56 protein-coding genes, 2 pseudogenes and 1 riboswitch (2 of these 59 only partly in view) are annotated in these 57671 nt (G+C 32.8%); of the genes and pseudogenes, 34 read left to right on the top strand and 24 right to left on the bottom strand.

Annotated features, from left to right (window positions below; translation table 11 throughout):
- The 19 genes and pseudogenes from fakB2 to brnQ form a co-directional block, all read left to right on the top strand.
- Window positions 1-175 carry the final stretch of a fatty acid kinase binding subunit FakB2 gene (fakB2, locus tag HMPREF3239_RS10675; protein ID WP_070855621.1) on the top strand. It extends 671 nt beyond the left edge of the window, so the window shows 175 of its 846 coding nt (coding positions 672-846); its start codon lies off the left edge, out of view; it ends in the stop codon at window positions 173-175.
- A 122-nt stretch (window positions 176-297) separates the two neighbouring features.
- Window positions 298-825, top strand: a complete 528-nt coding sequence (gene msrA / locus HMPREF3239_RS10670; RefSeq protein WP_070855620.1) for a peptide-methionine (S)-S-oxide reductase MsrA — start codon at window positions 298-300, stop codon at window positions 823-825.
- Window positions 818-1246, top strand: coding sequence for a peptide-methionine (R)-S-oxide reductase MsrB (gene msrB / locus HMPREF3239_RS10665; protein WP_053030843.1), 429 nt, complete (start codon window positions 818-820; stop codon window positions 1244-1246). The genes msrA and msrB overlap by 8 nt, the downstream gene beginning before the upstream one ends.
- A gap of 12 nt (window positions 1247-1258) precedes the next feature.
- Entirely contained in the window at window positions 1259-1759 is a 501-nt protein-coding gene (locus tag HMPREF3239_RS10660; protein ID WP_070855619.1) for a PTS sugar transporter subunit IIA, read from the top strand.
- Window positions 1759-1980, top strand: coding sequence for a YozE family protein (locus HMPREF3239_RS10655; RefSeq protein ID WP_053030848.1), 222 nt, complete (start codon window positions 1759-1761; stop codon window positions 1978-1980). The genes HMPREF3239_RS10660 and HMPREF3239_RS10655 overlap by 1 nt, the downstream gene beginning before the upstream one ends.
- 292 nt (window positions 1981-2272) lie before the next feature.
- Window positions 2273-3745 carry a S41 family peptidase gene (locus tag HMPREF3239_RS10650; RefSeq protein ID WP_070855618.1) on the top strand — a complete coding sequence of 491 codons (1473 nt, stop codon included), beginning with the start codon at window positions 2273-2275 and terminating at the stop codon, window positions 3743-3745.
- A gap of 18 nt (window positions 3746-3763) precedes the next feature.
- Window positions 3764-4267 carry a GNAT family N-acetyltransferase gene (locus HMPREF3239_RS10645; protein WP_053030854.1) on the top strand — a complete coding sequence of 168 codons (504 nt, stop codon included), beginning with the start codon at window positions 3764-3766 and terminating at the stop codon, window positions 4265-4267.
- An 18-nt stretch (window positions 4268-4285) separates the two neighbouring features.
- The gene (locus tag HMPREF3239_RS10640) at window positions 4286-5353 is read left to right on the top strand and encodes an undecaprenyldiphospho-muramoylpentapeptide beta-N-acetylglucosaminyltransferase (RefSeq protein ID WP_070855617.1); all 1068 of its coding nucleotides are present in this window, start codon (window positions 4286-4288) and stop codon (window positions 5351-5353) included.
- An 18-nt stretch (window positions 5354-5371) separates the two neighbouring features.
- Window positions 5372-5992 carry a phosphatase PAP2 family protein gene (locus HMPREF3239_RS10635; protein WP_053030859.1) on the top strand — a complete coding sequence of 207 codons (621 nt, stop codon included), beginning with the start codon at window positions 5372-5374 and terminating at the stop codon, window positions 5990-5992.
- Window positions 5993-6400: 408 nt separating this feature from the next.
- Window positions 6401-6507: pseudogene (locus tag HMPREF3239_RS12735) on the top strand (hypothetical protein); the annotation flags it as partial.
- A gap of 359 nt (window positions 6508-6866) precedes the next feature.
- Window positions 6867-7526 carry a response regulator transcription factor gene (locus HMPREF3239_RS10630; RefSeq protein WP_053030862.1) on the top strand — a complete coding sequence of 220 codons (660 nt, stop codon included), beginning with the start codon at window positions 6867-6869 and terminating at the stop codon, window positions 7524-7526.
- On the top strand, window positions 7523-8884 hold the full coding sequence (locus tag HMPREF3239_RS10625) for a HAMP domain-containing sensor histidine kinase (RefSeq protein WP_070855616.1): 1362 nt from the start codon (window positions 7523-7525) through the stop codon (window positions 8882-8884). The genes HMPREF3239_RS10630 and HMPREF3239_RS10625 overlap by 4 nt, the downstream gene beginning before the upstream one ends.
- A gap of 461 nt (window positions 8885-9345) precedes the next feature.
- Window positions 9346-12154: pseudogene (locus tag HMPREF3239_RS10620) on the top strand (2-oxoglutarate dehydrogenase E1 component).
- A gap of 11 nt (window positions 12155-12165) precedes the next feature.
- Window positions 12166-13437: a dihydrolipoyllysine-residue succinyltransferase gene (sucB, locus tag HMPREF3239_RS10615; RefSeq protein ID WP_070855615.1), complete on the top strand. Its 1272-nt coding sequence runs from the start codon at window positions 12166-12168 to the stop codon at window positions 13435-13437.
- 851 nt (window positions 13438-14288) lie between these two features.
- On the top strand, window positions 14289-15095 hold the full coding sequence (locus HMPREF3239_RS10610; protein WP_070855614.1) for a VOC family protein: 807 nt from the start codon (window positions 14289-14291) through the stop codon (window positions 15093-15095).
- 35 nt (window positions 15096-15130) lie between these two features.
- Window positions 15131-15334, top strand: a complete 204-nt coding sequence (locus HMPREF3239_RS10605; RefSeq protein WP_070855678.1) for a DUF6501 family protein — start codon at window positions 15131-15133, stop codon at window positions 15332-15334.
- Between the two features lie 156 nt (window positions 15335-15490).
- The gene (locus HMPREF3239_RS10600) at window positions 15491-16282 is read left to right on the top strand and encodes an ATP-binding protein (protein ID WP_053030879.1); all 792 of its coding nucleotides are present in this window, start codon (window positions 15491-15493) and stop codon (window positions 16280-16282) included.
- Window positions 16283-16294: 12 nt separating this feature from the next.
- Window positions 16295-18184: a vWA domain-containing protein gene (locus tag HMPREF3239_RS10595; RefSeq protein WP_070855613.1), complete on the top strand. Its 1890-nt coding sequence runs from the start codon at window positions 16295-16297 to the stop codon at window positions 18182-18184.
- Window positions 18185-18313: 129 nt separating this feature from the next.
- Window positions 18314-19630, top strand: a complete 1317-nt coding sequence (gene brnQ, locus HMPREF3239_RS10590) for a branched-chain amino acid-like transporter carrier protein BrnQ3 (RefSeq protein ID WP_070855612.1) — start codon at window positions 18314-18316, stop codon at window positions 19628-19630.
- A 133-nt stretch (window positions 19631-19763) separates the two neighbouring features.
- Here brnQ and HMPREF3239_RS10585 read toward each other — a convergent pair whose 3' ends face one another.
- Genes HMPREF3239_RS10585 through HMPREF3239_RS10575 form a run of 3 tightly spaced genes read right to left on the bottom strand, consistent with a single transcriptional unit; the run spans window position 19764 to window position 21857 of the window.
- The gene (locus HMPREF3239_RS10585) at window positions 19764-20912 is read right to left on the bottom strand and encodes a toxic anion resistance protein (protein WP_070855611.1); all 1149 of its coding nucleotides are present in this window, start codon (window positions 20910-20912) and stop codon (window positions 19764-19766) included.
- Window positions 20913-20939: 27 nt separating this feature from the next.
- Window positions 20940-21566 carry a 5-bromo-4-chloroindolyl phosphate hydrolysis family protein gene (locus tag HMPREF3239_RS10580; protein ID WP_053030888.1) on the bottom strand — a complete coding sequence of 209 codons (627 nt, stop codon included), beginning with the start codon at window positions 21564-21566 and terminating at the stop codon, window positions 20940-20942.
- A gap of 21 nt (window positions 21567-21587) precedes the next feature.
- Window positions 21588-21857: an acylphosphatase gene (locus HMPREF3239_RS10575; RefSeq protein WP_070855610.1), complete on the bottom strand. Its 270-nt coding sequence runs from the start codon at window positions 21855-21857 to the stop codon at window positions 21588-21590.
- Window positions 21858-22020: 163 nt separating this feature from the next.
- On the opposite strand from HMPREF3239_RS10575, the gene msaA reads away from it, so the two are divergent.
- From msaA to HMPREF3239_RS10535, 8 genes are all read left to right on the top strand, one after another.
- Window positions 22021-22329, top strand: coding sequence for a regulatory protein MsaA (gene msaA, locus HMPREF3239_RS10570; RefSeq protein ID WP_070855609.1), 309 nt, complete (start codon window positions 22021-22023; stop codon window positions 22327-22329).
- A 204-nt stretch (window positions 22330-22533) separates the two neighbouring features.
- Window positions 22534-22734, top strand: a complete 201-nt coding sequence (gene cspA / locus HMPREF3239_RS10565) for a cold shock protein CspA (protein WP_002433901.1) — start codon at window positions 22534-22536, stop codon at window positions 22732-22734.
- A gap of 193 nt (window positions 22735-22927) precedes the next feature.
- Window positions 22928-23275, top strand: coding sequence for a transposase family protein (locus HMPREF3239_RS10560; RefSeq protein WP_070855608.1), 348 nt, complete (start codon window positions 22928-22930; stop codon window positions 23273-23275).
- Entirely contained in the window at window positions 23272-24222 is a 951-nt protein-coding gene (locus HMPREF3239_RS10555) for an ISL3 family transposase (protein WP_070855607.1), read from the top strand. Before HMPREF3239_RS10560 ends, HMPREF3239_RS10555 begins: the two co-directional genes overlap by 4 nt.
- A 371-nt stretch (window positions 24223-24593) precedes the next feature.
- The gene (locus HMPREF3239_RS10550; protein WP_242450162.1) at window positions 24594-25100 is read left to right on the top strand and encodes a CPBP family glutamic-type intramembrane protease; all 507 of its coding nucleotides are present in this window, start codon (window positions 24594-24596) and stop codon (window positions 25098-25100) included.
- A gap of 4 nt (window positions 25101-25104) precedes the next feature.
- Entirely contained in the window at window positions 25105-25515 is a 411-nt protein-coding gene (locus tag HMPREF3239_RS12350) for an Msa family membrane protein (protein ID WP_070855606.1), read from the top strand.
- Entirely contained in the window at window positions 25502-26359 is an 858-nt protein-coding gene (locus tag HMPREF3239_RS10540) for an ABC transporter ATP-binding protein (RefSeq protein ID WP_070855605.1), read from the top strand. The genes HMPREF3239_RS12350 and HMPREF3239_RS10540 overlap by 14 nt, the downstream gene beginning before the upstream one ends.
- Before the next feature lie 9 nt (window positions 26360-26368).
- Window positions 26369-27064, top strand: a complete 696-nt coding sequence (locus HMPREF3239_RS10535; RefSeq protein WP_070855604.1) for a hypothetical protein — start codon at window positions 26369-26371, stop codon at window positions 27062-27064.
- Window positions 27065-27248: 184 nt separating this feature from the next.
- On the opposite strand, the gene lysA is transcribed toward HMPREF3239_RS10535, so the two are convergent.
- The 9 genes from lysA to HMPREF3239_RS10490 form a co-directional block, all read right to left on the bottom strand.
- Window positions 27249-28514 (bottom strand): diaminopimelate decarboxylase, encoded by a 1266-nt coding sequence (gene lysA, locus HMPREF3239_RS10530; protein ID WP_070855603.1) that lies wholly within the window; start codon window positions 28512-28514, stop codon window positions 27249-27251.
- Between the two features lies 1 nt (window position 28515).
- Window positions 28516-29592 (bottom strand): alanine racemase, encoded by a 1077-nt coding sequence (locus HMPREF3239_RS10525; protein WP_070855602.1) that lies wholly within the window; start codon window positions 29590-29592, stop codon window positions 28516-28518.
- A gap of 6 nt (window positions 29593-29598) precedes the next feature.
- Window positions 29599-30750: an amidohydrolase gene (locus HMPREF3239_RS10520; protein ID WP_070855601.1), complete on the bottom strand. Its 1152-nt coding sequence runs from the start codon at window positions 30748-30750 to the stop codon at window positions 29599-29601.
- A gap of 274 nt (window positions 30751-31024) precedes the next feature.
- A complete protein-coding gene (dapD, locus tag HMPREF3239_RS10515; RefSeq protein ID WP_070855600.1) occupies window positions 31025-31744 on the bottom strand; it encodes a 2,3,4,5-tetrahydropyridine-2,6-dicarboxylate N-acetyltransferase in 720 nt (239 codons plus the stop codon).
- A 38-nt stretch (window positions 31745-31782) separates the two neighbouring features.
- Window positions 31783-32508, bottom strand: a complete 726-nt coding sequence (dapB, locus tag HMPREF3239_RS10510) for a 4-hydroxy-tetrahydrodipicolinate reductase (RefSeq protein WP_070855599.1) — start codon at window positions 32506-32508, stop codon at window positions 31783-31785.
- Window positions 32508-33392 (bottom strand): 4-hydroxy-tetrahydrodipicolinate synthase, encoded by an 885-nt coding sequence (gene dapA / locus HMPREF3239_RS10505; protein ID WP_053030911.1) that lies wholly within the window; start codon window positions 33390-33392, stop codon window positions 32508-32510. The genes dapB and dapA overlap by 1 nt, the downstream gene beginning before the upstream one ends.
- Before the next feature lies 1 nt (window position 33393).
- Window positions 33394-34383 (bottom strand): aspartate-semialdehyde dehydrogenase, encoded by a 990-nt coding sequence (locus HMPREF3239_RS10500; RefSeq protein WP_053030913.1) that lies wholly within the window; start codon window positions 34381-34383, stop codon window positions 33394-33396.
- Between the two features lie 63 nt (window positions 34384-34446).
- Complete coding sequence (locus HMPREF3239_RS10495) at window positions 34447-35649, bottom strand: aspartate kinase (RefSeq protein WP_070855598.1); 1203 nt, start codon at window positions 35647-35649, stop codon at window positions 34447-34449.
- 85 nt (window positions 35650-35734) lie between these two features.
- A riboswitch (Lysine riboswitch) is annotated at window positions 35735-35911 on the bottom strand.
- A 264-nt stretch (window positions 35912-36175) separates the two neighbouring features.
- The gene (locus HMPREF3239_RS10490; protein ID WP_053030917.1) at window positions 36176-37780 is read right to left on the bottom strand and encodes an ABC-F family ATP-binding cassette domain-containing protein; all 1605 of its coding nucleotides are present in this window, start codon (window positions 37778-37780) and stop codon (window positions 36176-36178) included.
- A 153-nt stretch (window positions 37781-37933) separates the two neighbouring features.
- On the opposite strand from HMPREF3239_RS10490, the gene cvfB reads away from it, so the two are divergent.
- The 6 genes from cvfB to phoU all read left to right on the top strand — a co-directional run bounded on the left by cvfB (window position 37934) and on the right by phoU (window position 43758).
- Entirely contained in the window at window positions 37934-38833 is a 900-nt protein-coding gene (gene cvfB / locus HMPREF3239_RS10485) for an RNA-binding virulence regulatory protein CvfB (RefSeq protein ID WP_070855597.1), read from the top strand.
- Between the two features lie 298 nt (window positions 38834-39131).
- A complete protein-coding gene (locus HMPREF3239_RS10480) occupies window positions 39132-40082 on the top strand; it encodes a PstS family phosphate ABC transporter substrate-binding protein (protein ID WP_070855596.1) in 951 nt (316 codons plus the stop codon).
- 186 nt (window positions 40083-40268) lie between these two features.
- Window positions 40269-41195: a phosphate ABC transporter permease subunit PstC gene (gene pstC / locus HMPREF3239_RS10475; protein WP_070855595.1), complete on the top strand. Its 927-nt coding sequence runs from the start codon at window positions 40269-40271 to the stop codon at window positions 41193-41195.
- 1 nt (window position 41196) lies between these two features.
- Window positions 41197-42117, top strand: coding sequence for a phosphate ABC transporter permease PstA (pstA, locus tag HMPREF3239_RS10470; protein WP_053030925.1), 921 nt, complete (start codon window positions 41197-41199; stop codon window positions 42115-42117).
- A gap of 111 nt (window positions 42118-42228) precedes the next feature.
- The gene (pstB, locus tag HMPREF3239_RS10465) at window positions 42229-43104 is read left to right on the top strand and encodes a phosphate ABC transporter ATP-binding protein PstB (RefSeq protein WP_053030927.1); all 876 of its coding nucleotides are present in this window, start codon (window positions 42229-42231) and stop codon (window positions 43102-43104) included.
- A gap of 12 nt (window positions 43105-43116) precedes the next feature.
- Window positions 43117-43758 (top strand): phosphate signaling complex protein PhoU, encoded by a 642-nt coding sequence (phoU, locus tag HMPREF3239_RS10460; RefSeq protein WP_053030929.1) that lies wholly within the window; start codon window positions 43117-43119, stop codon window positions 43756-43758.
- 111 nt (window positions 43759-43869) lie between these two features.
- Here phoU and pepF read toward each other — a convergent pair whose 3' ends face one another.
- Window positions 43870-45681: an oligoendopeptidase F gene (gene pepF / locus HMPREF3239_RS10455; protein WP_070855594.1), complete on the bottom strand. Its 1812-nt coding sequence runs from the start codon at window positions 45679-45681 to the stop codon at window positions 43870-43872.
- Between the two features lie 165 nt (window positions 45682-45846).
- On the opposite strand from pepF, the gene HMPREF3239_RS10450 reads away from it, so the two are divergent.
- Window positions 45847-46188: a hypothetical protein gene (locus tag HMPREF3239_RS10450; RefSeq protein ID WP_053030933.1), complete on the top strand. Its 342-nt coding sequence runs from the start codon at window positions 45847-45849 to the stop codon at window positions 46186-46188.
- 77 nt (window positions 46189-46265) lie between these two features.
- On the opposite strand, the gene HMPREF3239_RS10445 is transcribed toward HMPREF3239_RS10450, so the two are convergent.
- From HMPREF3239_RS10445 to HMPREF3239_RS10395, 11 genes are all read right to left on the bottom strand, one after another.
- Window positions 46266-47279 carry a siderophore ABC transporter substrate-binding protein gene (locus tag HMPREF3239_RS10445; RefSeq protein WP_070855593.1) on the bottom strand — a complete coding sequence of 338 codons (1014 nt, stop codon included), beginning with the start codon at window positions 47277-47279 and terminating at the stop codon, window positions 46266-46268.
- 80 nt (window positions 47280-47359) lie between these two features.
- Complete coding sequence (locus HMPREF3239_RS10440) at window positions 47360-48139, bottom strand: HAD-IIB family hydrolase (RefSeq protein ID WP_070855592.1); 780 nt, start codon at window positions 48137-48139, stop codon at window positions 47360-47362.
- A gap of 830 nt (window positions 48140-48969) precedes the next feature.
- On the bottom strand, window positions 48970-50229 hold the full coding sequence (locus tag HMPREF3239_RS10435) for an aminoacyltransferase (protein ID WP_053030939.1): 1260 nt from the start codon (window positions 50227-50229) through the stop codon (window positions 48970-48972).
- Window positions 50230-50246: 17 nt separating this feature from the next.
- A complete protein-coding gene (locus tag HMPREF3239_RS10430) occupies window positions 50247-51509 on the bottom strand; it encodes an aminoacyltransferase (RefSeq protein WP_070855591.1) in 1263 nt (420 codons plus the stop codon).
- 367 nt (window positions 51510-51876) lie between these two features.
- Complete coding sequence (gene trpA, locus HMPREF3239_RS10425; RefSeq protein WP_070855590.1) at window positions 51877-52608, bottom strand: tryptophan synthase subunit alpha; 732 nt, start codon at window positions 52606-52608, stop codon at window positions 51877-51879.
- Window positions 52601-53812 (bottom strand): tryptophan synthase subunit beta, encoded by a 1212-nt coding sequence (gene trpB / locus HMPREF3239_RS10420; RefSeq protein WP_070855589.1) that lies wholly within the window; start codon window positions 53810-53812, stop codon window positions 52601-52603. Before trpB ends, trpA begins: the two co-directional genes overlap by 8 nt.
- Window positions 53805-54440 carry a phosphoribosylanthranilate isomerase gene (locus HMPREF3239_RS10415; protein WP_070855588.1) on the bottom strand — a complete coding sequence of 212 codons (636 nt, stop codon included), beginning with the start codon at window positions 54438-54440 and terminating at the stop codon, window positions 53805-53807. The genes trpB and HMPREF3239_RS10415 overlap by 8 nt, the downstream gene beginning before the upstream one ends.
- Window positions 54437-55219, bottom strand: a complete 783-nt coding sequence (trpC, locus tag HMPREF3239_RS10410) for an indole-3-glycerol phosphate synthase TrpC (RefSeq protein ID WP_070855587.1) — start codon at window positions 55217-55219, stop codon at window positions 54437-54439. The genes HMPREF3239_RS10415 and trpC overlap by 4 nt, the downstream gene beginning before the upstream one ends.
- Window positions 55203-56219, bottom strand: coding sequence for an anthranilate phosphoribosyltransferase (gene trpD / locus HMPREF3239_RS10405; protein ID WP_070855586.1), 1017 nt, complete (start codon window positions 56217-56219; stop codon window positions 55203-55205). The genes trpC and trpD overlap by 17 nt, the downstream gene beginning before the upstream one ends.
- Window positions 56194-56793 carry an anthranilate synthase component II gene (locus HMPREF3239_RS10400; RefSeq protein WP_053030952.1) on the bottom strand — a complete coding sequence of 200 codons (600 nt, stop codon included), beginning with the start codon at window positions 56791-56793 and terminating at the stop codon, window positions 56194-56196. Before HMPREF3239_RS10400 ends, trpD begins: the two co-directional genes overlap by 26 nt.
- Window positions 56790-57671 carry the 3' portion of an anthranilate synthase component I gene (locus tag HMPREF3239_RS10395; protein ID WP_070855585.1) on the bottom strand. It continues 528 nt past the right edge of the window, so 882 of the gene's 1410 nt are visible here — the last part of the coding sequence; the start codon falls outside the window, past its right edge; the stop codon is at window positions 56790-56792. The genes HMPREF3239_RS10400 and HMPREF3239_RS10395 overlap by 4 nt, the downstream gene beginning before the upstream one ends.

Genomic DNA, 57671 nt, shown 5'->3' with positions numbered 1-57671 from the left:
TAAATCTATTGGTGTTGCTCACGCTAACGTACTTGATTTTGTTGACAAACTTAAATCACAGTTTGATGAAGCATTTGGGCAGCAAATATATGATGTAAATGTAACTACGCCAGTTATATCAACGCACACTGGTCAAGGTGCAATTGGTTTGGTTGTTGTTCGTGAACCAAACTAAACACGCATTTTATTACTTGCTTCCTATTTATATTAAATAAATAAAAGTATCGTTGTGAGTAGATTACTTTAAATTAACAAAGTTATATCGTAAATTTAATTAATGACAGAGGAGGTAATAATATGGCATATGCAACATTAGCTGGAGGATGTTTCTGGTGTATGGTTAAACCCTTTACATCATATCCAGGAATTGAAGATGTCGTATCTGGATATAGTGGAGGACATGTTGAAAATCCTACGTACGAACAAGTTTGCACTAATCAAACTGGTCATAGAGAAGCCGTGCAAATTCAATTTAATTCTGACATTACGTCCTTTGAAAATATCTTAGATGTGTATTTTAAAACATTTGACCCAACAGATGATGGTGGTCAATTTTTCGATAGAGGCGAAAGTTATGAACCAGCTATCTTTTATCACGATGATGAACAAAAGAAAGCAGCAGAACTTAAAATTCAACAACTGAACGAGGAAGGCATTTTTAATAAACCGGTTATAACACCAATTCTTCCTTATAAGAATTTTTATCCTGCAGAAGCATATCATCAAGATTATTATAAGAAGAATCCTGCACACTATGAGCAATACCAACGTGGATCAGGAAGAAAATCATTCATCGAAACACATGGGGGGTCTCAAAATGATTAAAAAAGATAAGCATGAACTCAATGACATGGAATATCTTGTCACACAAGAAAATGGTACTGAACCTCCTTTTCAAAATGAATATTGGAATCATTTTGAAAAGGGGATTTATGTAGATAAAATTTCAGGTAAACCATTATTTACTTCTGAAGAAAAGTTTGAATCTAACTGTGGTTGGCCAAGTTTTTCGAAAGCGCTTGATGATGATGAAATCATTGAACTGGTTGATAAAACATTCGGCATGGTTAGAACTGAAGTTAGGTCAGAAGAAGCTAATAGCCACTTAGGACATGTATTTAATGACGGTCCTAAAGAAAGTGGTGGATTACGCTATTGTATTAATTCAGCAGCAATTCAATTTATCCCATATGATAAATTAGAAGCGCTAGGCTACGGTGATTTAATTCCACATTTTGAAAAATAGGAGTGACTAATAATGTTTAAAAAATTATTCGGTAAAGGTAAAGAAGTTAATAAAGAAATTGAAATTTATGCACCACTAACTGGTGAATATATCAATATTGAAGATATCCCAGATCCAGTTTTCGCACAAAAAATGATGGGTGAAGGATTTGGTATTAACCCAACTGAAGGAGAAGTAGTTTCACCAATCGAAGGTAAAGTTGATAATGTATTCCCTACAAGACATGCAATTGGTCTTAAAGCAGATAACGGTTTAGAAATTTTAGTTCATATTGGATTAGATACAGTTCAATTGGATGGTCAAGGTTTCGAAATCTTAGTAAGTAGCGGTGATACTGTACAAGTTGGTGACCCTTTACTTAAATTTGATTTAGAATATATTAAAAATAATGCGAAAGATGTCATTTCACCAATTATTATTACAAATTCAGATCAAACTGAATCAATTCATGTTAATGATGTTAAAGCAGTGATCAAAGGTGAAACTAAAGTCGTAGATGTGACAATGAGCTAATGAAAGAACATTCTTTTTATCAATTTGCGCTAACAGCTAGAGGCCGTAAAGATAGCAAAGGAGATTTAGCTGAAGAAATATTTAATGATTTATCTTTTCCTAAACATGAAAAAGATTTCAATCAATTATCTGATTATATCGAAATGCAAAGTGATATAACATTACCGATGTCAGTATTTGATGATTTATATGAAGAATATACAGAATGGCTGAAATTCTAAATTTTAAATAGTCAATTCAAGTATATATAATTTTATATTTTGCATTGTACATTCGCATTAGTTGACTGAATGAAACATGTGTTTGAAACAAGGTATTAATTCCAGTTAACCTTGCCGGGGTGGAACTCTGAATTCACAACGAATTCTGTTCCACTCCTTTATCATTTTTATGTGTAAATAGCTATCTGTTTTCTAATAAGTTGCGTTTATGTTTAAATAACGACATACTTATATTATCTTTTTAGATGAAATTAATATAAATACATACGATGTTATACGAGGAAGTGGTTTTATGAGTCATCATTCTGAGGAGAGACACAATCATGTTGACGCCAAACAAGATAATGGCAAATCTTCAAATAAGAAAATTCGATTTAAAACTTGGCAATTCATATTACTTATATTAGGAATTATAATATTAACGGCTGGAATAACAGTTGCCGCTACAATAGGTATTAGTCACAAAATAAGTGGATTAAATAAAGATGAACGCCAAGAAATGAAGAAAATCGAGTATGCCTACAAGACACTTAATAATGATTATTATAAGAAACAAAGTGCTAGCGATTTATCTGAAGCCGCTATAGATGGCATGGTAAAAGAACTCAAAGATCCATACTCTGAGTACATGACTAAAGATGAGACGAAAAGTTTCAATGAGGATGTTTCAGGTGACTTTGTAGGAATTGGCGCTGAAATGCAGAAAAAAGATAAACAAATCATGATTACTAGCCCAATGAAAGATTCACCTGCCGAAAAAGCCGGTATACAACCTAAAGATGTTGTAACTAAAGTGAATGGAAAATCGGTTGTAGGTAAGCCATTAGACCAAGTAGTTAAATTAGTTCGAGGTAAAGAAGGAACAACCGTCAAATTAACGATCAAACGTGCTTCACAAGAAAAAGATATTAATATTAAGCGTGGAAAAATTCATGTAAAAAGCGTGGAGTATAAGAAAAAAGGCCATATCGGTGTCTTCACAATTAATAAATTCCAAGATAATACTGCTGGAGAACTCAAGTCAGCAATCATAAAAGCGCATAAAGACGGTGTGCGCAATATTGTATTAGATTTAAGAAATAATCCTGGTGGTTTACTTGATGAAGCAGTTAAAATGGCGAATATCTTTATTGATAAAAATCAAACGGTTGTCAAACTAGAAAAAGGTGACGATACTGAATCCATTAAAACGTCGAATGATGCTACAAAAGAAGCTAAAGACATGAAAGTCAGTATTTTAGTAAATGAGGGCTCTGCAAGTGCTTCTGAAGTCTTTACAGGTGCTATGAGAGACCACAATAAAGCAAAAGTTTACGGTTCAAAAACATTTGGTAAGGGAATAGTACAAACAACTCGTGAATTCAAAGATGGTTCATTATTGAAATATACTCAAATGAAATGGTTAACACCTGATGGTCATTATATTCACGGTAAAGGTATCCAACCTGATACTAAAATTGCATCACCTAAATATCAATCTATCAGTGTCATTCCTACTGATAAAACATATACTGTAGGTGATAACACCAAATATGTAAAATCAATTAAAATTGGCTTAGATGCGTTAGGCTATGACGTTGACGATGAATCAAATCAATTTGATACACAATTAGAAACAGCTATAAAATCATTCCAATCAGACCACCAATTACAAGTGAATGGTAAATTTGATAAGGAAACCAACGAGAAATTTACACAATTATTAGTTGAAAAAGCTAATAAAGAAGATAAAGTATTAGATGATTTAATAAACAAATTAAAATAAAGAGGTGTTTTTAAAACAATGATTAGGTTAGGTAAATTACAAGATATTTCACAAATAGAGGCATTAGTTGAGGAAGCTAAAGCATTAATGAAAGAATTTAATAATAATCAATGGGATGATAAATACCCAGTGTCAGAACATTTTGAAGAGGATATCAAAGCTGAAACACTATATGTTTTAGAAGAAAATGACACAATTTATGGCTTTATCGTAGTCGACCAACAACAATCAGAATGGTATGATGATTTAGAATGGCCAATCGAACGTCAAGGCGCCTATGTCATTCATAGACTTGCTGGCTCACAACAATACAAAGGTGCAGCTACAGCATTATTTGATTTTGCTGTAAAGTTAGCTGAAGATCATAATATCCATGTTATATTAACAGACACGTTTGCTTTAAATAAGCCAGCACAAGGATTATTTGAAAAATTTGGTTTCATAAAAGTCGGTGAAGCAGAAATTGACTATCATCCATTTGATAGAGGCGCACCATTCTATGCATATTATAAAAATATTTAAGAATAGAGGTTAATTACTATGTCTAAAATAGCATTTACCGGTGGCGGTACTGTTGGACATGTTTCGGTCAATCTAAGTTTAATTCCAACAGCTACTGATAAAGGACACGACTCATTTTATATTGGTTCTAAAACAGGTATTGAACGTGAAATGATTGAATCACAGTTACCTAATATTAAATATTATCCAATATCTAGCGGTAAATTACGTCGATATTTATCAGTCGATAACGCGAAAGACGTATTCAAAGTTTTAAAAGGGATAATTGATGCACGTAAAGTATTAAAAAAAGAAAAGCCAGACTTGCTATTTTCTAAAGGGGGATTTGTATCAGTTCCTGTAGTCATAGCAGCACGCTCATTGAATATACCAACGATTATCCATGAATCAGATTTAACACCTGGTTTAGCTAATAAAATTTCATTAAAATTTGCTAAAAAAATCTATACTACGTTTGAAGATACTTTGAAGTACTTGCCTAAAGAAAAAGCAGACTTCGTAGGCGCTACGATTCGCCAAGACTTAAAAGAGGGTAATCAAGCACGAGGCTATCAATTAACCGGTTTCGATGATTCTAAAAAAGTATTACTTGTTATGGGCGGTAGTTTAGGTAGTAAAAAACTAAATCAAGCTATCCGTGAAAATTTAGAAGCCTTGCTTCAAGATTATCAAATCATTCATTTAACTGGACATGGATTAGTAGATGATCATATCGATGCAAAAGGCTATGTTCAATATGAATTCGTAAAAGAAACATTAACGGATTTACTAGCTATTACAGACACTGTCGTGAGTCGTGCAGGATCTAACGCAATCTATGAGTTCTTAACATTGCGTATTCCTATGTTATTGATACCGTTAGGACTTGATCAATCTCGTGGGGATCAAATCGATAATGCAAAGAATTTCGAATCTAAAGGCTATGGTAGAATGATTCCTGAAGACCAGCTTACACAAGTTAAATTATTGGAACAACTTAAAGATATTGAGCATAATCGAGAATCGATTGTGAAACAAATGGAGACATACAACGAAAGTTATACCAAAGAGGATTTATTTAATAAAATTCTACAAGACGCTTTATAAACTCAGGAGGTGTAGACAATGAATCGTGCGAAACGTATTACCTTATTAATCGTTTTTACATTAATATTTGGTATCATTGCATCCTTCCATGAGTCTAGATTGGGTAAATGGATTGATACAGAAGTGTATGAATTTATTTATTCATCAGAAAGTTTTATCACTACCTCAATCCTTTTGGGGGCCACGAAAATTGGAGAAGTATGGGCCATGGTATGCCTTTCATTGATGCTTGTCGCTTACTTAATGCTAAAACGTTTCAAAATCGAAGCACTATTCTTCGTGATTGTCATGTCGCTATCTAGTATATTAAATCCATTATTAAAAAATATCTTCGACCGTGAGCGTCCAACGTTATTGCGACTAATAGATATATCAGGATTTAGTTTTCCTAGTGGTCATGCTATGGGCTCAACATCATTCTTTGGTAGTGCAATGTTCATAGCAAATCGACAAGCGAATGGCAATAATAAAGGTATTATTATCGGATTATGTGCACTATTTATTCTTCTTATTTCTATTTCAAGAGTATATCTAGGCGTGCATTATCCTACAGATGTCATTGCTGGCATAATTGGTGGTGCTTTCTGTATCGTCCTTTCAACTTTAATACTTAAAAACCACTTATATCCAACCATTTAAACAAGAGACTGGGACAAAAAATAATCTAATGAAGCTATTTTGCAAATTCGCAGTAGCTGACTGAACTGAAAAGGCGCTTAATTCGAGCTTTTCTCAGTTCTAGTCATCCTTGCGGGCGGGGCCCCAACACAAAGAAATCACGAAAGTGATTTTACAAGCTAAGCAAGTTGGGGTTACGACGAATAAAAAGAATTCTGTCCCACTCCCTTCTATTTTAAAGTCATATGAATACAGTATTCATGAATTAATCACGCCTTTGAAATTTAAATATATCATTCTCAACACTACATATAAAAAAAGCAGTGAACCTCGGCATTAGATTCACTGCTTTTTATTAAAACGTTTAAAGTAAGTTTGAAACTTTAACGTTAGTCTTTTACGGGCATATAAAAGGGGAATAACTTGAAAATGACCAATCCTTTAAGAACGAAATATATGTGGGGGGAATTGTCTTATTCGGTATTGATAATCATTTTCAAATACTATTATACATTATTGATAATCATTGTCAATTATAATTGCGAAAAATTCTCAATTAAATTTGATTATCTATTTACAATTTCAATCATTTATCTAATTCCAATCTCTGATGTGATAAAATGTAGGTTATGTTATGATAAAGTGCATTTGACTTAGTTCGAGCCAAAATGATTAATTTTAATGATGATCTCGCAAATTTACAATAGATGATTGAAATGAGAAAGTACTTTAATTAAACTTTTCTAAATGCTAGTCATTCTTGTGACGACATCCCGTCAAAGCGCATTTCCAGATGAGCAATGCAATCTGGAAATCAAGACATTAGCATTTAGAATTCTGTCACGCTCACTTTAAAAACTAAGATTAATGCATCTAAAAAGAGGTGGAAATAAAAATGACCAACATTCTTATTGTTGAAGATGAACAGAACTTAGCTCGCTTCTTAGAACTAGAATTAACACACGATAATTATAGTGTAGATATAGAATATGAAGGGCAATCAGGACTTGATAAAGCGTTAAGTAACAATTATGACTTAATCATATTAGACTTAATGTTACCAAATATAAATGGTTTAGAAATATGTCGTCGTGTGAGACAAGAACAATCAACACCAATCATTATTATTACAGCGAAGAGTGATACATATGATAAAGTGACTGGCTTAGATTATGGTGCTGATGATTATATTGTAAAGCCCTTTGAAATTGAAGAACTCTTTGCACGTATTCGAGCAGTATTACGCCGTCAACCTCAGAAAGATATTATTGATATTAATGGTATTAAAATAGATGTTGATGCGTTCAAAGTAACAATCAATGGTGAACAGTTAGATTTCACTAAGACTGAATACGATTTACTCTATTTGTTAGCAACTAACCGAAATCGTGTGTTACAAAGAGAGCAAATTTTAGACCATGTTTGGGGCTATGATAGTGAAGTCGAAACAAATGTCGTAGATGTCTATATTCGATATTTACGAAACAAACTTAAACCTTTTGATAAAGAAAAAACAATTGAAACCGTACGCGGTGTCGGGTATGTGATTAGATGATTAAAAAAGGTACGTTAAAATATAAATGGATGATAATTACAACACTGATAATGTTTAGTACCATTATTCTTTTTTGTTTAGTTATCATATTCTTTTTAAAAGACACTTTAAGAGATGGAGAAATAGATGAAGCTGAACACAGTTCTAGTGATATCGTTAATTTAGTTGAATCTCGGTCAATGGATGATATCACAACGTTAGATTTGTCTGCTACTTTAGAGAACTTTGAAAAAGCGATTATTTACGACCGTAATGGTAAACAATTGATGCAATCTTCGAATGAAAATATGATTAATTTCAAACCTGAAGTGGACTTTGTTAATCCTGAAACAATTCAAATTACAAAACATCATGGTGTGCCATATTTAATCATAACTGAGCCAATACATAGTGACCGTTTTGAAGGTTACAGTGTTTTAATACATTCACTTGAAGACTACAACAATGTTGTTCGGTCATTGTATTTTGTGGCAATCGCATTTGGCTTATTAGCAACAATCATCATGGCAGGTATTAGTTATATCTTTTCAACGCAATTAACGAAGCCTTTAGTAACAATGTCTAATAAGATGATTCAAATACGTCGTGATGGCTTTCAAAATAAACTTGAGCTTAAGACAAACTATGAGGAAACAGATAATTTAATTGATACCTTTAATGATATGATGTATCAAATTGAAGAATCTTTTAATCAACAACGCCAATTTGTTGAAGATGCTTCTCATGAATTACGTACACCGCTTCAAATCATTCAAGGTCATTTAAATTTAATTCAACGTTGGGGCAAAAAAGATCCGGCCGTCCTTGAAGAATCTTTGAATATCTCACTTGAAGAAATGAACCGAATAACAAAACTAGTAGAAGAATTATTGCTACTAACTAAAGATAAAGTGAACAATCAAGCTTTAGAGTTTGAAGAAGTAAACATCAATGAGGAAATACGTTCACGTATTAAATCTTTAAAACAATTGCATCCAGATTATGAATTTGAAACACATTTGTCCAAGAAGCCATTAACCTTACAAATCAACCGTCATCAATTCGAACAACTATTACTGATTTTTATAGATAATGCGATGAAGTATGATAAAGATAATAAGCAAATAGAAATAGCGACCCAATTAAGAAATAAACAAATCAGTATTGAAATTACAGACCATGGCCTCGGCATTCCTAAAGAGGATCAAGAATTTATTTTTGACCGTTTTTATAGAGTGGATAAATCACGAGCGAGAAGCCAAGGTGGTAATGGACTAGGTCTTTCAATTGCTGAGAAGATTGTTCAGCAGTATGGTGGTTACATTACGGTTGATAGTGAAGTAAACGAATACACAACGTTCAAAATTATATTTAAATAACGACATTAATTCAAGAGCCTGGGACAAGTACGATGTCTCAGGCTACAAATAAATATTGGCAATAGTTGACTGAATTAAACATGCACTTACAACAACCATTTTTTAATTTTAGTCTACCTTGCCGGCAGGGCCCCAGCAAAGAGAATTCATCAAGACATTCTACAATCTAAGCAAGCTAGGAGAGGAACAGAAATAAATTTTCAAACCTTTATTTCAAGTCCTCTCCCTTTTTCTACTTGATCATCTATCTAAATTAAGACTAACCAAACCTCATGTTCCAATTTCAATTCTACTTTTTATGACTTTATCATTAATCTTCACTCATAATTAGATAAATTTAGTGCACTTATTTTAGTTATTTTGTTTTTTCCATAATATTCTGTTAATGGACTTTATCAATGCTAGAAATAGTGCTATTATTGACCTGTAAGCGGTTTAACTATTTTGTGGAGGGTAATATTATGGCAAAGGATAACAAGGATGTTACAGAAGCTCCTGTAAACTTTGGCGCTAATCTAGGTCTAATGTTAGATTTATATGATGATTACTTACAAGACCCAAGTTCGGTTCCAGATGATTTACAAGTGCTTTTCAGCACAATTAAAAACGGCGAAGCTCACGTTGAAGCTAAGTCTACCACTGAAGGGAGTGGTTCATCAGCAGGCGACGGTACAATTAAACGTATTATGCGTTTAATTGATAATATTAGACAATACGGTCACCTTAAAGCTGACATTTACCCTGTTAACGCTCCAGAAAGAACCAATCTTCCTAAGTTAGAAATTGAAGAATTTAACTTAGATAAAGAAACATTGGAGAATGTCTCAGCAGATATCGTATCTGATCATTTCAAAGATATTTATGATAATGCATACGAGGCAATTCAACGAATGGAGAAACGTTATAAAGGGCCAATTGCTTTTGAATATAATCATATTAATAACAATAAAGAACGCACGTGGTTAAAACGTCGTATCGAAACACCTTATAGAGCAAACATCAATAATGACGAAAGAAAGCAATTATTCGATACTTTAGCGCATGTTGAAGGCTTTGAGAAGTATCTGCACAAAAACTTTGTTGGTGCTAAACGATTCTCAATTGAAGGTGTCGATACATTAGTACCAATGTTACAACATACATTAAAGCGTGCAGCTGAAGTTGACATTAATAATATTCAAATTGGTATGGCACACAGAGGTCGTTTAAATGTTTTAACTCACGTACTCGAAAAACCATACGAAATGATGATTTCTGAATTTATGCACACAGACCCAATGAAATTCTTACCTGAAGACGGCAGCCTTGAATTAACTGCTGGTTGGACAGGAGATGTGAAGTATCATTTAGGTGGTGTGAAGACAACTTCATCATACGGTATTGAACAACGTATTTCATTAGCTAATAACCCAAGTCACTTGGAAATCGTTGCGCCAGTTGTAATTGGTAAGACGCGTGCATCACAAGATGATACACACCATGCTGGTAAACCAACAACAGACTTCCATAAAGGTATGCCTATTATTATACATGGGGATGCAGCATACCCAGGACAAGGTATTAACTTTGAAACAATGAATTTAAGTAACCTAGATGGTTATTCAACTGGTGGTGCATTACATATCATCACTAATAATAGAATTGGATTTACAACAGAACCAGTGGATGGTCGTTCAACAACGTATTCTACTGATATTGCAAAAGGATATGATGTACCGATTCTGCATGTAAACGCAGACGATGTAGAAGCAACAATTGAAGCTATTGATATTGCAATGGAATTCCGCAAAGAATTTCATAAAGATTTTGTAATTGATTTAGTTGGTTATCGTCGATACGGGCATAATGAAATGGATGAACCTTCAATTACAAATCCACTTCCATATCAAAATATTCGTAAACATGATTCTGTTGAAATCATCTATGGTAATCAATTAGTGGCAGATGGCGTTATTTCTAAAGAACAAATGGATGACGTTATGGATAAAGTTCAAAAAGAAATGCGTGCTGCCCAAGATAAGATTGATAAATCAGATAAAATGGATAATCCAGATATGGAGAAACCTGAATCATTACAAGAACCATTGCAAAGTGATGATAAAGATTTCTCAATAGATCATCTTAAAGAAATCAATGATGCTATGCTTTCATATCCTGAAGATTTCCACATACTTAAAAAACTTAATAAAGTACTTGAAAAACGTCGAGAACCTTTTGAAAAAGAAAATGGTTTAGTTGATTGGGCTCAAGCAGAGCAACTTGCTTTTGCAACCATCGTTCAAGATGGCATTTCTGTTCGCCTAACAGGACAAGATAGTGAACGTGGTACATTCAGTCATAGACATGCTGTGTTACACGATGAAGAAAATGGTGATACCTATACACCGTTGCATCATGTACCTAATCAAAAAGCGACATTTGAAGTGCACAACAGTCCATTATCTGAAGCTGCCGTGGTTGGTTTCGAGTATGGTTATAATGTTGAGAATAAAAATAGTATGAATATTTGGGAAGCGCAGTATGGAGACTTCTCAAATATGGCTCAAATGATGTTTGATAATTTCATGTCATCAGCTCGTGCGAAGTGGGGAGAACGAAGTGGCTTAACACTATTCTTACCGCACGCATTTGAAGGTCAAGGCCCTGAACACTCTTCAGCACGTTTAGAAAGATTTTTACAATTAGCTGCAGAGAATAACAGTACGGTCGTTAACTTATCAAGTTCAAGCAACTATTTCCATCTATTAAGAGCACAAGCTAAAAGTTTGGGCACTGAAGCGATGAGACCTCTAATTGTAATGTCTCCGAAAAGTTTATTAAGAAATAAAACAGTAGCTAAGCCTATTGATCAATTCACCACAGGTGGATTCAAACCAATTATTGTTGAAGATGGAAATAAAGACAAAGTGACTAAACTCGTACTAGCTTCAGGTAAAATGTTTATTGATTTAAAAGAACATTTAGCTAAAAATCCTGACGATTCAATTTTGCTAGTTGCAGTTGAACGTTTATATCCATTCCCTGAAGGGGAAATTAAAGAAGTATTAAATGAATTACCAAATCTTGAGACTGTATCTTGGGTTCAAGAAGAACCTAAAAACCAAGGGGCTTGGTTGTTTGTTTATCCTTACTTAAAATCACTTGTAGGTAACCAATATAATTTAAGTTATCATGGTAGAATACAACGTGCAGCACCAGCTGAAGGTGATGGAGAAATTCATAAGCTTGTTCAAAATCAAATCATTGAAAGTAGCATTGAAAAATAACTAGGGGGAAATATTATGCCAGAGGTAAAAGTTCCAGAATTAGCAGAATCTATAACAGAGGGTACCATTGCAGAATGGTTAAAAAATGTGGGAGATAGCGTTGAAAAAGGCGAAGCTATTTTAGAATTAGAAACAGATAAAGTTAACGTTGAAGTAGTTTCTGAAGAAGAAGGTGTACTTCAAGAACAGTTAGCTTCAGAAGGCGATACAGTAGAAGTTGGTCAAGTCATCGCTAAGGTTGGTGAAGGTAGTGGAAATTCATCAGCAAGTAAATCAGAGGTGTCAGAAGACGCTCAATCTAATAGTTCAGATGATAGCGGTAAGAAAGACGCACAACCAACTGAACCACAATCTAATAAAGAAGAGGAACCATCATCTTCTAACAATCAACGTATTAATGCGACACCATCAGCACGTCGTCATGCACGTGAAAATGGCGTGGATTTAAGTACTGTTTCTGGAAAAGGAAATGATGTTGTTCGTAAAGATGATGTTGAAAATAGCCAAAAATCAACTCAATCACAACCTTCGCAAGAAGCTAGCAAAAAAGAAGCACCTAAAAAAGCTTCAAGTGCGCCTAATAAACCAGTAATTAGAGAAAAGATGTCACGTAGAAAGAAAACAGCTGCTAAAAAATTATTAGAAGTATCTAATAATACAGCTATGTTAACGACGTTTAATGAAGTTGACATGACAAACGTAATGGAATTACGTAAGCGTAAAAAAGAACAATTTATTAAAGATCATGATGGTACAAAATTAGGATTCATGTCATTCTTCACTAAAGCCGCTGTCGCAGCATTGAAGAAATATCCAGAAGTAAATGCTGAAATTGATGGCGATGATATGATTACTAAACAATATTATGATATTGGTGTCGCTGTTTCTACTGATGATGGTCTATTAGTTCCATTCGTACGAGACTGTGATAAGAAAAACTTTGCAGAACTTGAAAGAGCGATTGCTGACCTAGCAGTTAAAGCGCGCGAGAAAAAACTCGGCCTAGATGATATGGTCAATGGTTCATTTACAATCACTAATGGTGGTGTGTTTGGATCAATGATGAGTACACCTATTATCAACGGTAATCAAGCAGCAATTCTTGGTATGCACTCTATTATTACTCGACCAATTGCAATCGATAAAGATACTATTGAAAATAGACCTATGATGTACATTGCTTTAAGTTATGACCACAGAATTATTGATGGTAAAGAAGCAGTAGGATTCTTAAAAACGATAAAAGAATTGATCGAAAGCCCTGAAGACCTACTATTAGAAAGCTAATCATAACGGAAAATAACCTCAAACTAATATTGATAAGGCTGGGGCATCATTCCTAGCTAAATAGAGGCTGAGACATAAATAATATAATGAAGCTATTTTGCAAATTCGCAATAGCTGACTGAACTGAGAAGACGCTTAAATCAAGCTTTTCTCAGTTCTAATCATCCTTTTGGGGGGTGGGACAACGAATTTAAAAAGAATTCTGTCCTACTCCCTTCTTTATTTACGATACTTCCTATTGGTAGCTCGCTAGTCCAATTTTCTATGTTTGAAAACTGTCTATTCGATATTTTCTATATTGGGCCTCACACTAAACTCCGTTTCATGATCCATTTTAGAACTACTTAAGCCGGGTTAACCATTTTACAAAATTCACAGTAGCTGACTGTACTGAAAAGGCATTTGAACATACAACAACCTTAGAATAACTCACTATTAGTTAGCAGTCTAAACTATGTTAATTTATATTTCTAGGCTATGTAAGTATGGCGTTAAATGATAAATATTACTGCTCACATATTTATCACACTCAAACTTCGAAATGTTGCAAATACAAATAAAAACCATGTAAAACGAACTATCACAAAAATTTAAATGAACAACTACTACAACAACAACTTACTATTAGACACCCCCCTTCCTATTTATCAAAGGATAGGGGAGTAGTTATATCTTTGTTTTATAGGATATTAAATATATTTTATAAACAGACTTTATTATGTTTTATATTTATATAATACGATTTTTGAAATTCTCAGGATTCGCCAATGCTTTATGTAGTTCATGATATAAATCGTATTTAAAATGCGTTATAATGAATAGGAAAAGACAAATATTAGGGGTGTCATTGCATGAGTGGACTTAGAAGTGTCACATTAGGGACAAGTGATCTTTCTAAAACAAACAAATTATTTAAAGATATTTTAGGACTTAATGTAGCAACTAAAAATAAAGCTTTACGTTTTGGTGATGCAGATTTAAGTCCAGGTACACGAATTCACTTTGTTGAAGTGCCAAATCCTGAATACCAAAACCAACATATCGCTAGTGTTGGTTTAAGAACACCATCTGATTCAGGTTTAGAAGAGTATCAAACCATATTGAAAGATAATGATCTTAAATTTGGTGAAGTAACTGAGTTAAATGGTAATAAGCATTTTAATTTTGAGGATAATAACGACCAAATCTTTGATATTTATTCAAATGAACTTAATACTGGTGTTGGTTTAGGTACACCTACTTTTGAAAGTACAGTAAACCCACTTCATCAAATCCAGGGTTTGGGACCTATCATTATTAAAGTGAATGAATTACCGGTTACCGCTTCTATCCTGACAAATGTGTTTAACCTAACGCATTATGCAGAATATGAATCGTCAGCTATTCCTGAAACAATGATTCAAGTGTTTCAAATTGGAGAAGGCGGTTTAGGTGGCGAAATTCATTTATACCAACCTAAAGATCCTATTGAACTAAAAGAAGAAGGTATTGTTGAACAAGTTGAGTTTAGTGCAAACTCTCAAGAGGCATTCGCACATGCGCAAAAGGAATTAGACGATATTGGAATTCCTTACCAAACGTTAGATCAAGGCGATGCTCAGTCATTACGCATTACCGAGAATAGTGGCATCTCATTTATTTACACATTAGAAAAGTAATACAAAGACAATATGGAGGATTTAAATTTATGGCTATGTTACATGAAACGTGGAAAACACGTACACCAATTAAAAAGGTAGAAGTTGTCAATACTGATGCAAAAAAATTCACAGTATCTGATATGTTAACAGTTGGTAAACAATATGATGTGATTAACGAAACCGAAGAATACTATCAAATTATTGATAATTCTGGTTTAGTTGGTGGCTATTACAAATCATATTTTAAAGAAATTTAGTATAAATCGTTATGTATGTTCATGATTAAATTAAGACTTAGGGGTTAACTTTGGATATTAGATGATGTATAGGTTGTGCTAAACAATACATTACCTTCATTCAATTTAATCTCTTAGTCTATTTTTCATTTTAAAGAAGGAGCGTAAGTAATCAAAATGATTAAAAATCAATATATCAATTCAGATGAGTCAGTATTCAATGATGCTAAAGCTTTATTTAGTTTAAATAAGAACATTTTACTAAAAGGACCTACAGGTTCGGGTAAAACAAAATTAGCCGAAACACTTAGTGCTACTGTAGATACACCAATGCATCAAGTCAACTGTTCTGTAGATTTAGATGCTGAAAGTTTACTTGGATTCAAAACAATTAAAACTAATGATCAAGGGCAACAAGAAATTGTGTTTATCGATGGTCCCGTTATTAAAGCCATGCGTGAAGGTCATATCCTTTATATCGATGAAATTAATATGGCTAAACCTGAAACATTGCCAATTCTCAATGGTGTGCTAGATTATCGACGTCAACTTACTAATCCATTTACTGGCGAAGTGATCAAAGCTGCGCCTGGATTCAATGTCATTGCCGCAATTAACGAAGGGTATGTAGGTACACTTCCTATGAATGAAGCTCTAAAAAACCGCTTTGTCGTCATTCAAGTAGATTACATTGATGGTGATATACTTAAAGACGTTATTAAACAGCAAAGCCAACTTCAAGATGATGCAATTATTGAGCAAATCATTAAATTTAACGAAGATTTGCGCACGATGTCTAAACAGGGACAAATTTCTGAAGAAGCAGCAAGTATTAGGGCATTAATTGACTTAAGTGATTTAATTACTGTCATGCCAATTGAACGTGCGATTCAACGTACGATTATTGATAAATTAGAAGATGAGCGTGAACAACAAGCAATCAAAAATGCGATTGAATTAAACTTTTAGAGAGGGATTATTATGAGCGATCGTTTTATCAAATTTAATGATGAGCAATTAGATGCTAAGCAAGTTATGATGTTGCAAGACTTAGCACGCTTACTTCTCAAAAATGAACAAACACAAGTTAAAATTCAAAAATTCCCTTATTATGATCCAATCAACAACACATTGATTACAAGTTGGTTCTGGTCGCACCGTCCCGACCATATAGAGAAAGCTGGACTTAAAACAGATGTCATGCTTGCCGCTTACGGATATCAAATGATGGATGAAACTATTGTTAATAATGTACTTCATGATGATGAATTTGCACATCCGAAGTTCTATCAACAACTTTTTAGATTACTTGAAGATATGCGTGTGTTTAATCATATTCGTATTGCACGTCCTAGCACAGCTAAATTAATAGATTTACGTTTACAAACCCGATTGTCTTATACGGAGTCTCAAATCAAATTTTATAAGACTAAAACAGTATATACTGACTTGTTATTTTTATATTTAGAAAAAGCATTTCTAAGCCAAAACTTCTATGATATTCCAACCATAGATTCACAATTAGATGATATTTTAAATTCAATGTTTCTGTACTTACCTAACTTTTTCCAAAATGAAACATCAGAAGATAATATGTACTTAGCACAACGCATCATGTTTCAAATTGATGATATGTTAAACAAAGATATGTTAAACGAATATTATCATCTCCCTCGCAGGGTATATGAAGCAATCCACGAAATGTCATTTGATGAGTTGAAACGCACGGATGCAAGTAACGTTGACGGTAAAGATAATACATCTGAAGATACAGATGCAGAAACTGCTAAAGCTGAAACAAAAGCTCAAGATAGCAAATCAGAAGGCGGCGCATATCTTGAAATGGAACTTCATGAGGGTGAAAATAGTGAGGTTATGAGTGATAATGATACTGCGCGTGAGGGTGATTCCACAGACGACATGACGGATATGATGACTAAAAAAGGGCGCGGGTCAGAAAATACACTGAACAACGATGAAGGCGGGTTCATTGGCGAGAACGCTTCATTTGCACTTAAAGGAATTAATGAAAATGTTGAAATTAAATGGAATGTACCTGATATTGAACCTGATTTCTTGCCAGCATATCAAGATGTTAAAAATGATGTTCAATTCGAAACAAAAGATTTAATTCAAATTATTAAAAAGACGATTGATCGAGAACATGTAGATGAACGTCACAATTTAACTAAAGGTCGTTTACAACGAGATTTAACTAATTGGTTTATCGATGACCAATATAAATTATTTTATAAGAAACAAGATTTAAGTAAGACGTTCGATGCTACTTTCACATTACTAATTGATGTGTCTGCAAGTATGTTCGATAAGATGGAGGAAACAATCAAGGGTGTTGTGCTTTTCCATGAAACGCTTAAAGCATTAAATGTTAAACATGAAATACTGGCATTCAATGAAGATGCATTTGATTCTGATGATCGTAAACAACCTAACATCATTGATGAAATTGTTCATTACGATTATTCAACTATGGAAAAAAGCGGGCCACGAATTATGTCGTTACACCCGCAAGACGATAACCGTGACGGTGTAGCCATACGTATTGCTAGCGAACGTTTACTAAGAAGAAGTCATAATCAACGTTTCCTAATCGTCTTTTCTGATGGAGAACCTTCAGCTTACAATTATGCGCAAGATGGTATTTTAGACACGTATGAAGGGGTAGAAATGGCACGTAAATATGGTATTGAAGTATTTAATGTGTTCTTGAGTCAAGATGTTATTACAGAAGACATTGAACAAACTATTCATAATATTTATGGACAATATGCCTTATTTGTTGAGGGCGTAGAAAATCTTCCAAGCCATCTATCACCATTACTCAAAAAATTACTACTAAAATCATTTTAAAATTTTGTATAAGTATAGCTTTAAATATATATCAACTTTTCAAATTTTCTGAAATCACATAGACTTGCAATTCCTTTTTATGCTAGAATGTTTAATATTGCAAACATACACATAAAAAGGAGCAATTCTATGAATAAGAATACTTGGATTGTAGGATTTACGTTATTCGCTATGTTTTTCGGCGCAGGTAATCTTATTTTTCCACCAAATTTAGGTCAAGATAGTGGTCATTTCTTTTGGCCCGCTGTGATCGCATTTTGTTTAACAGGCATTGGCTTACCGTTACTAGGCGTTATTGTAGGCGCTCTAGACAAACAAGGTTACGTAGGTTCTTTAAACAAAATATCACCTAAATTTTCAATTATATTTTTAATTATTATATATTTAACAATCGGACCTCTGTTTGCAATTCCGCGTACAGCTTCAACTTCATTCGAGATGACTGTCACACCAATTGCTCATACAAATAGTAATCTTATACTATTCATATTTACGTTGATTTATTTCCTAATCGTTCTTTACCTTTGTATTAATCCAGGTAAAATTGTAGATCGTATCGGATCATTGTTGACGCCACTATTGTTGATAACAATTTTAGCTATGATTATTAAAGGTTTCGTCGATTATAGTGGTAATACGCCATCTCATGGAAATCAAGTTGATTATAGTTCAGCTATCGGAAGTTTTTCGAAAGGCTTTACAGAAGGTTATTTAACGATGGATGCAATTGCAGCAATTGCTTTCTCAATGATTGTAGTGAATGCAATAAAAGCAACTGGGGTAAAACATGCAGATCAAATATTTAAACAAACAGTAATGTCAGGTTTGATTGCAGCTGTAGCACTCATCTTCATATACGTATCATTAGGATTTATAGGTAATCATATGAACGTAGACAATGAAACACTTAAAAATTTAACTGCTAAGGATCAAAATGTAGGTGCCTACTTATTAACAACAATGGCAGCAAGTGGTTTTGGTGTCTTTGGCAAATATTTATTAGGTATTATTGTTGCATTAGCTTGTTTGACAACTGCTTGCGGCTTAATAGTGGCTGTAAGTCAGTATTTCAATAGAATATTCCCTAAAGTTTCGTATAAAGCTTATACAATATTCTTTACTTTAATTAGTTTTATATTGTCCAATTTAGGTTTAAATGCAGTAATATCCATGTCTGTTCCAGTATTGAGTATTATTTATCCTGTTGCAATAACTGTGGTATTACTTATCTTACTTGCAAGATTTATACCAACTAAGCGAATTGCTCAACAAATACCAATTGTTGTCATTAGTATCGTTTCAATTTTGAGCGTTATTAGTTCTAATGGTTGGGTGAAGATGTCATTTATAGATGCTTTACCATTAAAGCAATATTCATTAGAGTGGTTCCCCATAGCAGTGATTGCTACCATTATTGGTTATATAGTCGCTAAGTTTGTAAAATAGGACTATATTATTTATCAAAAAGAATAGTTCTTTAACAAAATTTGCAACAAGTCGAAGATATTAAAAAGCACATCAGACTCAAATTGAGTTGTGATGTGCTTTTGTTTATGTGCTATTCTTTCTTCATAGAAAGTTAGTGTTGTTTTAATTCATCTTCTAAACCAACGAGTTCTTTTTCTGCTTCTTTACGTTTTTGGCGACCATTTTGTTGAATTTGAAGTGTTTGTTCTATCGTTTCGATAATATCGCTTTGTGTCGATTTAAGTGTTTCAATATCAACAATACCGCGCTCATTTTCAGTTGCAGTTTCAATTGCATTTTGTTTTAGCATCGCCGCATTTTGCGTAAGCAAATCATTGGTTGTATCAGTTACAGCACGTTGCGCGGACACTGCATTACGTTGTCTCATCAATGTAAGGGCAATCGCCATTTGATTTTTCCATAGAGGAATACTTGTTAAAATCGAACTTTGAATTTTCTCAGCTAAAGCCTGATTCACATTTTGAATCATACGGATTTGTGGTGCAGTTTGTATTGCAATTTGACGAGATAATTGTAAATCATAAATGCGTTTATCTAAACGATCAACAAATTGTTCCATATCCGCGACAGCTTGGATATCCATTTGATTGCCACTTTGATGCGCATTTGCTTGTAATTTTGGAATATCTTCAGCTTGTATTTCATGTTTTTTTCTTTTAGCAGCAGCAATATATAAATTAACATCATCAAAGTAATCTTTATTTTGTTGGTATAAACCATCTAATAATTTAATGTCTTTAGATAGATTATTTTTGTGTCTATCAAGCTGAATTGTAATTCTATCAATTTGCGAACTAACAGATTGCATTCTTGAAAATACTTCATTAATAGAAGCTTTCGTACGTTTAAATAAACGTTTCAACTTAGATTGTTTCTCTGGATTTAATTCATCAGGGTTGACGGCTTTTAGTTTTGACATTAACTGATTAAGTGAATCCCCAACAGGTCCAATATCTTTTGTCTGCACTTCATCCAACATTTTATGCGAGAATTGAGACATGTTTTCTTGTAAATGAGTTCCATAAGTTAGTAACCCATCATTATCTAAAGGTTTAATTTGTTGACTAATAGTTTCAATCTTTTGTAGTTCTTTATCAGTAAATTGTTGATGAAAATCGTCTAAAACTGTATTATCATGTGCTAGGTTAATGTTGTTTTCATTATTCAAATTATTAAACTGTTGTTGTTCTATATAATCATCTAATGGATGTGCGTTGTTAAATTGTTCATCTCGAGACATTTAAGTAAATCGCTCCATTTCTTTATTCTATTTATCTTTATGACGTGTTTGTTCCAATTTATTAAGTTGCATTTCAACATCTAGACGTTCGTAATCATCTTCATTGATTCTCTTCAAATCAGCAATTAGTGTACGTTTCACTTCATCTAGCGTGATACGTGTTTGTTCTAATTTTTGCTTTTCTTCAACTGATTTTTTTGGCATTTTAGCCAGTCGAGTATACGACTCAATTAAATTTAAAGCATTGTCTATATGTGAATAAAAGAAACTTTCAACTTTAAAGAACATTGCTGGTCGTTGTTTAACAGCAAAGTGAATAGACTTTGATATTCTATAGATATCATTTATTTGTCTAAAATCCTGAATAGATCTTACATTGATAAATGACTTCAATATAGTACGTATCTTGTCTTGGGTTTGCTTTAAATGGTTTCTCACGTAATAATAGTCTCTTCGTGAAAGGCCAATTTCTGTTAAATACTTCTTAGACGTAAGTCGTTGAGTAGGGAAGTAGGACACAAAAAACATCCCAATTCCTATTAAACCATCAATAATGAATGATAAATCAAAGCCAAAAACGCTGATCAACCATGACACTATTGCTACTGGAACCCCCACAATCACGCCAAAAAGTCGAGAAATATTGTATCTCAAATGACATCTTCCTTTTTATATTTAAATCGATTTAAAGTCTGTAAAATCTTCACTCAAATTAGTTTCTTCAAGTTCATAGTGTGTAACATGTGAAGCAGGTGATGCACCATTGATCACAGCATTAATAAACTGATCAATATTATCGTCATTACCTATTGCATATATTTCAACATAATCATCTACATTCTGAACTGTACCTTTAACATGATATTTGTTTGCTAATCTTTGAGTGTAATATCGAAAACCTACACCTTGAACAGTTCCAAACACTTGTAAATGCTTTTGCTTCATAGTATCACCTCTTACACTTATTATACGTAGTTTTATACTAAAAAACTAATATTTACTATTGAGTCAAGAGGCTATCAGTCAAAAGTATGAGCCATTATATTTTTAATTCAGATATAAAATAGTTAAAATAAGTATTATAGGTTAATTGAGAGGGGATTTATATATGTGGACAGTTACCAAGATCAGAGCTGACTACGAGGGATGGTGGTTATTTAGTGACTGGACAGATAAAATTGTTGAACAACATCAATTTTCAACGTATGCTGAAATGATTGATTACTATAAAAATATAATTGCAAAAAGTAAAAATGATTATGATAATTATGTTGTTGGTAAATACAATATTCATGCATTTTATAACAACTGTGATTTAAACTTTTGTGAAGATTGCGAAGAAGACTTACAAATATTTTATAGTTTTATTGTATTAAATAATAAAGAAGTATATTATAATCTACCAAAAATTAATTAAAAGATAATTTTCTATAATTGTATTGCAATTTGGTAAGAACTAACATATAATTACTACTAAGCAATGGTTTTATTCCATATTGCAAAGAATATCTGTAAGAGTTATTTATAGCGTTTCGTTATTCATACATAATTGTCACATGTATTTTTTGTAATATGCGAATAATGCATATTGAAAGAATTTAGTCTTGGAGGTTTCAGAATTATGAAACAAGGTACAGTTAAATGGTTTAACGCTGAAAAAGGTTTTGGTTTTATCGAAGTTGAAGGTGAAAACGACGTATTCGTACACTTCTCAGCAATTAACCAAGATGGTTACAAATCATTAGAAGAAGGTCAATCAGTTGAATTTGAAGTAGTTGAAGGCGACCGCGGTCCTCAAGCTGCAAACGTTGTAAAACTATAATAAATAGATTGTAAAATATTGACTTTAGTAACACCTTACCAAGATGTAAGGTGTTTTTTATTTGGTTCTAAGAGAAATGCGGTTGATGAAACAAATTGATTGTTTCATTAACCGCATTTTTTATACAAAAAGAGCGCAAATATCTCTATAATATTAAGTGACCAAACCAAATAAAAGGAGAGATATCTCGCTTATGAGTAATTGTATCGCAGAAACATTAGAAATTAAAGATGAAAATATTATTTTGGAAAACCGTGTAGAACGTTTTTCCAATGGATATATAACAGCTAAATGTTATTTTGGCACATTAACTTATACGCCTAATCATTGTGAGAACTGTGGCTTCCCAAATGAAAACCATCGTATTGTTAAAAATGGTAAACGCCAAATATTAATTAAAGTACCTAAAGTTTCAGAAGTTCCTACGTATATTTCGCTCAAAAAACAACGTTTTTTATGTCGCCAATGCCATAGTACCTTTGTCGCTCAATCTGAAATAGTAGACAAACATTGTGTGATTTCAAATAATACAAAAAAATAATCTTAAATAAAAGTGTTCAAGACCGTTCGGTCAAATCTATTAGTGAAAGTACCAATACCTCATTCCATACGGTTACGCGTATTATTAATGAAGCAGCTAAAGAGATAGCTCAGACACCATCTAAATCCTTACCAGAACACATTATGATTGATGAACTTAAAACAGTAAACGGTCAAATGAGCATGGTGTACTGTGATGGCTTAACACATCAATTTGGAGATATCATCGAAAGTCGTAAAAAACGATTTGTTCTTGACTACTTTTATCATTTTTCTTTAGAAGAACGTAAAAAAGTAAAAACTGTTTCCATTGATATGTTTAAAGCTTATATTTACATGATTCAGGAATTATTCCCTAATGCGCGCATCATTATTGATCGTTTTCACATTGTTCAATCTATCAATAGAGAAATTAACACTGCGCGTATCCGTTTGATGAATGAAGTTAGATACACAGATCACCGATTTTATAATAAGTTAAAACGGCATTGGAAGATATTTCTTACCGATACAGAAAATCTAGAAAGCTTTGTTTATGGCCCTGTTAAACTCTTCGACAAATGGATGACACCTCAAGGTGTCTTGGATTATATGCTAGAAGGAAATGACATACTTAAATTTACGCATCAAGTAGGCCATCAGCTTAGACGGGCTTTAAAACTCAATCAATCGGAAAAGTTCTTTAGTTGTATTAAAGACGAAACATCTATTTCTAAAGGTTTAAATAGAGTATTAAATACATTCGATAAATTTTCACCACATATTATGAATACGTTCAATTTTCCACATTTATCAAATGGACCTATCGAAGGTTTTAATAATAAAATTAAAGTTCAAAAACGTATAGCTTACGGTTATCGTAACTTCGAGAATTTCAAATGTCGTATAATCATCAAAGAACGATTATTTAAAAAAACAAAAAGGAAACCAAGACTAAAAAAAGTCTGATTTCCACCTTGTCGCTTAATCTTATTATAATTAAATAATTTTTTTATTTATCAACCGATGTTTGCGTAGAACCTTTTATTTTAAGTTAATAATGGCTTTAGAAAAGGATTGTACGAAAAATGAGTTTACCTTTTATTGAATGGTACAAAATAAAATATTGTTTTTATTGTATAAATATATTATTATTACACTGATAAGTAGGAGAAAGGAGAGATGATTATGTTAAAACTTTTAGATATATTCCAATTCTCAATTGGTAGATTTTATATCGGCTATCGTGGCCGTCATATTAAATGGTAATATCAATCTTAAAAAATCGAAGAATAATTTGTATATTTGCAATTATTTGTATAATACTCAGTAGTTCAATGATGCTAAATTTATTAATAGGCTTAACTGCTTATCTAATAAAATCAGAATTTTTAGAGTTTATAGTTTTATTGTTAAGTATTAACATCTGTTTTTTAATAATACCTACTTATCTTTCTTCAATTTTTTCTTATAAATTCGATCCATACTCAATGTATAAATTTTCAAATATATTAATTTACACAATTATTTTTATTTTAGTGTTTTATTTTTTTGATGATTTTAAATTAACATTATTTTATTTAACAATTGCAATGGGAGAAGAATATTTATTTAGAGAAGTTGTTTATAAAATTCTATTAAATAATTTTAGTTTTATCAATTCAATTATTATAGGTTCTTTATTGTTTTCTTTGTTATTACATTTAAATGAGTCAATAATAACAAATTTATTAATTAGATTTCCATCTAGTATTTTATTATATTTATTAAGATATGCTTTTGGTCTTAGGGCATCTATAAGTGTTCATTGGATTTATAATATTTTAGTTTCAAAAGTAATAGGGTGATTGTATGAAATTAGCACTTATTTCGATTTTAGTAAATTGTATTTTTTATATTTATTTAGCTTATTTGGGCTTAGATATAAATTTATTTTTATCAACTGTTTTAACTATTATTATTCCTTGCTTAATTTCTTCAATAGCAATAATCTTTGTTAAACCATCAATATTACATGTGTTAATCACTGTTGCATTTAATGTTTTTTATTATATAATTTACAGTTTATATATTATGAATTTAGATGGTTATTTAGAATATGTTTCTAAATATAATATTGATAATAATGATATAAATATACAAGTGTCACCAAATATGTTAGAAATCTCTCAAGTAATTTTTTTAATATTGGCTTATTTAATACCTCAACTATTCATAATATTTATTAAATTTAAAAAAGGGGAGAAACATGTTAGAATTTAAAGATATTTCAAAAAAGTATCATAAAAAAGCAATTTTAGAAAATATAAATTTCAAAATATGTAAAGGTGAAAAAGTCGGTTTGCTTGGTACTAATGGGGCAGGTAAAACTACTTTAATGAAGCTAATTGCTAAATCTCAGTTGCCTACCCAAGGTCATATTTTTTATAATGGCATTGATATAAATAGTAAATATAACGTTTTAAATGATTTTGCATTTATGATTAATCAAATCTATTTCCCTGAAATTAGCGCCAGAAAAAATTTAGAATATTACTTAGAAATTAATAATAAAACAGAATATTCTAAAGATATAAGTAAAATTTTAAATCTAGTTGCTCTAGAAGATAACTCGAAGAAAGTAAAATACTTTTCATATGGTATGAAACAGCGATTATGTTTGGCGTTATGTTTAATAATCAAACCAAAAGTTGCTATTTTAGATGAACCATTTTTAGGTTTAGATCCTATTGGAGTACAAAAATTAATAACAATAATCGAACAATTTTCTAAAGAGAATGACACAATTTTTTTAATATCTAGTCATCAATTAAAAGAATTAGAAGGATTGTGCACAAGGTTTTTATTATTAAATAAACGAAAGATTACAGAAATAGATGTTAAAGAACAAAACAATATTATAAAATTGAAATTTAAAAAAACAATTAACAATATTGACAATTTACTTTCTAAGTTCTCATTTATTGAAAAAATCGACTTAAATATTGTCACTATAAAAAATGAGAACGATAACTTGTCTAAATTACTTGTAGAGTTAAGTGATAATTCTTTATTAGAAGTTATACATAACTCACATGATTTAGAATCATATTTTTATCAAGAGTAGGTATTACTAATGTTTAAATTTATATTCATGTATGTTTTTAAGATACGCGCCACATGGTTACTTTTAATTCTAGGTCTCTATCCTTTATTAATATTTTTAGCACAATTTTTAAATAGTAATTTCTTATCACTCTCAGCTAGTCAAGCTGGTAGTGTAAGCTTTTTGGAAACCTTTATTGCGATATATGATACCCAGCAAAAGTCAATGCTATCATTAATAATAGTTGCTTATTTAGCATCAATATTATTCTATAATGAAATTAGTACTAGTCGTCTTCTTTTTTTCAAAGATCAGAATAGAAATAAAATTTTTAATAATAAATTTTTATCAATCATTATAGTTTATATTACTTTTCTAATTATATTATGTGTATCCTCAATAATTGTTTATTTATATTTTGTGAATAATCATGATTATTCATCACATTCTTTATTATTAAAAGATACTAAATATAATCATTATCTAATGACAAATTTGATAGGCTTATTTTTTACCGATGCTATTTTAATATTTTTATCACTTATTGCATCTATACGTTTTAATACTGGAGTAACTATTATTACTTTAATTACAGGATTTATTCTCATAAAAGTTACAGACAGTATTGATAAAATTAAGCTTTTCCCTTCTAATTTTATCAAATTAGATAGTAATATTAGCTTTTCGCAAAATTTATTAATAATGAGTGTAATTACTTTAGTATAAATAATAGTTATATATCTTGTATCAAAACTTATTTTTAAAAAATTACAATATTAGTATATATATAATAGAATTAATTATTAAGATATTAAAAACCTACGTAGCAAAATTTATAAAGTCTACGTAGGTTTTAAGTTTAAATTTTCTTTTAACATTCTTTAGAATTATTTTTTTAAATTGGTAATTGTTATTTAGTATCGTTAATAATCAATTGACGTAATGATTGGCGTTTAATAACTTCACGTGCTTTACCATCTTTTAAGAAAAACACAGGTGGTTTCTGCATTTGATTGTAATTAGAAGCCATTGAGTAATGATATGCTCCTGTAGAAAGAATCGCTAGGTAATCACCACGTTGAACAGAAGAAGGGAGTTTCGCATTGCGAATAATAATATCGCCTGATTCACATAATTTACCAGCAATCGTTACCGTATCATCAGCTTCTTCATGACGATTCACTAATAACGCTTGATATTTCGCATCGTATAAAGCTGTTCTAATATGATCACTCATACCGCCATCAATCGATACATATTTATTCACATTAGGAATTTCTTTAATTGTGCCAACTTCATATAATGTTATACCAGCTTCACCAACGATTGAACGACCAGGTTCAATACCTATTTCTGGCACTTCATAATTCAATTTATCAGTTTCCGCTTTAATTGCGTTAGTTATTTCTGAGATGCCTTCCTCAATAGGGAAGCTAACATCACCTTCAATATATTTAATACCAAAACCTCCACCGATATTAAGCAGCTCAATTTTAATATCATTGTCAGATAACCAATTTAGTACTATTTTAGCAGTTTCAATCATTGCTTCAGTACCCTCGATTTGAGAACCGATATGGAAGTGAACGCCTTTTAAATGTAAACGTTTTGAATCACGCACTTTATTAACCGCTTCGATAGCCAAACCATGACGAATAGATAAACCGAATTTACTATCTTCTTGTCCAGTTTGAATAAACTCATGTGTATGCGCTTCAACACCTGGATTAACACGTATAACTACATTCACCGAATCACTTGCGTATTTATCGATTAATTCAATTTCTTCAAGTGAATCGATGACGAAGTAACCAACGCCATTTTCTAGAGCATATTGAATCTCATGTTTTGTTTTATTGTTACCATGGAAGTGAATTTTACTAGGATCAAATTTCGCCTCTAATGCAGTATATAATTCACCCTCAGATACTACATCTAATTGTAAATCCTCTTCTTGTACTAATTTAACCATTTGTATACAAGTGAAAGCTTTAGATGCATAAGAAATATTATATTTCAAACCACTTTCTTGAAAAGCTTTATGGTATCTACGCATTTGATTGCGGATTTCATCTTCATCATAAACAATAGTAGGGGTACCAAAGCTTTGAGCAAGCGTCTTTAAACTTGTGCCTGCCATTGTTAATTCACCATAATCATTATATTTTACTGCCATTTTATCTATACTCCTTTATGAGAGAATCATGATTCATCGCACTAAGTTGTTCTGAGTTAGCGCCAACACCTTTGAATGTATATTCATCAATGCGTATATCGTCATTATATAATATCACTTCATCTTGTGCATCGACTTCATCATCGACTTCCACAAACATATGACTCATCATTAATGCACGAATAGGGTAACGCTTACCATTAATTAATGCGTCATGTTTAGCTCTCGATTTAAGGATACCATCACCATAACCGATGTCTACAACTGCTAATCGTGTGTGATCACGAGTCGCTTCGAATGCGAAACTATACCCACAATAATCTCCAGCATTAACTTCACGCACTTGAATCACATTACCTTTAACAGTCAGTGATTGCTTAATAATCTGTGTGCCTAATCGGCTATAAGGACGAGAACCATATAACGCGATGCCTACACGTGCATGGGTATGTTGCGGTAATAGTATTTGACCTTCACGATAATAGCTTGCACTATTTTGCGCATGAATGAAATCAAACTGATAACCATCTTTTAACAATGCATTCACCACATTTATCCAAGCCTCTCGCTCTACACCATACTCTGGAACATCAAATTCATCCGCATAACCAAAGTGGGTCCATACGCCACTAATAATCATTTTATCTTCGTTTGTATTCGCTAGATGGTCTTCAATAACTTCTTTAATTTCTTCTAATGTTTTGAATCCAGAACGGTGAAGTAAATTCTCATATTCGAGATGCACTTTGATACCACTTAAATCATTCTTATATTTATAATAGTACGCTAATGACGGTAAGGTCATTTGAATTTGATATTTTCTTACTTTTTCAAAATCATAAACTGCGTTCATCAAGAATATCGTGGCATTAGGTGCTAATTCGCGTACTTTAATGGCTTCTTTCAAAGAAGTAGTGCTAAATGTATGGATTCCTGCTTTTAAAAAAGAGGTAACAGCAAACGCCAAACCATAATGATAAGCGTTGTTCTTCACTACAGCCATTATTGAATTATCATTTTTAACTTGAATAGCATTTTGTAAAAACGCTTCTTTATCGACGGACCATATTGCTGTCAATGTGAATTACTCCTCTCCATAATGCATTAACAATTGTTCATAATAATTTGCCACATCAATTAATACTTTTTCATCAAAATTTAAATGAGAGGTATGAAGGCCAGTTACAAAACCTTTGTCTTCGTTACGTGTACCTACGAATGCAAAGTAAGCAGGCGCAAGTTGTTGGCCATAGAAACTAAAGTCTTCACCAAATAAGAAAGGTAGGGGCTTATCTATTACTTCTAGATTCGCAGCATTAATTGCTTGTTCTACACTTGCACGTAGTTTAGGACTGTTCATCGTAGGAGGATAGCCTTCTTCAAATTTCACTTCACATTCTACGTTAAATAATAAACTTACACTTTCAGCAATTTTATGCATTTGAGTTTTAACTACATTTAAATCATTAGGGTCATACGTTCTAATTGTACCTTCTAAATATCCGTGGCTAGCTACTGTATTTATTGCCTCACCAGCTTCAAAATGTCCCATATGAACAATGTTTCGTTTCAATCCGTTAAGATGATACTGTTGTATCTGACCAACTTGATTTAGAACATGTAATAGCGCTTCGCCACAAGAATGACCTTGTTCTTTATCCGCAACATGACTAGATAGCCCTTTTAAAAAGAAACGATACTCAGTTGCACTGGCTGTAATTTCTTCATCGCGGATTACAACTTGTCCTTCATCTGCAAATGGATTAACATGAATGCCAAAAACGGCTTCTATTGGATAATTATTAAACGCGCCTGCTTTAATTAAGCGATTCGCACCGCCGCCAGTTTCTTCAGCAGGTTGGAATATAAATACAACATTATGCGGTAGTGTCCCTTTATCAAACATCTCTTTACAACGTTTAACAAATAACATTAATGCCGTTGTATGACCGTCATGGCCGCACGCATGCATCACGTTGTCTGTTTGACTACGATAGTCAACATCATTTTCTTCAAAAATAGGTAACGCATCAATATCTGCTCGAAATGCAACGGTATGATCACTATTACCTTTTAAATAAGCAATTGCACCTGTTTCAAGCGGTCTCTCATAAGAAACCCCTAAGTCATCTAAAAAATGTGTAATGTATTCTGTTGTCTCAAACTCATGTAGACTTAATTCTGGATGTTGATGTAAATGTCTTCTATGTTTCGTTACAAACTCTAATTCGCTCATCATATCATTCCTTTGTTTACTATATTCGTCTTATCATTATTGTAACTTATTTCATCTTTTTATGTATGGTGTGATTGTAATTTAAAATATGATTAAAGTGTGAGAATAGAGAAAGAATAACCCGTCATACTAGCGCGTCATCACTCTCGAGAATAACTAAAACTGAGAAGAGCTTATGTTAAGCGCCTTCTCAGTTCAGTCAGCTATTACAATCATGCATTATAGCCATAAAATAATAAATTGTGCCACAGACACTTATCAAATACATATCGCATTAGTCATTCAATTTTCTTAATGCTGAAACGATTTCACGTTTAGAATCTTCAACTTCAGAAGTTTGTTTAATGACTTTGGCTGGTGTACCAGCAACAACTGCACCAGCTGGAACGTCTTGAGTGACAATAGCACCAGCAGCAACAATTGCACCTTCACCAACATGAACGCCTTCTAAGATAACCGCATTCGCACCGATTAACACATTATCTTCAATGATTACTGGAGAGGCGCTAGGGGGTTCAATAACACCTGCTAACACAGCACCAGCACCTACATGTACATTTTTACCAGTAGTAGCACGACCACCAAGTGTTGCATTCATATCAATCATAGTGCCTTCGCCAACAACTGCACCAATATTTATCGTTGCACCCATCATTACAACAGCGCCATCTTTGATAATTGCTTGTTCTCGAATGAATGCACCTGGCTCAATACGCGCATTCGTATTCGTTAAATCTTTAAGCGGAATAGCTGAATTTCGACGATCCATTTCAATTTCTAACTTCGTAATTACAGATTGATTTGCTTCATAGAATGTCTTCCAATCATCTGCTTCACAAAAAATAACTTTAGAATCGTCAGAACCAAATACTTTAAAAGATTCTGGGAAGGTAACACCATCAAAATGTCCATTGGCATATACTTTTAATGGTGTGGATTTTTTAGCATCACTGATATATTGAATAATTTCTTCAGCTGATAAGTGTTGTACCATAATTGAACTCTCCTTAATAATAGATAGAATTTTATATTTTATAAATTATCAAACGTGTAATAACCATTAGATTGATTTATTAATTTTTCTGCGGCAGTAATGGCACCGTTAGCAAAGATATCCTTTGACTGTGCTTTATGCGTAATTGTAATGGTTTCGTCTATTCCAGCAAATAACACGTCATGTTCACCAACTATAGTGCCACCTCGAATAGAGTGAATACCAATTTCATCTTTACTGCGTTGTTCAGTGCGCTCATGACGATCATATACAGGTGTACTGTTTTGACGTAAGTCTTTGATGACGTCATATAATTTAACTAATGTGCCACTAGGGGCATCTACTTTTTTATTATGATGTGCTTCAGTCAACTCAATATCAAAATCTTGTAAAAGCGGCACTGCAGCTTCTAATATTTTAGTTAATGCATGCACACCATAACTCATATTTGCACTAAAGAAGACAGGCATGCTTTGACCTAATTCATTTAACTTTTCAACTATTTTTTCCTTTTCACCAGTAGTAGCTACCACTAAAGGCAATTGAAATTGCTCATCAAGTAGAGGTAATAATAGATTAGGATTTGAAAAGTCTATAGCCACATCCGCTTCATTTTGCGCATCAGCAATATGACTGTAATGCGTATATGGCGTTGTTTCATTGTTTTGTGGCGCTATAACACCGATAATTTCATGACCTTTGTCTTCTGCCAAACGTGCCACTCTCTGATTCATTGCGCCATAACCTATAAGTAATATTTTCATTAAAGTTCACCTGCTTTAAATTGTTGAAATGCGTCAATTAATACTTTAGCATCTTCTACTTCTAAAGGAATCAGTGGTAAACGTAATTCATAATCTCCGAATCCTAGATAACTCGTTAACGCTTTAATCGGAATAGGGTTAACATCAACAGATAATGCACTTAATAATTTACCAATCGGTTCAAAATCTTTTGAAATATCTTCTCCACGTTGTTTCGCATCGTATAATGCTTGGAATTCTCTAGGAATAGCATTACCAATAACCGATATAACACCATTGCCACCTCTATTATAGAAGTCAACAACATTGTCATCATTACCGCTATACAATGCAAAAGTTTCTTGATCAATACGACGTTTTACATCTTCATAATAATCAAAATCATTTGTAGCATCTTTAATTGCAACAATGTATTGATTATGACTTAATGTTTCAACCGTTTCTGGTTCAATCGTCATATTTGTTCGAGAAGGTACATTATAAAGTACTACAGGTAATTTAACTTCATTTGCAATCGTTTCAAAGTGTTTAATTAATCCACGTTGATTCGTTTTGTTGTAGTAGGGTGTAATCAGCATAATTGCATCCGCACCAAGTGCTTTTGCGCGTAGTGATGCTTGAATAGATTTGGCAGTATTATTAGTACCTGTACCTGCGATAATTGTCACACGATGATTGACTTGTTGAATCACTGATTCTAGAATATGCGCTTTCTCTTCTTCAGTTAAAGTAGGGCTTTCAGCTGTAGTTCCATTAACAATAATAGCTTTTACACCATTTTCTAAAAGGAAATCTACGTGTCTCTCTAATGCATTATAATCAACTTCATTATTTTTGAATGGGGTAGCAAGTGCTACACCTACACCTTCGAATAAATGTGGCATATTATCTAGCTCCTTTTAAATTGATTACTTGCTCTAATACTTGCACGGCATTCAAGGCTGCACCTTTCAATAAATTGTCTGACGTACACCATACGTGGAACGTATTATCCAATGAGTCATCTCTACGAATACGACCAACAAACACGTCATCTTTACCAGTAGAAGTAAGTGCCTGAGGATACTCGTTATTGTCAGGATTATCAACTAATACAACACGATCATCTTTATCGAATAACGCTTTAATGTCTTGTACAGTTGCTTCTTTATCAAGCGTAACGTCAATCTCAACACTATGGCTATCTTGTACCGGAACGCGGGCACATGTAGCTGTGACTTTTAAATCTGGTTCATGTAAAATTTTGCGTGTTTCATCAATCATTTTTTGTTCTTCTTTTGTATATCCATTTTCTAAAAACACATCGATATGAGGTAACACATTATTGTAAATAGGGTGTGGATATGCTTCTGGTTCTTTCCCATTTGCACCTTCTGCTAAATCTCGTTTACCTTTAATTCCAGAGCCTGAAACTGCTTGATACGTAGTATATGCCACACGTTTTAAACCAAATTGATCTTGTAACACTTTTAATGGCACTACCGATTGAATTGTTGAACAGTTAGGATTGGCAATAATACCACGTTTGAATTCTGGTTGATTAACTTCAGGTACAATTAAATCTACATCTTCAGTCATTCGCCATTGGCTTGAATTATCAATAACGATTGCACCAGCTTTTTCAAAAATAGGGGCGAATTGTGCACTTGTACCGCCACCAGCACTCATTAAAACATAGTCAAAGTGGGCACTAGCTGCATCTTCTGTTAGTTCTTGAACAACATATGTTTGACCTTGAAATTCAACTTCTTTCCCCGCAGATCTTGCAGATGAGAATAAGACCAATTCGTCAAATTGAATGTGTTTACGATCAATAGTTTCTAACATTTTTGTTCCAACTAATCCTGTTGCTCCAACCACTGCTAATTTTGTCATAATTTATCACTCCAATAATATTTGTTTGAATTTTCCTAAAATTTAATTTAAATGTTATATGAATTATATATCAAATGCCTCATATAATCGCTCTACGGCTTTTTCGCCATTTTCAGCGTCAATGACATATGAAATACTGATTTCTGAAGTTGTTGTTTGATAAAAAGGGATGTTGGCGTTAATTAGTGTAATAAACGCTCTGGATGCTACGCCTGACATATCTCTCATGCCTGAACCAATTAATGAAATTTTGACATAGGCTTCATTAATTTTATAATCTAAAGCTTCAAATTGAGCGGAAAGCCCACTTAAAATATGTGAAATTTGATGCACATCACTATCTTTAATCGTAAACGATAATTGTAGCCCTTCGATGTTAACGATTTGCGATATCATATCTACATTAACTGAGCCATCTTCTAACGCTGTAAACAATTGCGTTAACAAACGATTGTCAGGTAGGGGGTAGCTTATCGTTACATGCATCATATGTTTATCTAAAGCGACGCCCGTGACTGCTTTCTTTTCTAGAATTTCTGTTCTTGGCATAATCCACGTTCCTTTCACATTTGATAGTGTTCTTCCCAAATACAATGGTATATCGTAATTCTTAGCAAGCTCAACACTACGGGTTTCAAGTACACCTGCACCAAGTGCACTCATTTCCATCATTTCTTCGTAAGATACATAATCTAAGCGCTTTGCTCGACTAAGAACTCTTGGATCGGTTGCATAGACACCATCAACATCTGTATATATTTCACAAGGTATTTGATTACTTGCTGCTAAGGCAACTGCCGTTGTATCAGAACCACCACGACCTAAAGTTGTAAGTTCTAACTCATCATTGATACCTTGAAAGCCTGCTACGACTAAAATGTCGTTATTTTGAAAAGCTTGATCAAAGGTTTTTGAATCAATTTCTGCAATTCTGCTTTTCAAATGATGACCAACCGTTTTAATACCTGCTTGATAACCAGTCATGGCTCTAGCAGTCACACCGATATCATTTAACACCATTGATAAATAGGATACCGTTTGTTGTTCACCAGTAGTAAGTAACAGTGCAAGTTCTTCATCTTTAGGTGTCGCAGTCAAATGGAAGACATTATCCATTAGTTGATCTGTTGTTTTCCCCATAGCACTGACTACTACAATTAATTGTTCACCTTCGTCTACTCGACGTTTCAGCATTTTAGCTATATTTTTTATTTTTGTAAAATCAGCAACGGATGAACCGCCAAATTTCAAAACACTTCGTTTCAATACGATACCTCCTACAGATTAGGGGGAGGCACACGTTATAAAAAAAGAGCAAGTTCGGAATGCTCGAACTTGCTCATAATTTATATACAAGTGATGCACTCCATTATTTTTAAATAATGACAAACTCTCAGCTCTTAACCACAAAGTCCAACAAATCATACCTGCGATTATGATTCATTTCGGCATCGCACCCTTTCTATATTAGCTGTTGCAGACAGTGTATCTAATATATACTAATGATTGATGCGCCTCATCAATTTCTTATTCAATTGCTATGTTTTATATTATACATATGGCAATTGTGTCTGTAAACCGATAATTGTGATTTTTTGAAATAGACTGAAAAATTAAAGGCTATTTTTCATCATGAAGGTAAATATGAATTAAAAGTGTAAAAATTTCAGTGTTGAGACCTTTAATTAGTATAAAAAATTAAGGTTGAGACACAAAGTAATCCTATTCTAGAACTTAATCGACATGTTCTAAACGATATACTTTAATCTCAACCTTATTTTAAATTATAAATTTATTTTTGTAATACACCAATTTCTTGTAAATATTCTTCATAAGGGACTTCTTTAGATAAACCGCCTGGTTGATTTAGATCAATGACACGGTTTGCAATCGTATTGATGAATTCAAAGTCATATGACGTAAAGATGATTGAACCTTTAAATGAAGCAAGGCCATCATTTACTGCTGTAATACTTTCTAAATCAAGATGGTTCGTAGGTTCATCCAATAGTAAAACGTTCGCACTTGAAAGCATCATTTTACTTAACATACAGCGAACTTTTTCGCCACCAGAAAGTACACTCGCTTTCTTTTTAACTTCCTCACCACTAAATAACATACGTCCTAAGAATCCACGTAAGAACGTTTCAGTTTGTTCATCTTCAGGCGCATATTGACGTAACCAATCTACTAAATTCATGTCTACACCTTCAAAGAATTCTGAGTTATCTTTAGGGAAGTAACTTAATGATGTCGTTACACCCCATTTAAATGTACCTTCATCTGGCTCCATTTCACCAGCTAAAATTTTCAATAGTGTTGTTTTAGCAATTTCACTATCTCCAATTAATATCGCTTTATCATTTGGATTCATAGTGAATGAGATATTATCAAGTACTTTTTCACCATCAATCGTTTTAGATAGACCTTGTACGGTTAATAAATCATTTCCAATTTCACGCTCTGGCGTGAACTTAACATATGGATAACGTCTTGAAGAAGGTTGAATATCATCTAATTCAATTTTCTCCAATTGTTTTTTACGACTTGTCGCTTGTTTAGATTTAGAAGCATTTGCTGAGAAACGTGCAATAAAGTCTTGTAATTCTTTAATTTTTTCTTCTTTTTTCTTGTTTTGCTCTTGAGCCATTTTTTGAGCTAATTGACTTGATTGATACCAGAAATCATAGTTACCTACATATAATTTAATCTTACCGAAATCTAAATCAGCAATATGTGTACATACATTATTTAAAAAGTGACGGTCATGTGATACAACAATGACTGTATTATCGAAATTAATTAAGAAATCTTCTAACCAACTAATGGCAGGAATATCTAAACCATTGGTAGGCTCATCGAGTAGAAGTACATCTGGTTCACCAAATAAACTTTGAGCTAATAAAACTTTCACTTTTTGATTATTTTCTAATTCAGACATTTGTTTATCGTGTAATTCAGTAGCGATACCTAAACCTGAAAGTAGGGAAGCAGCATCCGCTTCTGCATTCCAACCATTCATTTCAGCGAATTCACCTTCAAGTTCAGCAGCACGGATACCATCTTCATCACTGAAATCCGGTTTCATATAAATGGCATCTTTTTCTTTCATTACTTCATACAAACGTTCATGACCTTTGATAACGACGTCTAATACGCGTTCATCTTCATAAGCGAAGTGATCTTGTTTTAAAACAGCTAAACGTTCATCTTTACCCATTGAAACGTGTCCTGTTTGAGAATCAATTTCTCCTGATAAAATTTTTAAAAACGTTGATTTACCAGCACCATTGGCACCAATAAGTCCATAACAATTACCTTCAGTAAATTTAATATTTACATCTTCAAATAGTTTACGATCGCCGAAACGTAAACTTACATCAGTTACTTGTAGCATGCATTTACTCCTTTATTTATCGTTTATCTAACGCAAAAATTATATCATATTCTGTATAGAGTTTCGACCTAATGTAAATGTAAACGTGTGAATGCTTGTTTTTACTATGCATGTTATAATGATGTAGAATACAAACCCTTGAAGGAGAATATTATGGCATTAGATAAAGATATCGTTGGTTCAATTGAATTTTTAGAAGTCATTGGTTTAGAAGGTTCTACATACCTTTTAAAAGGTCCAAATGGTGAACAAGTAAAATTAAATCAATCAGAAATCAATGATGAAGATGAATTAGAAACAGGTGAAGAATACAGTTTCTTCATCTATCCAAACCGTTCTGGAGAATTATTTGCAACTCAAAATATGCCGGACATTACGAAAGACAAATATGATTTTGCCAAAGTGTTAAAAACAGACCGTGATGGTGCACGTGTAGATGTTGGTTTACCAAGAGAAGTACTTATTCCTTGGGAAGATTTACCGAAAGTGAAGTCATTATGGCCACAAACTGGAGATTATGTACTCGTTACATTACGTATCGATAGAGAAAATCAAATGTTTGCGCGTCTAGCTAGTGAAACAATCGTAGAAAAAATGTTTACGCCAGTTTATGATGACGAAAAACAAAATGAACTTATTAAAGCAAGACCATATCGATTATTAAGAATAGGAAGTTTCTTGCTATCAAATGATGGCTATAAAATCTTTGTACATGAATCAGAACGTAAAGAAGAGCCACGTTTAGGGGAAGAAGTAGAAGTTCGAATTATTGGTCATAACGATAAAGGTGAACTAAATGGTTCATTTTTACCTTTAGCTCATGAACGTCTTGATGATGATGGTCAATTAATATTTGATTTATTAGTCGAATACGAAGGTGAATTACCTTTTTGGGATAAATCAAGCCCAGAAGCAATCAAAGAAGTGTTCAACATGAGTAAAGGTTCATTCAAACGTGCCATTGGTCACTTATACAAACATAAAATTATTAATATTGAAACAGGAAAAATTTCTTTAACTAAAAAAGGTTGGAGTCGTGTAGAAAAAGATTAATCATCTCGATTCAAACATTTTCCTTCTATTTAAATAGTGGTTTTAATACGCTATGTCATTTCAAGAAATTTTTCTAACCGCTAGTCATACATGTGGGGCTGGAAGATGAATTCGATAAGAATTCTCTCCAGCCCCTTTTTTTATTTTCATAGACAATCTTTATGCTTAGTATTAATTTTTCTATAATCTTAACAAAAAATTTACATTTAAACCATTTTGTATTAACAAGAGGTATGTAATATAAGGACTGTAAGAAATACATATAACATTTTGGGTTATCTATTAGGAGGATATTTCAATGAAAAAATGGCAATTAGTTGGTACAACTGTTTTAGGCGCTTCGGTATTATTAGGCGCATGTGGCGGTGGAGATAGCAGTGGAAGTGGTTCTGGAGATGGCAAAGACCTTAAAGGTGAAGCCAAAGGTGAAGGTTCATCAACAGTAGCTCCTATCGTTGAAAAATTAAACGAAAAATGGGCTAAAGATCATCCAAACGCTACTATTTCATCTGGTCAAGCAGGTACTGGTGCTGGTTTTGAAAAATTCATCGCTGGCGAAACTGATTTCTCACAAGCTTCTAGACCTATTAAAGATGAAGAAAAACAAAAATTAGAAGACAAAGATATTAAATATAAAGAATACAAAATTGCACAAGATGGTGTAACAGTTGCTGTAAACAAAGATAACGACTTCGTTAAAGAATTATCTAAAGATCAATTGAAAAAAATCTACAGTGGCGAAGCTAAAACTTGGAAAGATGTAAATTCAAGCTGGCCTGATAAAGAAATCAAAGCATTCTCTCCAAACTCAAGTCATGGTACTTATGATTTCTTCGAAGAGGAAGTAATGAACAAAGAAGATATCAAAGCTGAGAAAAACGGAGATACTAACGTAATTGTTCAATCAGTTGAGAAAAACAAAGAGGGTATCGGTTACTTCGGTTATAACTTCTACGAACAAAACAAAGATAAATTAAAAGAAGTTAAAATCAAAGACGATGAAGGCAAAACTACTGAACCAACTAAAGAAACAATCAAAGACGGTTCATATGCTTTAAGTAGACCATTATACTTATATGTTAAAGAAAAATCATTAAAAGATAATGACGTAATGAGAGAATTCATCAAATTCACATTAGAAGACAAAGGTAAATCTGCTGAAGATGCTGGTTATGTAGCTTCACCAGAAAAAGTTTACAAAGATGAACTTAAAAGCTTAGAAAAATATGACAAAAAATCAGATAAATAATAATCATTATTAATAACAAAGGGCTGGGAATTATTCAAGGGGTATTACAAGGTAGCAACTCTGCTACCTTGTTCTCGAATATATGGGTGATTGTTAAAATGTTTTAAGGTTAATTTGAACTCATTGTTTACCTGATAATTTCTAGCGCTTTTTTAAATTTATTGGGAGAAAAAGAGAGGGTTATATATGGCATCGGAAACTAATGTTAGAGACTTGATAGCTAAAAATAACGCTAAAAAGGGCGGTTTTAGTGATAAAATCGTACCCATTATTTTAGGTATTATAGCTGCAATCTCAATTTTAACTACAATCGGTATTCTATTCACTTTGATAACTGAAACAATAACATTCTTCACACGCGTATCTATCGTTGAATTCCTATTCACTAAAGACTGGAACCCAACAGGTTCTGATCCTAAATATGGTATCTGGGCACTTGTAATTGGTACTTTAAAAATTACTGTTATCGCAACGATCGTCGCAGTACCTATCGGATTAGGCGCAGCTATTTATTTAAGTGAATATGCAAGTGACAAAGCACGACGTATTATTAAACCAATTCTAGAAATCTTGGCAGGTATTCCAACAATTGTATTTGGTTTCTTCGCTTTAACGTTTGTAACACCTGTTTTAAGAACGTTTATTCCAGCGCTTGATAGTTTTAACTCTGTCAGCCCAGGAATTGTAGTAGGTATCATGATTGTTCCTGTCATTACAAGTATGAGTGAAGATGCTATGGCATCTGTGCCTAATAAAATTCGTGAGGGTGCTTACGGATTAGGATCAACTAAATTCGAAGTTGCTACAAAAGTAGTATTACCAGCTGCAGCCTCTGGTGTCGTAGCTTCAATCGTTCTAGGTATCTCTAGAGCCATCGGTGAAACAATGATCGTATCATTAGCGGCTGGTAGTTCACCTACAGCATCACTAAACTTAACAAATTCAATTCAAACGATGACTGGTTATATCGTAGAAGTTGCAACTGGTGATGCTACATTCGGTTCAGATATGTACTACAGTATTTATGCCGTTGGTTTCACGTTGTTTATCTTCACGTTAATAATGAACTTAATTTCTTATTGGATTTCGAAACGCTTCAGAGAGGAGTATTAATATGACAGCTACTACAAATCCTAAAGCAAAAACATTAATAGACCAAAATAAAGTAGAAAAAAATATTTCAAGTCGTGGCAAAACGAACAAGCTAAATAAATGGTTATTCTTTACATGTATCGTAATCGCTTTAATCGTACTTGCAGCTTTATTAATTCAAACATTTGTTAAAGGTATTGGTTATCTTACACCAGATTTCTTTACGAGTTTCTCTTCTTCTACACCTTCACAAGCAGGTATTAAAGGTGCATTAGCAGGAACAATTTGGTTAATGGTAAGTATTATCCCAATCTCTATGATTTTAGGTGTTGGTACGGCAATTTACTTAGAAGAATATGCGAAAGATAATTTCTTTACGAGCTTCGTTAAAATTAGCATTTCTAACTTAGCCGGTGTACCTTCAATCGTATTTGGTTTACTAGGATTAACATTATTCGTTCGTGGTGGCGGTATTCAAGCACTTGCTTTAGGTAATAGTGTTATCGCTGCAGCCTTAACAATGTCATTACTTATTTTACCTATTATTATCGTTTCAAGTCAGGAAGCAATCAGAGCTGTTCCAAACTCTGTTCGTGAAGCTTCATACGGCTTAGGCGCAAACAAATGGCAAACTATTAGACGTGTTGTATTACCTGCAGCACTACCTGGTATCTTAACTGGTTTCATTCTATCTTTATCTCGTGCACTGGGTGAAACAGCGCCATTAATCTTAATTGGTATACCAACGATTCTATTAGCAACACCAACAAGTATTATGTCAATGTTTACAGCATTACCAACGCAAATTTACACTTGGGCTAAAATGCCTCAAGCTGAATTCCAAAATGTTGCATCAGCAGCAATTATCGTATTACTAGTCATCTTATTATTAATGAACGCAGTAGCCATTTTCTTACGTAACAAGTTCTCTAGAAAATATTAATCCAATCATATACATCATTCATTAGGGAGTGAAGATTGAAGCGACAATGACATGTTTATAATCATGCATCATTATCGTTTCAATCTTACAGATATAAAGGAGTTTTTAATTATGGCAAATACAAATGTTAAAGAGAAAGAATTAGCACAACATACAAATCGATCTCAAGACTCAATTTCAACAGTTGTTTCATCAAATGAAGTGAAACATAATAACGAAACTGATACGAATAAAAAAGTAGTGTATTCAACACAAAACTTAGATTTATGGTATGGCGATACACATGCTTTACAAAATATCAATTTAGATATTTTAGAAAACAATGTAACAGCAATTATTGGACCATCTGGTTGTGGTAAATCAACATACATCAAAACATTAAATCGTATGGTAGAATTAGTACCTTCAGTCAAAACTGCTGGTAAAATTCTTTACCGTGATCAAAATATCTTTGACGAAAATTATTCTAAAGAAAAATTAAGAACGAATGTTGGTATGGTATTCCAACAACCAAACCCATTCCCCAAATCAATTTATGATAACATTACTTATGGCCCTAAAACACACGGTATTAAAGATAAGAAACTATTAGATGAAATCGTAGAAAAATCTTTACGTGGCGCTGCAATTTGGGATGAATTAAAAGATAGATTACACACAAATGCATATGGTTTATCTGGTGGTCAACAACAACGTGTTTGTATCGCTAGATGTTTAGCAATTGAACCAGATGTCATTTTAATGGACGAACCTACGTCTGCACTTGACCCAATTTCTACTTTAAGAGTTGAAGAATTGGTTCAAGAATTAAAAGAAAATTATTCAATTATTATGGTTACACATAACATGCAACAAGCTGCACGTGTATCAGATAAAACTGCATTCTTCCTTAATGGGTACGTTAACGAATATGACGACACTGATAAAATCTTCTCTAATCCTTCTGATAAACAAACAGAAGATTACATCTCAGGACGTTTCGGTTAATATTCGACTATGATGACCATTATTAGACAGAAATACGAAGGTCAATTGGGTGACTTAATTAAAGATATTCGTCACCTTGGTCTTCGTGTTTATTTTAATCTAGAACATGCTTTAGTGTCGTTAAGTGAAGAAGATAAAAATTATGCAAGAAAAGTAATCGAAAATGATAAAACGATTAATCATTTAGACTATGAAATAAATGAAAAAGTGATTATGCTCATCACTAAGCAACAACCTATTGCAACTGATTTAAGAATGATGATGGCAGCTTTAAAAATTTCCACAGACTTTGAACGAATGGGAGATAATGCAGCACATATCGCGCATATTAGACTCCGAGTAAAGATAACAGATCATTATGTGTTAACACGTTTAAAAACGATGGGGAAATTGGCAATGCTAATGTTGCAAGATCTTAACACCGCAACAAAGGAAGAAGATATCACATTGATTAAAGAAGTGATTGAACGTGATAAAGACATTGATGATCTTTATGCCAATATTGTTAACACGACATATTTAATCGATAACGATCCTTTTGTAGCCGGACAAGCACACCTTGCAGCACGAAACCTTGAAAGAGTCGGGGACCACGTTAGAAATATAGCAGAAAGTATTTATTATTTCTATACTGGTGAACATTACGATAAATAACATAGAATTATTCCTAAATGAAATAACCCAAATCAAGTAAATAAACCCTGAAAATAACTGATTCAACTAGTTATTTTCAGGGTTTTAAAATTAATCAACAAGCGTAATGACTTAACCTTGTTTTTCAATTTCATCTGTTAATTGTTCCGCTTCGTTTACTAAGTCAGAAATGTATTTGATTGTTGCTTTAAGTGGGGCATCTGTTGTAATATCAACACCTGCAATTTTTGCTAAAGCAACAGGTGATTGGCTTCCACCTGCTTGTAATGTTTTTAACCATGCATCTACTGCCGGTTGACCTTCTTGCTTAATTTTTTGTGAAACAACTGTACCAATGGTTAACCCTGCAGAGTATGTGTATGAGTACAATCCCATATAGTAGTGGGGTTGGCGCATCCAAGTTAATTCCGAACCATCTGTTAACTCAACAGCGTCGCCAAAGAATTGTTCATATACATCTTGCATGATATGGTTGAGTACTGGCGCTGTTAGTGATTCACCATTATCCACTTTGCGGTATACTTCACGTTGATATGCAGCTTCTAATAAGTGAGTAACCATATTATGATAATACGTACGTGATAATATTGAACCAATGACCCAACGTTTAAATTTAGGATCTTCACTATTACTGAATAAATAATTAGCCATTAACATTTCATTCATAGTAGATGGTGCTTCAACGAAATACATTGATGCTTCAGAATCTAACAAGTGTTGATGTTGCTGTGCTAATGTGAAATGTCCTGCATGACCTAATTCGTGTGCTAATACAAATGTTTCAGTCATTTTACCTGTCCAAGAAATAAATACATATGAATGTGTAGCATATGGACTAGCACAATAAGCACCTGTATCTTTACCTTTATTCTGTGCAAAATCAATCCAGCGCTGATTATAAGCATGTTCCACCATTTGAATATAGTCATCACCAAGTACCTTTAGTGCACCATGGATATATTGTTTAGAATCTTCTATTGATATTTCAGGCTCATAACTTGGATCAACAGATACTTTTAAATCTTCGAAGCGCATTTTGTCTAGCTTGTGAATACGTTGTAATAGTTTAGCGTATTTCTGCATTACTGGCGCTAAATCACTCATAATCACATCAATCTGTCTGTCATACATTTCTCGCGTGACTTCTTGATCATGTAATAAGTAGTCAATGACAGAATCATAACCTCTTAAATCTGCTTCTATTTTTTCTTGTTTCACATGTTGGTTATATGTCGCAGCAGTTGTATGTTGATATTTCTTTAATGCGTTACTAAAGCTTTTGAAACTTTTACGTCTAAATTCAGGATCAGCATTATCTTCATATTCATTTTCAAACGTTGCGTAATCCATAGGGTATGTCACATTATTATGTTCAAATGATTCAAAGGCAATGTCTAACATTTTCGTAGTGCCATATAATTCATAGGCACTTTGGAAAGTAGGTGACAAACTAGCCAATACTTGCTCAACTTCTGGAGATAATTGATATGGTTTGCTTTCAATTAATTTTTCTAAGTAGTGTGGCACTTCAGATTCAGCTATTGCTTGTTTAATCACATTCTCAGGTAGTAATACTATTTCTGATTCTACAAAGGATAACTGACTTGAAATTTTCCCATAATTTGTCGATAATTTAGCGCTTAATGTTTGTGCCTCTGTGTTTGCTGTATCGACACTTAGTCTTAATTCTGCATAATTACCTAGACGATCAAGCTGAATAAGGATATTTTCAAATTCAGTTAACACTTTTTTAATCATCGTAGCATCAGTAATTTTACCTTTGTATTGTTGGTTAAATGATTTTGATTGGTTAAGGACATTATCTAACGTTTCATAAAAATGTGCGTCACTTTCAAATAAATCATTTAAATTCCATTTTTCTGATTCTGAAACATCTTTTCTAAATGGTAAACCTGACGTCATATATTTCACTCCCTCAATTATTTTTCACAACTATTATACACAATATTATTTTCAAACTCATTATTAAGCCTTAAGGCCGAGTTAAACTCGTAAGCAAAGATGTATGATTTAATTACGTATTATTGTATAGTATTTAAAAGAACTTTTTTTAGATTGGAGATACACATGACTATTTTTGATATGCCAAACTATTTATGGATTACTATAGTTGCAATGATCATTTTGACTGTCTTTAGTGCTTTAGTACTAAAAAAATGGTTTGTATCCGCAGTAATTACATTTGTTGCGTTAGCTGTTTTAGCATTTTTCATACCTAATTTTTATGACATTTCATTTCAACCATTACTTGGATACGCTGCGTTTTTAGCCATTATCAGTTTAATTATTAGCTTTTTATTATGGTATTTCACTAGAAATTGGCGTCGTGAACGTAAAAAGAAACAATTAGAAAAGGAAATACGTAAATACGAAGATGATGACGAAACATTCCGTCGTCGCAATAGATAATAAAAAACGTTTGAAACTAAATGCATTAAGCATGATGTTTCAAACGTTTTTTATTATGTTTAGTCGGGTGTGCTTTATTATTTTTTAAATGCCTTTTCAATTTTATCTAATTGTTCAATCGTTGTTTGAATACCACCTTCTGAAAAATACCACGCATTAGATTCAAATTGGTAAACTTGGTTATGCTTGATTGCCTTCATATTTTTAATGACATCATTATTTAAAGCAGAAGGTAAGGTTTTGTCGTTACCTTTTTGTGTACGATCTATTACAAACAATTTATCTGGATTTACTTTATTTAAATACTCATAAGTAACTGTATTACCAGCTGAGTTTGCTTTCATAGACTTGTCGGCATGCGTTATACCTAAATCTTTATTTAGGAATCCACCGAAACGACCTGTAGGACCAAATGCTTTAACACCTTTATCATCTACGTTTAGAAATAGTACCGTATCGTTATTGATAACTTTTTTCGTCTCAGCTACTTTCTTACTAAGTTTTTCATTTAAATCTTTAGCTACATCTTGTTTTTTGAAAATTTTACCAAACAACGTTGTGTTATCTTTAATTGAATCAATATAATGATCGTTGTCAGGACTTACAAATAATATTTTAGCGTTAGGTGCTGCTTTTTTCATTTCATCTAAAGTTTTAGTATGAGCTTGTCTAAATGAAGCGAAAATGACTTCGGGTTTAGCCTTTGCCAAATTATCATAATTAGGTTGTCCAGGATTACCTAAGTTAATATATTTGTCATTTTTAAATTCAGAAAGGGAAGTAGGCAAGAATGCTGCACCTTTACCTTTTGCAATAGCTACAATTTTGTCTTCTAATCCCATCTGTTTCATAATATCTAGTGCACCATAATCCAACACAGCAACTCGGTCTGGATTTACTGGAATCTTAACTTTCTCGGTTTTCATTTCACCTTTAGTATGGGTATTATTTTTATCCTTGAATTCATATGTATTGTCAACGGTAATCGTATCCTTGGAAGAGGATGTTTTTGAATTCGAATCCTTGCCACACGCAGCAAGTAATATGATGATTGAAAAGAGTATAGCAATATATTTAAATGAATTTTTCATAATTAAGCCTCCTATGAAACAATTATATTGAAATTGATAATCATTTTCAATATAATTCGAATGCATATACTCACTTATTTTTAAACTAAATCTTCCAGTAATTGATCTAAAACAAGACATAGGGCATCTGTATTAGCATTAATACACTGAATTTTATTATCGTTTTTAAAAATAGCAACATCTATTTGATTATTATTCACAAAATAGCCAATCTTAGCGTGTTGTAGCATCTCAATATCATTGTGATCATTTCCAAATGCAATATAGGTTGGCTGACTACCAAGGATAGATTCAATAGCCGAAAATTTATTGATATTTTTAGCGGTAATATCAATATTGTGTTCATTCGAATGATTAATCAGAGATAAATGAGGTGCAGTTGTCGCTATATAAGCAGCAATTTCATCAAAGTCTTCGTTAGCAATATTCAATAAAATCGTCTTAATCGGTGCCTTAATGTCATCGAGTGTTAATTTGTGTGCTAATCGCTGTGGATCAAGACGACCAAAAATAGTATGAGACTCATCAACACGCGCAGCATAATCCCATTGATCATCTACAATATAATCTAAATCATAGTGGTTAATAACATCTTTGATTATCTTAAAAGATTTAGGCTGAATGGTTGCCAATGGTCGTATATGACCATTAATAGAAACGATAGAACCATTACCGCCAATAAGTGGAAATAAATGAAATTGCTTAGGCAAAACAGGTAATAAATCACGTATCGGTCTTGCCGAAGCAAAAATAACTCTATGTCCTATATTATGTAAACTAAGTAAACGATCGACAATATCTTGATCAATTTGTTGTCCATCAAAACAAATCGTACCGTCAATATCTAATACTAGATTCATATTAATCTCCTTTAATATATCGTAATATATTTAGAGTTTAGCACATATAACTGCATATATAGTAAGCTATTTAAAAACTATGAGGAATAATACTAAATGATTGTACATAGATTGTCATGTTGAATTACACGAAATCATTAATAGAATAGGTCCCCTGAGATAACACATATAACTTCCTATAATATATATTATGTAAACTAAAATACTCACATCGATATATACCTTTAGTTATTACACTTATTCGTACGCTGTCAGGATGATTTCTGAACATGTTATTTTATCACTACGTATTATTGATCAAAAACTTGCAGTATTTAGCAGCTACCTAAATGTTAAATAATTAAGCAACTAATTTTTACTATACCAATGACTAAGTACATACATTCAACTGTATGTGAACGTATATCATTTTAATCGATTTTAGAGGCTCGCCGATATAATTTAGGTTTTTCTTAAATTACTGTATTTACATAGTTATATTTAAAATGCTTCCAAGGTGCCTAAATATTTTTTTCTCACTTACAAGTATGGTATTTTGTTTTAAATCGTAATTGTTTCGCATTAAATCGTAAATGATGAACATACTCATAAAAGATAAACTAAATTAATTTCTATAAGGAATTACTTTTCATACATTTTAAATTTACTAAAATAAATTTATTTTGTAATATTATTGCTAAAAACCAAACCTGTGGTAATATTAAATTGTAGGGGCAACATGAAAATCAACTTAGAATTTACCTACACTGTATTGTAACTTGTCTCTATCACTCGTTACGATAAATAAAGGCTGTGACATGTTGAATGTCGCAGCCTTTATTAACATTAATTTATTTTTTTATTTTCTTGCGAATTGTATTAAGTGTATTAAACAACCAATATTTAAACTTATTAATAGGTTTATAGAAATCCCCAATTAACTCTTCGATATATACATTAAATCCTCGTTTAAAGCGATAAACACCATAATCTTCACTATTCTCTGTGAAATCGCCTGATAAACCGTAGAAATTATAGCGATCATAACCATGTTCGAAACAATAGTTCATCATATGCCAATGCATCATATATGGTCCCATATAATTATTATATTTTTCAGATGAGCCTCCAGAGAAGTAATTCACTTCATATGCATTTGCGAAGAAAATACCTGATGCTAAATTCAAGATTTGGCCATCTGTTTGACGTAATTCGCTTGCATTTAAGAGTTCTTTTTTATCGTGTTCAATTTGCTTATCTAATTCAGCAATTTTTCTAAGTTGTTTATCATTTTTATTTTCTTTTGCCATCATTTGATCACGACGGCTCTCTTTGTCAGTTAATGCGTCTTGCAATGATTTTATGTATTCATCTAAATCAATATATGCAAGTGGAACAAGCACTTTATCTCCATAAGTATCAAAGAAGTTATAGAAGTATTCATCTGTCTTAGATACGAAACCTGTTCGCGCTTCTGTTTCACGATATAAATCTAGGAATATATGAAATTCATCTCTACTTAGAAATCTTACTTTTACCCCGTAGTTTATCGCTTTATTGATATTTCTTTTTCGTTGGCTATCAAATTGCTTTCTCAATGATGCAGGTGTTTCACCTTTTAGGTAGTTAACCCCCATCCAACGCGCTTGACTTGATGTGTCATATTTAGTAGTAAATCCATGGTGCTCATAACCATGAGATTTAAATAAGTTGACTACCGCATCATTTTTCTCTCTATCTTCAAGTGGATTAATATCTTTATCATAAATTTGATAAATCCAATATGGATCAATTTTTACGTATAGGCATTGATGTTGATGTAGATATTTTTCTAATTCACGTAAATAAAAATCAACTAGACCTAGATCTGAATAATCCATAACTGGACCGCGATTTGAGTAATATACATAACTTCCCATAGTTGGTATTTTTGAGAAAAGGCTAGCTGCAAGCACTTTATTGCCTTCGTCTTTAACACCAAGTAACACTACTTCAAAGCCATCATTTTCACGTGTTTGAATATTTTCTTTCATTTGGAAGTAATGGCTTTCTAATGATGGGTTTTGTACAAAGTTTTCGAATTCTTTAACTGTTAACTCTGTAAATTTCATATTCGTCTATTCCCCTCTTAATTAAATCTATTTTTCATCTTTTTGAGTGTCTTATATACTGAATACATAGGTTTGTTAATCGGTTTCATAAAGTCCCCAACATACTCAATTACATCTGCATTGAAGCCTTTTTTAAATTTAATAACACCAACATCTTCAGCATCTTCACTGAAGTCACCACTGATGCCATAAAAATTGTATCTATCAATGCCGTGATCAATCGCATAATTAATCATTGTCCATTGAACAGCATAACTTCCCGCAAAATGTCTATACTTATTAGAAGTTCCTCCAGCATAGTATACAACTTCGAATGGATTGATAAAGAAGAAACCAGCAGATATTGGCAGTTCATTACCGTGTTCAGCTTGTAATGTTTTTGCCACATCTATTTTTTGTTGATTAGCATCAAGTTGTTTTTCAAGGTTTTCCTTTTTATTTAACGCCTTTTTATTATCTGGACGTTTTTCAATATCTTTAATCGCTTTATTTACATCTTTATTTAACGTTTCACGTTCATTCTGAAGTTCTTCTAAATACTCATCAAATTTAATATAAGCTAATGGAACGAGGACGCGATCCTTAAAATGTCTATATCGATTATAATAGAAACTATCGTCTCTATCTTGGAACTCTTTCGTTTCGGTAGTATCTTCCATAAATGAACGGAAGATTGGAAGTTCTTCTTCTGATAAGAACTTAACTTTCACACCATTTTTTTGAACTTTTTTTGTATTACGTTTACGAAGACTATCCATACCGTTTAATACATCTTTAGCTGTTTTGTTTTTTAAATCTAGAACAGAATGGTAACGAATTTGTTTAATCGGGTCAAAGCCTTTAGTAAATCCTTCGTGTTCAAATCCTAGATGCTTCATCTTATCGAAGAACCAATCATTGCCAGCATTACCTGTTATGTCACCGTCATGATTTAAGTACTGATATGGTAAATAAGGATCAACACGAACAAAGAGACAATGATGTTGTTTTAAATACTTTGTTAATTCATTAAAGAAAAAGTGGACAAGCTCTTTGTTATCATAATCAATTACTGGTCCACGGTTACTATAAAAGTACTTAAAAAATTTCATGACTGGTACTGCTGTTAACATGCAAGCTGCAATGACCTCATTATCTTTATTTTTGATACCAACTAAGTGAGTTTCTGTTTTATTTGCAACTTTCATCTCATAGTTTTCAGTCGTTTGGGTGAAATGACTATATGGCATTTTATCTGTATAATTGCCAAATTCTGCAGCTGTTAAATTTGTAAACTTCATTATTTATTGCTCCTACTTCAAAGAATCTTTATCTATTTTTTTAGTTCAAAATTTAAATTATAATTTTGAATAATATCTTTATCTTCAACCAAAAATTTATATATCCAGTTTCATTAAGTATACAATAGAAATTAACAAAACTAAAATACAAACCATTTATGAGATTGAAATATTTTATAAAATAAATGTTGTGATCCTACCTAAACGATATCATCTAATTAAAGTAGTAAATAAAAACTGGGAGCGGAACAGAATTCTTTTAAAATTCGTCGTCCGCTCCCAGCTTGCTTTGACACAATAATTAAGTGTAGCTATTGTATAATAATGATTCAAATTTGTATTACCACCACCAAGGGACGCTTTTTATCTAAAGCATATCTAGCGTCTCTCTTACTTGTTTCAAAAAGTGAATCGTATCCACATTATCATCTTGACTCAAACGTTTAACGATTTCACTACCAATAACTATACCGTCTGCTACATCAGCAATATCTTTGACATGTTCAATTGTTCTGATTCCAAACCCTGCAACAACTGGTATATCTGTATGTGCTTTAAGCAGTTTTAATTTATCTTTCAATCGTGGATGAAATGTTCCGTTTTCACCCGTTGTAGCATTCATTGTTACCGTATAGATAAATCCTTCTGCCTGTTTAACAATTTTATTAATACGTTCATCATCTGCAGTCATTGCTACAAGTGATATGAGCTTAACATTCACCTTAGCTATTTTAGCTTTCAATTTTTGAGTTAATTCGTGTGGCAAATCAGGAATAATCACACCATAAACACCTACATTTGCACATTGTTTAAAGAAAGCCTCTTCGCCATAAGAAACAATAATGTTGTAATACGTCATTAGTACATATTTACAATTGATTTCATCTTTATGATTAGATAGTTCATTAAAAATATAATCTATTGTTACTCCTTCTTTGATAGCCTGGTTACCTGCTTCCATAATGATAGGGCCATCCGCAACAGGATCTGAGAACGGCACACCAATTTCAACGATATCAGCACCGTTTTCATCTAAGATTTTCATATTCTTAATAAATGATTTATTTCCCATAATGTATGGAATAAAAAGCTTAGTCATGTGAGTCACCTCTTGTCTTCATATAATGTCGAATTGTCTCCATGTCTTTATCACCGCGACCTGAAATCGTCACTACTAAAATCTCATCTTTATTCATTTTTGGTGCTAATTTTTCTACATAACTCAGTGCATGTGCACTTTCAATGGCTGGTATAATACCTTCCATTTTACTGAAGCGGATAAGTGCCTCCATAGCTTCGGTATCACTAGCATGTTCGTATTTAACACGTCCAATATCGTGATAATATGAATGTTCTGGTCCAATACCTGGATAATCTAAACCAGCCGATATAGAGTGTGCTAATTCTACTTGTCCGTGGTCATCTTGAATTAAGTACATTTTTGAACCATGAAGTACACCAGGTCGCCCTTTTCCAATTGCGAGCGCGTGCTTATCTGTATCAAATCCTTGTCCAGCAGCTTCGACACCATACAACTTAACGTTATCTTGAATAAATGGATAAAACGTGCCTATAGCATTAGAACCGCCACCTATACAAGCCACCACAGCATCAGGTAATCGTCCTGCTTTTTGAAGTATTTGGTCTTTTATTTCACGGCCAATTACACTTTGAAAATCTCTAACCATTGTAGGAAACGGATCAGGTCCTAATGCTGAACCGAGTAAATAGTGTGTATCCTCAACATGACTCACCCAATATTGTAACGCCTTATTAACCGCATCCGAGAGTGTTCCTTGACCATCATCAACGGCTTCAACTTTGGCACCTAATAATTCCATTCGAAATACATTGAGCTGTTGGCGTTTAATATCTTCTCTACCCATAAATACGATTAACTCCATATCGAACAATGCAACAACTGTGGCACTTGCTACCCCGTGCTGACCAGCTCCTGTCTCTGCAACCAATTTATTTTTGCCCATTCGCTTTGCCAATAATGCTTGACCTAATGCATTATTTATTTTATGCGCACCTGTATGATTTAAATCTTCCCGTTTTAAATATATTTGAGCGCCACCCAGTGCTTGGGTGTAAGATTTTGCATACGTCAACGGTGTTTCTCTACCTACATATTCTTTTAAATAGTACGATAATTCATCTTGAAATGATTGATCATTTTTTGCTTTCTCATATGCTTGTTTCAATTCATTAATTGCCGGTATTAGTGTTTCCGGAACATATTGACCACCATATTCTCCGAAAAATCCTAGTTCATCTGCTTCGGTTTGTATATTAAACATTCTTTTGTACTCCCTTCAATTGTTGTATTACAGCTAACATTTTATTTTTGTCTTTCATACCATTTGTTTCGATTCCGCTTGAAATGTCATAACCTACGTGATTTAGATGTAATGTTTCAATTTGTTTTATTTTGTTAGCATCAATACCTCCAGCGATTAAAAACGGAACGGATTGCTTAATGCGTTTTAAAATCGTCCAATCAAATGAATGACCAGTCCCACCATATTGTTTAGATGGCGTATCTATAATAAATAAGTCTACATAAGGACGATATCGTTCAATTTCATCTATGATATTCTGGCTAGCTGGTAACGCTTTAATTATTTTAATATTCTTAAAATTCAGCCTAATTTGCTTGATAAATGCTATTGTTTCTTCCCCATGGAGTTGAATCGCATTGATATGCGTTTGTTTTAACATTTTCTTTATAAGCTGGAAGGTGGGATTAACCATTACAACTACTTTATCTATACCATCTGGAACAAACTGGGCTAACGCATTAATTTGTTCAATCTCTAAATGACGTTTGCTTTTAGGATAGTATACAAAACCCACCATATTTACATTCAGAGTAGACAACTTTAACACTTCTGATTTTGTTTTAAATCCACAAAATTTTAAAATCATACTCTCACCTTTTTTAATTTAAGTGATGGTATAAAATGTTCTAACTGATTACAATTCATTAAAGCACCACCCACTAATAAGCCGTCAATACCACTATTTATGATTTGTTTGACATCTTGTTGTGAATGAATACCACTTTCAGATATATAAAAATAGTTTTCCTTTTTATACTCAAGTATATGATTCGTATGTTCAACATCGGTGTTAAAGGATTTTAAATCTCGATTATTTACACCAATGATTTGCGGTTCTAACTCATATGCCCTTTGTAACTCATTATCATCATGTACTTCAACTAATACTTCTAATCCCTTAGACGTCGCATAATGATAAAGTTGTTTTAACTTTTCATCAGTAAGGATATTCACAATGAGTAAAATAATTGATGCACCCGCTTGTTTAGCAACATCAATTTGAAGCGGATCAATGATAAAATCTTTACACAACACCGGCAATTGTGTCTTTGCCGATAAAGCTTGTAATCTTTCAAAACTACCACCAAAATATTGTTCATCAGTAAGGATAGAAATGGCATCTGCGCCATATCTTTCATAATCTTTTATTTGTTGAACTACATCTTTTTGTTGAAATGCCTTAATGGAAGGACTCTTCGATTTGATTTCGGCGATTAATACTAAATTTTCATTTCTACTTAATGCATCGGTTAAACGTGCTTTACTACTATGTTTTGTCGCTTTTAATGTTTGTAATTTCTGATGATAATAACCATCGTTTAATAAACGCTTTTTATATGCCACTATGTCATTTAATATTGTCACAACTATCACCTCTAACTTGTAAAAATTGTTTCATCGCACGACCACTATCAATTAAATGTTGTGCGAGATCTATTCCAGAAGCGATTGTAGCTACTTTTTCTGAAACATATAATGCAAGTGCTGCATTCAATACAACAACATCTCTTTTACAAGATGTGTCACGACCACTTAAAATGTCCAACGTAATTTGTTTGTTTTCAATTGGACTACCACCTTGTAATGCTATGTTATCAGCAACCTTTAATCCATAATCTTTAGCATTAATATAATAATGCGTTATATTACCTTTTTCATTTAGCTCATAAATTTCATTGTCACCAGATAATGTAGCTTCATCCATACCGTTGGCTCCGTGTATTACGATTGCTCTTCGACGCCCTAAATCTCTAAGCGTTTGCGTTATCATGTGCAATCGACTTGGGTCGTATACGCCCATGACTTGATAAGTTAATTTAAACGGATTGATAAGTGGCCCAATTATATTAAAAATAGTCGGCATAGGAATCATTTTTCTAACGGGTTGAATATGTTTCATAATGGGATAAGATTCCATCGCATTAATAAATGCCAATCCTCGCCTTTCGATTTGTGATGGTACATCTGATACTTTCGTCGTCCTTATGTCTAATTCTTTTAATAAGTCTGTGCTTCCTGAATGCGATGTGATGCTTCTATTTCCATGTTTGATAACCGGAACACCTGCGCTCGCGACGACAAACGATACCGTCGTTGAAATATTAAAGCTATTTGATTTATCCCCTCCTGTTCCACACACACAAATACTGCCTTCATATGTCGGTTGTTTAGGATACATAGTTTGAATTAAACCATTGGCAATATAAGTTAATTCTTCTTGTTTAATATCTTTTTTAGTAAAACGCGTTAGTACATCGACTTTATCTTCAATATCAACTTGCGGATCTGTTAGATACGCTATCAATTGCGTTGCCTCTGATTGGGTTATAGTAGTATGGTCATTTATATGTTTTAGTAGCACCATTCAGATGCCCCCTTTCCTTTACAATATGAATGAAATTCTTAATGATTTGTGCGCCAAACTCAGTGGCGAATGATTCGGGATGATATTGAATTCCGAAATGTAGATGTTCCTTATCTTCAAAGGATTGTATTGCATCTTTTGTCCGCCCAGTAATGATTAAATTCTTTGGAAAAGACGCTATGTCACTGACAAGCGAGTGATATCTCATTATTTTAATTTGATGTGGTATCGACAAATAGAGTGGCGACTGATTTTGAATTTCAAGTGTGTCCACTTTGCCGTGCATCACTTTTTCTCCTTGGACAACTTTGCCACCGTAATAGCAAGTAAGTGCTTGAGCGCCTAAACATACCCCTAGAATAGGTAATGAATGATAGTTATCAATAATTGTCATCAATTCATCCCCATCTAATGGGTGGCCAGGACCTGGAGAAATAATCACACCATCAATTTGATCTAAATAATGCAATACATCTTTATCATTTGGATATTTAATACATACATCATCAATTTGACTAACAATATCAACTAAGTTATACGTAAATGAATCATAATTATCTATAATTAGTATCATGGTGTTACCTCCAGTAAACTTTTGGCTTTAAGTCGCGTTTCTTCAAGCTCCTTTTCAGGTACAGAATCGTATACCACCCCACAGCCTGCCTCAACATTAACCGTATTGTCATCAATGAGCATGGTCCGTATTGCCAATGCAAAATCTAAATTTTGGTTACAATTGATATAACCAACGCCACCACTATAGACGCCTCTCTTATATGGATATGCTTCATATATAAGTTGTATTGCTCTTAGTTTAGGCGCACCAGAAACGGTTCCAGTTGGTAAAAGACTTGCAATAATAGTCATCGGAGATAACCCCTTTTTAATTTTGCCTTTCACTTCACTGACGATATGCATGACATGTTCATATTTTTCAATTACCATAAGTTTAGATATTTCAGAAGATCCAGTGATACTCACTCTATGAATGTCATTTCTACCTAAATCTACAAGCATACTATGTTCACTTCGCTCTTTCTCATCTGTGATTAATTGATTAGCATTACGCTCATCCTTTTCTGGCGTTGTACCACGTTGAATCGTTCCAGCAATGGGATTCGTTGTCACCTCACCGTTATGAACTGCGACAAAACTTTCTGGTGAGCTCCCAACTATAATCTCTCGGTCCATGTTGATGTAATACATATATGGGCTAGGGTTTTTCCGTTTTAAATTTTGATAAAGCTGATAACTTAATTGGTTCTTATCCGCTTTGAAATGATGCTCATAACTATATATTCTAGAAGGTACAACTTGAAACATATCTCCTTCAGTAATCCGTCGTTTCATTTCTTGGATGATATGAATGAATTGTTCATCAGAAATATTTGCTTTTATATGTGATCGCTTAGGTCGTTTTTTAATATCTTCTTGATAAACTTGAATATGTGA

The sequence above is a fragment of the Staphylococcus sp. HMSC34C02 genome (genome assembly GCF_001838705.1).
Taxonomy (GTDB): domain Bacteria; phylum Bacillota; class Bacilli; order Staphylococcales; family Staphylococcaceae; genus Staphylococcus; species Staphylococcus borealis.
The sequence above is the reverse complement of the archived record's forward strand: the minus strand, read 5'-3'. Positions and strand labels throughout refer to the sequence as shown.

Bases quoted from the DNA above. Each gene is read 5' to 3' on its own strand.
- HMPREF3239_RS10605 (WP_070855678.1), top strand. From the start codon at position 15,131: ATGTTACATGAAACGTGGAAAACACGTACACCAATTAAAAAGGTAGAA.
- cvfB (WP_070855597.1), top strand. From the start codon at position 37,934: ATGGCATTAGATAAAGATATCGTTGGTTCAATTGAATTTTTAGAAGTC.
- trpD (WP_070855586.1), bottom strand. From the start codon at position 56,219: ATGGTGCTACTAAAACATATAAATGACCATACTACTATAACCCAATCA.
- HMPREF3239_RS10595 (WP_070855613.1), top strand. From the start codon at position 16,295: ATGAGCGATCGTTTTATCAAATTTAATGATGAGCAATTAGATGCTAAG.
- HMPREF3239_RS12350 (WP_070855606.1), top strand. From the start codon at position 25,105: ATGAAATTAGCACTTATTTCGATTTTAGTAAATTGTATTTTTTATATT.
- HMPREF3239_RS10520 (WP_070855601.1), bottom strand. From the start codon at position 30,750: ATGAGCGAATTAGAGTTTGTAACGAAACATAGAAGACATTTACATCAA.
- phoU (WP_053030929.1), top strand. From the start codon at position 43,117: ATGACCATTATTAGACAGAAATACGAAGGTCAATTGGGTGACTTAATT.
- HMPREF3239_RS10660 (WP_070855619.1), top strand. From the start codon at position 1,259: ATGTTTAAAAAATTATTCGGTAAAGGTAAAGAAGTTAATAAAGAAATT.
- dapD (WP_070855600.1), bottom strand. From the start codon at position 31,744: ATGGTACAACACTTATCAGCTGAAGAAATTATTCAATATATCAGTGAT.
- pstB (WP_053030927.1), top strand. From the start codon at position 42,229: ATGGCAAATACAAATGTTAAAGAGAAAGAATTAGCACAACATACAAAT.
- trpB (WP_070855589.1), bottom strand. From the start codon at position 53,812: ATGTTTAATATACAAACCGAAGCAGATGAACTAGGATTTTTCGGAGAA.
- lysA (WP_070855603.1), bottom strand. From the start codon at position 28,514: ATGGCAGTAAAATATAATGATTATGGTGAATTAACAATGGCAGGCACA.
- HMPREF3239_RS10610 (WP_070855614.1), top strand. From the start codon at position 14,289: ATGAGTGGACTTAGAAGTGTCACATTAGGGACAAGTGATCTTTCTAAA.
- msrB (WP_053030843.1), top strand. From the start codon at position 818: ATGATTAAAAAAGATAAGCATGAACTCAATGACATGGAATATCTTGTC.
- cspA (WP_002433901.1), top strand. From the start codon at position 22,534: ATGAAACAAGGTACAGTTAAATGGTTTAACGCTGAAAAAGGTTTTGGT.
- HMPREF3239_RS10575 (WP_070855610.1), bottom strand. From the start codon at position 21,857: ATGAAGCAAAAGCATTTACAAGTGTTTGGAACTGTTCAAGGTGTAGGT.
- HMPREF3239_RS10585 (WP_070855611.1), bottom strand. From the start codon at position 20,912: ATGTCTCGAGATGAACAATTTAACAACGCACATCCATTAGATGATTAT.
- HMPREF3239_RS10415 (WP_070855588.1), bottom strand. From the start codon at position 54,440: ATGATTTTAAAATTTTGTGGATTTAAAACAAAATCAGAAGTGTTAAAG.
- HMPREF3239_RS10540 (WP_070855605.1), top strand. From the start codon at position 25,502: ATGTTAGAATTTAAAGATATTTCAAAAAAGTATCATAAAAAAGCAATT.
- HMPREF3239_RS10645 (WP_053030854.1), top strand. From the start codon at position 3,764: ATGATTAGGTTAGGTAAATTACAAGATATTTCACAAATAGAGGCATTA.
- dapB (WP_070855599.1), bottom strand. From the start codon at position 32,508: ATGAAAATATTACTTATAGGTTATGGCGCAATGAATCAGAGAGTGGCA.
- HMPREF3239_RS10655 (WP_053030848.1), top strand. From the start codon at position 1,759: ATGAAAGAACATTCTTTTTATCAATTTGCGCTAACAGCTAGAGGCCGT.
- brnQ (WP_070855612.1), top strand. From the start codon at position 18,314: ATGAATAAGAATACTTGGATTGTAGGATTTACGTTATTCGCTATGTTT.
- HMPREF3239_RS10450 (WP_053030933.1), top strand. From the start codon at position 45,847: ATGACTATTTTTGATATGCCAAACTATTTATGGATTACTATAGTTGCA.
- pstA (WP_053030925.1), top strand. From the start codon at position 41,197: ATGACAGCTACTACAAATCCTAAAGCAAAAACATTAATAGACCAAAAT.
- HMPREF3239_RS10635 (WP_053030859.1), top strand. From the start codon at position 5,372: ATGAATCGTGCGAAACGTATTACCTTATTAATCGTTTTTACATTAATA.
- HMPREF3239_RS10650 (WP_070855618.1), top strand. From the start codon at position 2,273: ATGAGTCATCATTCTGAGGAGAGACACAATCATGTTGACGCCAAACAA.
- HMPREF3239_RS10550 (WP_242450162.1), top strand. From the start codon at position 24,594: ATGCTAAATTTATTAATAGGCTTAACTGCTTATCTAATAAAATCAGAA.
- msaA (WP_070855609.1), top strand. From the start codon at position 22,021: ATGTGGACAGTTACCAAGATCAGAGCTGACTACGAGGGATGGTGGTTA.
- HMPREF3239_RS10440 (WP_070855592.1), bottom strand. From the start codon at position 48,139: ATGAATCTAGTATTAGATATTGACGGTACGATTTGTTTTGATGGACAA.
- HMPREF3239_RS10560 (WP_070855608.1), top strand. From the start codon at position 22,928: ATGAGTAATTGTATCGCAGAAACATTAGAAATTAAAGATGAAAATATT.
- HMPREF3239_RS10480 (WP_070855596.1), top strand. From the start codon at position 39,132: ATGAAAAAATGGCAATTAGTTGGTACAACTGTTTTAGGCGCTTCGGTA.
- HMPREF3239_RS10435 (WP_053030939.1), bottom strand. From the start codon at position 50,229: ATGAAATTTACAGAGTTAACAGTTAAAGAATTCGAAAACTTTGTACAA.
- HMPREF3239_RS10625 (WP_070855616.1), top strand. From the start codon at position 7,523: ATGATTAAAAAAGGTACGTTAAAATATAAATGGATGATAATTACAACA.
- HMPREF3239_RS10535 (WP_070855604.1), top strand. From the start codon at position 26,369: ATGTTTAAATTTATATTCATGTATGTTTTTAAGATACGCGCCACATGG.
- HMPREF3239_RS10630 (WP_053030862.1), top strand. From the start codon at position 6,867: ATGACCAACATTCTTATTGTTGAAGATGAACAGAACTTAGCTCGCTTC.
- trpA (WP_070855590.1), bottom strand. From the start codon at position 52,608: ATGACTAAGCTTTTTATTCCATACATTATGGGAAATAAATCATTTATT.
- HMPREF3239_RS10430 (WP_070855591.1), bottom strand. From the start codon at position 51,509: ATGAAGTTTACAAATTTAACAGCTGCAGAATTTGGCAATTATACAGAT.
- sucB (WP_070855615.1), top strand. From the start codon at position 12,166: ATGCCAGAGGTAAAAGTTCCAGAATTAGCAGAATCTATAACAGAGGGT.
- HMPREF3239_RS10500 (WP_053030913.1), bottom strand. From the start codon at position 34,383: ATGACAAAATTAGCAGTGGTTGGAGCAACAGGATTAGTTGGAACAAAA.
- HMPREF3239_RS10640 (WP_070855617.1), top strand. From the start codon at position 4,286: ATGTCTAAAATAGCATTTACCGGTGGCGGTACTGTTGGACATGTTTCG.
- dapA (WP_053030911.1), bottom strand. From the start codon at position 33,392: ATGCCACATTTATTCGAAGGTGTAGGTGTAGCACTTGCTACCCCATTC.
- pepF (WP_070855594.1), bottom strand. From the start codon at position 45,681: ATGACGTCAGGTTTACCATTTAGAAAAGATGTTTCAGAATCAGAAAAA.
- msrA (WP_070855620.1), top strand. From the start codon at position 298: ATGGCATATGCAACATTAGCTGGAGGATGTTTCTGGTGTATGGTTAAA.
- HMPREF3239_RS10445 (WP_070855593.1), bottom strand. From the start codon at position 47,279: ATGAAAAATTCATTTAAATATATTGCTATACTCTTTTCAATCATCATA.
- pstC (WP_070855595.1), top strand. From the start codon at position 40,269: ATGGCATCGGAAACTAATGTTAGAGACTTGATAGCTAAAAATAACGCT.
- HMPREF3239_RS10490 (WP_053030917.1), bottom strand. From the start codon at position 37,780: ATGCTACAAGTAACTGATGTAAGTTTACGTTTCGGCGATCGTAAACTA.
- HMPREF3239_RS10400 (WP_053030952.1), bottom strand. From the start codon at position 56,793: ATGATACTAATTATAGATAATTATGATTCATTTACGTATAACTTAGTT.
- HMPREF3239_RS10600 (WP_053030879.1), top strand. From the start codon at position 15,491: ATGATTAAAAATCAATATATCAATTCAGATGAGTCAGTATTCAATGAT.